This window comes from Paeniglutamicibacter sp. NPDC012692, from assembly GCF_042901625.1.
Lineage (GTDB): Bacteria > Actinomycetota > Actinomycetes > Actinomycetales > Micrococcaceae > Paeniglutamicibacter.
Genome location: NZ_JBIBDE010000005.1, coordinates 143,245 through 200,915, shown reverse-complemented (window position 1 = coordinate 200,915; position 57,671 = coordinate 143,245). Strand labels below are relative to the sequence as shown.

Genomic DNA, 57,671 nt, shown 5'->3' with positions numbered 1-57,671 from the left:
GCAGGGCCACCACCAAAGAAACTAGGAGCCGATGACGAAGGCGAAGACCAAGCCCAGGATTGCCAGTGCTTCTGCAAGGGCGAAGCCCAGCATTGCGATTGGCTGAAGGATGCGCTGTGCTTCAGGCTGACGAGCAACACCGTTGATGTAGGCAGCGAAGATCATGCCCACGCCGATGGCCGAACCGATTGCAGCCAGGCCGTAGCCGATCATGTTGAGGGAGCCGTGGAGTTCCATTTCGTTCCTTTCAAGATACCGACACTTTGTCGGCAGGTTGTGAGGTCATTCCCTGATGAAGGGGAAAGCTTTGTGTTGGTTTAGTGCGAGCCCGAATGCTTAGTGGGCGTCTGCATCCAGGGCACCCTGGATGTAGATGGCGGTCAGCAGGGTGAATACGAAGGCCTGCAGGACCATGATCAAGAGTTCAAGGAAGTACATCGCTACGGAACCGGCGATGACCGCAACGCCAACGGCGTTCATGGCCAGCGATTCTTGGACCATGATCAGGTGACGTGCGCCGGTGGCGGCAAGCATCACGATCATGTGGCCGGCCAGCATGGTGGCCATCAAACGCAGCGAGTGGGTCAGCGGGCGAACGATGAAGTTGGAAATGATTTCCAACGGCACCATCAGCGGCATGATCCAGCCCGGCACGCCGGAAGGAACGACTGCAAGCTTGAAGTAGCGGATACCGTGGTTCTTCACGCCTACGGCAATCCAGGTGCCGTAGATGATGATCGCCATGGCGTACGCCGAACCGGCGTGCGAGAACGATGGGAGCTGAAGGAACGGGATCGCGCCGAAGAGGTTGTTCAGCAGGACGAAGAAGAAGGTTGCGAAAAGCAGCGGTACCCAGGGGCGGAAGTTCTTTTCGCCGATGATGTCGCGGCCAACGGAGTTGCGAACAAAGCCGTAGGCGCTTTCTGCAAGGAACTGAGCCTTGCCTGGAACCAACTTCGGGTTCTTAATTGCGGACTTGAAGAACCACACGATCAAGATGATCGAAAGGATGATCATGATCATCTGCTTGCCGAAACCGGTCCCGTACTCGGCTAGCCAAGGAAACACCTCGGGAAGGTGGGTGTCGGAAATCGTCGGCGGGACATATGGTTCTGTGGCCGTCGGAAGCGCAAACGCGGTCAACGCGCTGTCCTCTCTGCAGTTTCGGTCATGGGGCAAAGTTGGTGACTCGGCGCAGTGCGCCGCTCACCGTGTGAAGTTCTGGTGGTCGATCTCAATACTCGGTACTGTCTTCGCGGCGTCGGTGCCGTTGATGATGGCTTGCCAAGAAGTATCCCGCGGTGGCACCAAGCAGCGCACCAACGAAGAGTATCCATCGGGTGTCCAGTAAAAGATCCAGACCCCAGCCTATCAAACCCCAAGCGATGAGCCCGCCAACGATGTAGTTGATGAATTCACGCACCGGGCGTTCATGAGGCATTTCATCGGGGTGCTTAGCGTGGGTTTCCATGCTGGGCCTCCCCACTTCCGGGCGGGGTCGGTTCTTCGTCGTCAAAGATGGGGAGGCGGGCCTTGGAGAAGGCACGGATCTCACCAAATTGCCAAAGAACCAGGGCTCCGATGGCCCCCCACATAAATGCGGGACGGTAAACCCAGTCGGGAAGCCCGGAAAAGAGAACCAGGAAACCCATGCCGACGATCTTGAGCATGTAGGTGAACAAGAAGGCCGGCAAGGCCCAGCCGCTTCGATATCGGCCAGCCAGTTCGGCGATGAGCAGGCTGACACCAAAGAATATGATGACCAGACCCACGGCAAACCCGATGGAACCAGCAAATTGTGCGCCAAGAATCGGCCACAGCACCAGGGAAGCGGCAGCGCCGACACTGATCGTGTAGGCGGTGCATGTCTTCAGGATGCCCATCCAAGGGGAACGCGGAGCCGACGAGGCGGCAAGCGCACCGTTGGTCTTCGAGCCGCGGACCGGCTTGATCATCTGCATCCTATTCCCTTGCGTACTGCAGCCCCTGGCACAGGGCAGCTGCGCAACAAGGAGTTTGATGGGGATTGGCCTCCACTGGAAGCCTCATTGAATTCTACACGAGATAGAACGGCTGCTCGACTTGAGAAGTCCCCTGACGCCGGCACACCGCGCGGACTACTTCTCGCGGGCTGCCTTGCGCTGCGCGTAGCCATGCCGGATCTTCGGCCACCATGTGGCGAAGCCCACAGAAATTAGTGCCGCAACATAGATGGGCACAACGATCTTGCGGTTCAACAACGAAAACGCCATCACCCCCGAGGCGCAGAGTGCGGCCCAGAGGTACATGAGAATGACGGTGGTCTGCTCGCTGTGCCCGCCCTGCACCATGCGGTGGTGCATGTGGCCTTGGTCCGCGTGGAACGGCGATTGCCCCCGGGACATGCGCCGGATGACGGAAAGGCCGAGATCCAGGAGCGGGAGCATGATCACCGCTGCCGGAAGGATGACGGGCATGTAGGCGGGAACGTTGCGGAAACGGAAGGCGTCCTCCCCCAACACGTCGCCGGTGACGGCGATGGAGGACACGGCAAGCAGCAAACCGATCGCCAGCACCCCGCTCTCCCCCATGAAGATGGAGGCCGGGTTGAAGTTGTGCGGCAGGAACCCGAGCGCGGCACCCAGAAGTATCGCGCACAGCAGCGCGGAGAAGTTCGAGTAGTCCTCGGCGTTCACGCGCGTCGCCAGGTAGTAGCTGTAGATGAAGAACGTTGCCGCGCCGATGGCGGAAACCCCGGCGGCCAGCCCGTCGAGTCCGTCCATGAAGTTGATGGCATTCATGATCAAGACGATCAGGATGACCGTGACCACGACGCGCGCCACCTGCGATTCGAAATTCACCGAGCCGATCGGCAGTGCCTTGATGACGATGCCGTGGCCGGCGATGATCAGGCCGATGGACGTCTGCCCGATCAGCTTGATCCACCATTTCAGGTCCATCAGGTCATCCATGACACCCATGAGCAGCACCACGGCCAGCGCAATGGCCACACCCTGGATCGGTTCGGGGTTCTTGAAGATCCCCGCGAAGAAGGGCAGCTGACTGGCCAGCGCCAGACCGAGGTAGATCGCGCCGATGATTGCCACGCCGCCGAGCTTGGGCGTCGGACGCTTGTGCATGTCGCGCTGGCGAACCGAATCCTCGGGCAGGAACCGGGCACCGACGGCCCGTAACACCGGCGTCAGCAAGTATGAGGTTATGAACGCGACCCCAATCAGCAGGAGATAAGTTCTCATGAGTCGGTGGCCGGCTCCGTTGCCCCGCTGGCTTCCCCGGCATCTTCGGCCGCGTCGGATTCGGGGCCTGTTGCGGTTTCCGGCTCAGCGGCGGACTCCGGCTCGGTTTCGGCCGCCGGCGGTTCCTCGCCGAGGCCCAGCAGTCCGGGGACCACCACGCGCAGCGCCTCCAGGCCGAGTGCGCCCTCGCGAACCACGCGCGGCGGGTTCAAGGTGCAGTCGACGATGGTGGAGCTCAGGGCTTCGCCGCTGACGGGTCGCTGCCCGGCCTCGAGGTAGACGTCGACCGATTCGCCGAGCTGCTCGAAGGCCTCGGCCGCGGTGGCCGCGGCCTGCTGGCCGGTGCGGTTGGCCGAGGACACGGCAAGCGGTCCGGTGACGGCCAGCAGGTCGCGGGCAACCTCGTCGTCGGGAACGCGCAGCGCCACGGTTCCACGGGTCTCCCCCAGGTCCCAGGTCAGCGACGGCTGGGCCTGCAGGATCAGCGTGAGGGCGCCTGGCCAGAACTCCTCGGCAAGGGCCCGGGCATCGTCCGGCACATCGACGGCCAGCCCGTCCATGGTCTGGATCGCGGGTATCAGGACCGGGGGCGGCATGTTCCGTCCCCTGCCCTTGCAAGCCAGCAATGTGGACACCGCCTGGGCGGAAAATGCGTCGGCGGCGATCCCATAGACGGTGTCCGTGGGCATCACAATGCAACGTTGCGCGGAGAGCGCAGCCTGCGCTGCTGCCAGTCCGGCATCCCGTTGCTGGCTATCTAGGGCGTCAAAACGTGAAGTCACGCTGTCCATTCTTCCATGTGTAGGGTCCTGCTAGCGGCGGATTCCGCTGGTCGAGCGGTCTCGCCCCGTCAAATCGCGGTGCGTTTGGATGTTGCTCCAGACGCCGCCCTCTTCAAAGAGTGCGGCCATTTGCGGTGCCTGGACCTCGGCATGTTCCATCACGAACAGCCCCCCGGGGCGCAGCAACCGCGCGGCCGAGCGCTCGGCCGCGCGCGGCATGACCATGCCGTCCTCGCCGCCGCCGTAGAGCGCCATCTGCGGGTCATGGTCGCGGGCCTCGGGTTCGCGCGGAACCGCGTTGGCGGGGATGTACGGCGGGTTGGAGACAACCACGTCGCAGGTGCCGTCGAGTTCCGAAAACGCGTCCCTCATGTCGCCCTGGATGAGGTGGACCCCCAACGGGGCGAGGTTGCGTTGCGCGTAGACGAAGGCAAGGTCGGAGAGCTCCACCGCGTGCACCTCGGCGCCGGCAAGCTCGTGGGCGAGCGAACCGGCGATGGCGCCGGAACCCGTGCCCAAGTCCACCAGGCGCGGGCAGTCCAGCTCCTTGGCGAAGTCGACGGCGATTTGCACCACCGTCTCCGTCTCCGGCCGCGGCACAAACACGCCGGGTCCCACCGCGAGCTCCAGGTACCTGAAGTGCGCGACACCGGTGAGGTGCTGCAGCGGTTCGCGGGTCGCCCGCCGGGCCACCAGCTTGGCATAGGCGGCATCGTCCGCGATGGAGAAGGACTCCCCCATCATCTGCAGGCTCTTAAGCCGCCCGCGGCTGGTGTTCAGCACGTGGGCGGCCAACAGCTCGGCATCCACCGCCGGGGAGGGGACGCCGGCCGCGGCCAGGGCTGCCGTGGCTTCGGCCAACACCTCAGCCAGCGGCTGGCCGAAACACTTGTCGGACATGGCTGTTTAGTCCTTATCCCCGCCGATGGCATCCAGACGCTGCTGCTCGTCCATTTCGATGCAGGAATTGATCAGCGGATCAAGATCGCCGTTCATGACCTGGTCAAGGTTGTAGGCCTTGTACCCGGTGCGGTGGTCGGCGATGCGGTTTTCGGGGTAGTTGTAGGTGCGGATGCGCTCGGAGCGGTCCATGGTGCGCACCTGCGACTTGCGGATGTCGGAGTTCTCCGCGTCGATGATCGCCTGGTGGTGCGCGAGGATGCGCGAACGCAGCACGCGCATGCCGGCCTCGCGGTTCTGCAGCTGCGACTTCTCGTTCTGCATGGCCACCACGATGCCGGTGGGGATGTGGGTGATGCGGACGGCGGAGTCGGTGGTGTTGACCGACTGGCCGCCCGGGCCCGAGGCGCGGTACACGTCGATCTTCAGGTCGTTCGCGTGGATCTCGACCTCTTCCGGCTCGTCGACCTCGGGGAGGATCAACACGCCGGCGGCCGAGGTGTGGATGCGGCCCTGGGACTCGGTCTGCGGCACGCGCTGGACTCGGTGCACGCCGCCCTCGAACTTCAGGTGTGCGTACACGCCCTCGGCCGGGTCGTTCGACTTGCCCTTGATGGCAACCTGGGCGTCCTTGTAGCCGCCGAGGTCGGACTCGTTGAACGAGATCATCTCGGTCTTCCAGCCCTTGGCTTCCGCATAGCGGGTGTACATGCGCAGCAGGTCGGCCGCGAACAGCGCGGCCTCGTCGCCGCCTTCGCCGCCCTTGACCTCCAGGATGACATCGCGTGCATCGTTGGGGTCGCGCGGGATCAGCAGGCGGCGAAGCTTTTCCTCGGCGGCAGGCAGCTGCTCTTCGAGCTCGGCGACCTCGTCGGCGAAGTCCGGGTCTTCCTCGGCCATTTCGCGGGCGGCCTCGAGGTCCTCGGTCATCTGCTTCCAGCGCTTGTGCGCCTCGACGATGCCGTTGAGCTCGGCGGAGCGGCGGCCAAGCTTGCGGGCAAGGCTTTGGTCCTGGTAAACGGCGGGATCCGAGAGCTGGGCCTGCAGGGCTGCGTGCTCATCGAGTAGTCCCTTGACGGACTCAAACATGGGTTTCAACTTCTTTCACGACGACTAGTTCCATTCTAAGGAACAAAAAGGTGGAATGCGGTGTTAACGACCGACGCCCGGTCCGCCGTGCCCGCTCGGAAAGCGGGCACGGCAAAACCGGGCGTGTGGCGTAGCTAGGCGTCGTTCTTGGAACCCAGCGTGGTCTTGTTGATGAGCATCAGGAACTCGGCGTTGGAAGAGGTCTCGCGGATCTTGCCCGTGAGGGTTTCCAGTGCCTGCTGCGTGTCGAGGCCCGAGAGCACGCGGCGCAGGCGCCACATGATGCGAACCTCGTCCGGGGACAGCAGGTTCTCTTCGCGGCGGGTGCCGGACTCGTTGACGTCGACCGCCGGGAAGATGCGCTTGTCCGCAAGCTTGCGGGACAGGCGGAGCTCCATGTTGCCGGTGCCCTTGAACTCCTCGAAGATGACCTCGTCCATCTTGGAACCGGTCTCGACAAGCGCGGTGGCCAGGATGGTCAGCGAGCCGCCGTTTTCGATGTTGCGGGCTGCACCGAAGAAGCGCTTCGGCGGGTACAGCGCCGAGGAATCGACGCCACCGGAGAGGATGCGTCCGGAGGCCGGGGCCGCCAGGTTGTACGCACGGCCCAGGCGGGTCATCGAGTCAAGCAGGACCACGACGTCCATGCCCATTTCCACGAGGCGCTTGGCGCGCTCGATGGCGAGCTCGGCGACGGTGGTGTGGTCATCGGCCGGGCGGTCGAAGGTCGAGGCAATGACCTCGCCCTTGACGGTGCGCTGCATGTCGGTGACTTCTTCGGGACGCTCGTCAACCAGAACCATCATGAGGTGGACCTCGGGGTTGTTGATGGTGATGGCGTTCGCGATCGACTGCAGGATCAGCGTCTTGCCGGCCTTGGGCGGCGAAACGATCAGGCCGCGCTGGCCCTTGCCGATCGGGGCAACCAGGTCGATGACACGCGGGCCGACCAGCTTCGGGTCGGTCTCCAGGCGCAGGCGGTCCTTCGGGTACAGCGGCACAAGCTTGGAGAAGTCGACGCGGTTGGCGTTCTCTTCCGGGGACTTGCCGTTGATGGCCGTCAGCTTCACCAGTGCGTTGAACTTGGCGCGGGTGTTGACGTTTTCGTTCTCGCGCGGTGCACGGATGGCGCCGACCACGGCGTCGCCCTTGCGCAGGTTGTACTTCTTGACCTGGTTCAGGGTCACGTAGACGTCGTTCGGGCCGGCCAGGTAGCCGGTGGTGCGGATGAACGCGTAGTTGTCCAGCACGTCCAGGATGCCGGCGACCGGCAACAGCACGTCGTTTTCGTTCATCTCGGTATCGTCGACATCCGGCTGATTGCGGTTGCGGCGGTTGCGCGAGTTGCGGTCATTGCGGTCGTTGCGATCGCCACGTTCATTGCGCTCGCCACGGTCGTTGCCGCGCTCGCTGGCGCCACGCTCGTTGCGTTCGCGGTTGCGCTCGCGGTTGCGCTCGTTGCGTTCGCGGTTGCGCTCGCGGCGGTTGGCGTTGCGGTCCTCGGCGGTTTCACGAACGCGCTCTTCGGCCTTCTCAACAGGCTTTTCGGCAACCTTTTCCTCGGCGGCCTCGGGGGCCTCGACGGTTTCGGTGTGCTCGACGTTGCTTTCGCGGCGGTTGCGGTTGCGATCGCGGCGGTTGCGGTTGCGGTCGTGGCGCTCGGTGCGCTCCGGGCGGCCCTCGTGGGTGCCCTCGGCGGTCTCGCCCTCGGTTGCAACGGCGGTTGCGGTTTCGGCGGCCTCGACGTTTGCCGTTGCCGGCTTCTCGGCTGCAGGCGCGCTCGGAGCGGACTCGGCGCGGCGGTTGCGGGAGTTGCGGCGCGGTGCGCGCTCCTCGGCGGCGGGTGCCTCGGCGGCTTCGGCGGTTTCGGTTGCCGCTGCCGGCGCGGCAACGGTTCCGGTGGACTCCGCACGGCGGCTGCGGCCGCGGCGCGGTGCACGCTCCTCGGAGGCTGCTGCCTCCGAAGCCTCGGCCGGGGCCTCGGTCTTGGTTTCCGCTGCCGCCTTGGCGGTGCGCCGGGCCGGCGCCTTGGCCGCGGTCTTGGTTTCGGCTGCGGCTTCCACCTTCGGTTCGGCCTTGGCCTTGGCATCGCGGTCGGCTACGGAGCCGCCGCGCTGGTGGTTGGAAATCGCGGTGACAAGATCGCTCTTGCGCATCCGGGATCCGCCGGTGATACCCAGCTGGGACGCAAGCGCCTGCAATTGTGCAAGCTTAAGGCCGGCAAGTCCGCCGCCCTTGGATGCGTTGTTTTCTTCCACGCCTGCATTCAGGCTGGTGGTTTCGGTCACGAAGGTTCCTTCCCCCTCGTCGGGCGGATCGCATCAGAGAGATCCGCAACGTTTGACTGCCCTTGCCCGCTTCAGATGCGGGAAAGGTTGAACCGTGCATGGACCCGGTGAGGGCCAATACCTCGGTCGATCGTGCGTGGGACACATCAAAGGATTGAACGCCCATCAAAGACGATGAACTCAATCGGATGGTGTGAGGGTGCTTGCGCGCCTGGCTAAAAACGGTTTGGCGGCGGTCAGGCACCGCAAAACGCGGCGGATGACGGTTGCACTAATCGCAGTGAACCATTCCCAAGATCTGGAGTGGTTCTTTTAGAGACTTGTGCTAAAGCACTTCTACTCTAACACCGCTTTGCGGCACAGACGGAATCTGGACACGCCAAGAAGTTTCGCGGTGATCCGCGGCATGTTCCGCGATGATCCGCGCCACGAGTTCCGCTTCCTCGGTCCCGGCACACAGCACCAGCACCGTGGGTCCGGCACCCGATACGACCGCTGCGTGGCCAAGCGAGCGCAGGTGGGCGATCAGTGCGGCGCTCGGCGCCATGGCCGGGGCGCGGAAGGACTGGTGCAAGAAGTCCTCGGTGCCAAGCAGCAAGGCGCTCGGCTCGTGGGCCAATGCGTGGATCAAAAGGCCCACACGGCCGCCGTTCGCTGCGGCAACGGCATGCGGAACCGTTTCCGGCAGCAGGCCGCGGGCCGCATGCGTGGAAAGTTCGACGTCCGGGATCGCGATGACCGGGACGATCGATTCGTGCAGCACCCCGTTGAGGGTGCCGAACCCGTTCCCGTCGACCCATGACAGCGTGAGCCCGCCGAAGACGGCAGGGGCCACGTTGTCCGGGTGGCCTTCCCAGCGCGCGGAGGCCTGGAAAATTTCGTCCAGGCCCTCCTGCGCGTCGGCGGGAAGCAGTGCGTTGGCCGCGGCCAACGCACTGACCATGGCGGCGGCGCTGGAGCCCATGCCGCGGCCGTGGGGAATGCGGTTCGTCGCTTCAAGGCGCAGGCCGCAGGCCTCGTAGCCGAGCTCGGCCCAGCGTTCCAGGATGGTCTTGGCGATCAGGTGGGTTTCGTCGGTGGGCAGCGTGTCCGCGCCCTCCCCCGTCATCCGAACCACTACCCCGGGCTCCGCGAGCGTGTGGACCACCAGCGTGTCGAACACCGACAGCGCCATGCCCAAGACGTCGAAGCCCGGCCCCAGGTTGGCCGTCGTTGCCGGCACGTGCACGGCAATCGTCTGTCCGGCCTGTATTTGCGCCATGTTGCGTTTATTCCCTTGGTGAAATGCGTTTAGGCCAGGCCGAGCGCGCCGGCAACGGCGACAACATCGAATTCGACCTTGGTGGGTGTTACCTCGGAACCGTCTTCGGTCTTCAGGGCCCAGTCCGGGTCCTTCAGGCCGTGGCCGGTCACGGTGACCACGATGGTCTTGCCCGTCGGCACGTTCCCTGCGGCGTGGTGCTTGATCAGCCCGGCAACACCGGCGGCGGAGCCCGGCTCCACGAAGACGCCCTCGCGGGAGGAGAGCCAACGGTGCGCGGCGAGGATTTCGACGTCGGTCACCGAGTCGATGATTCCGCCGGACTCGTCGCGGGCCTCCTCGGCCTGCTTCCAGGATGCGGGGTTGCCGATGCGGATGGCGGTGGCGATGGTGTCCGGTTCGGTCACCGGGTGGCCCAGCACGATCGGTGCGGCGCCGGCGGCCTGGAAGCCCCACATGATCGGGGTCTTGGTGGACACCGGTGCCAGCACGTCGCCGGCCTGGTTGGTGTACTCGGAGGAGTACTCCTTGTAGCCCTTCCAGTAGGCGGTGATGTTGCCCGCGTTGCCCACCGGCAGCACGTGGTAGTCCGGGGCGTCGCCCAGGTAGTCGACGACCTCGAACGCGCCGGTCTTCTGGCCCTCGATGCGCGCGGGGTTCACCGAGTTCACCAGGAACACCGGGTAGTTTTCGCTGAGCTTGCGTGCGACCTCGAGGCAGTTGTCGAAGTTGCCGTCGATCTGGATGATGTCCGCGCCGTGCGCGATCGCCTGGGACATCTTGCCCATGGAGATCTTTCCGTCCGGAACCAGCACGGCGCACTTGAGGCCGGCCTGGGTTGCGTAGGCGGCGGCCGAGGCCGAGGTGTTGCCGGTGGAGGCGCACACCACTGCCTTGGCGCCGGCCGCAACGGCGGCGGTCATGGCCATGGTCATGCCGCGGTCCTTGAAGGACCCGGTCGGGTTCATGCCCTCTACCTTGAGGTAGACCGTCGAACCTGTCAGTTCGCTCAGTGCCGGGGCGAACACCAGGGGCGTTCCGCCCTCGCCAAGGGTGATGACCTTAGTGTTTTCGTCAACGGGCAGGCGGTCGGCATATTCGCGGATGACTCCGCGCCACTGGTGGGCCACTTAGTTTCCTTCAACTCGCAGGACAGAGATTACTTCTTGGACGGCAGCCAACTCCGCCACGGCCGCAACGGTGGCGGCGAGGGCGGATTCGGTGGAGCGGTGGGTGACGATGCGCAGCTCGGCAACCGAGGTTGCCGCATCCGGGTTCACGGTCTGGCGCAGGGCCTCGATGGAGACGCCGTGCGTGGCAAAGATCGTGGCGATCGAGGCGAGCACGCCGGGTTCGTCGGTGACGCGCAGGCCGATGGCGTAGCTGGTTGCGGCCTGGGCGAAGTCCATGACCGGCACGGACTGCTGGGCGGAGATGGCCGGCAGCGGGCCGCCGGAGACCACGCGGCGCGCCACGGCGACGGTGTCGCCCAGCACGGCGGAGGCGGTCGGCGAACCGCCGGCGCCGCGACCGTAGAACATCAGCTCGCCGGCGTTTTCCGCCTCGACGAAGACCGCGTTGAACGCGCCGTGCACGGCGGCCAGCGGGTGGGTGCGGCGCAGCAGCGTCGGGTGCACGCGCACGCCGATGCCGTTCTCCCCGCGTTCGGCGATGGCCAGCAGCTTGATGACCATTCCGGCGTCCTTGGCGGCAGCCACGTCGCCGGCGGTGATCTTCGAGATGCCTTCGCAGTACACGTTTTCCAGGGCGAAATCGGTGTGGAACGACAGCGACGCGAGGATCGCGGCCTTGGCCGCGGCATCGTGCCCCTCGACGTCGGCCGTCGGGTCGGCCTCGGCGTAGCCCAGGGCCTGTGCCTCGGCAAGGACGTCGGCGAACTGGGCGCCGGTGGTGTCCATGGCGTCGAGGATGAAGTTGGTGGTGCCGTTGACGATGCCCATGACCTTGGTGATCCGGTCGCCGGAGAGCGAGTCGGAGATGGGGCGCAGGATCGGGATGGCGCCGGCGACGGCGGCCTCGTAGCGCAGCTGGGCGTCGTTGGCGAAGGCCAGGGCGCTCAGCTCCGCTCCGCGGGCCGCAAGCAGCGCCTTGTTGCCGGTGATGACCGAGGCGCCGCGGCTCAGCGCGCGGCCGATCAGCTCGCCGGCGGGCTCGAGGCCGCCGAGCAGCTCGATGACGATGTCCGCGTCGTCGACCAGGGCGGCCGAGTCGGTGGTGAACAGCTCGGCGGGAATCTGCCCGTCGCGCTGGGTTGCTACATTGCGTACTGCAATGCCCGTCAATTCGAGCTTTGCCCCTGCGCGGTCGGCAAGCACCGATGCGTCGTCCAGCAGGATGCGTGCCACCTGGGCACCCACGTTGCCGCAGCCAAGCAGGGCCACCTTCAGTGTCTTCACGTTTCTAACTATGCTCCCAAGTCGCGGGCCAACAGATCGGCTTCGGTTTCCCTGCGGATGATGGCGCGTGCGGCACCGTCGCGCACCGCAACAACGGCCGGGCGACCAAGGTAGTTGTAATTGCTGGCCAATGCCCAGCAGTAGGCCCCGGTTCCCGGTACGGCGAGCAGATCGCCGGCGGCAACATCCTCGGGCAGGTAAACGTCCCTTACGACTATGTCACCGGACTCGCAGTGTTTGCCAACCACGCGGGAAATAATCGGTTCACTTGCCGTCACACGGGACGCCAGCACGGCCGTGTAGTCGGCGTCGTAGAGCACCGGGCGGGCGTTGTCGCTCATGCCGCCGTCGACCGAAACGTAGCGGCGCGGCACCAGGGTGCCGTCCTCGGTTTCCACCTGGACGGACTTGCGCACGCCGGCCTCGTAGAGGGTGAAGGTGGAGCTGCCGGCGATGGCACGGCCCGGTTCGATGGAGATGCGCGGCACGGCGATGCCCAGCTCGAGGGCGGTTTCGCCGACGACCTTGGCCATGGCCGCGGCCAGCGTAGCCGGGGAGCTCGGGGTGTCGACCTCGGTGTAGGCGATGCCGTAGCCGCCGCCCAGGTCCAGTTCCGGGAGCTCCACGCCGTGGATTTCCTTGATCCCGGCCAGGAAGCCGAGCAGCTTCTGGGCGGCCATGGCAAAGCCCTCCGCCTCGAAGATCTGCGAGCCGATGTGGGCGTGCAGGCCCAGCAGGTTCAGCTCCTCCTGCTCCAGCGCGAAATTGACGGCGGCCGCGGCCGGGGAAACGTCCCCGCCCACGGGGATCATGGAGAGCCCGAACTTCTGGTCCTCGTGCGCCGTGGCGATGAACTCGTGGGTGCTGGCGTGCACGCCCGGGGTCAGCCGCAGCATGACGTTGGCGCGCTTGCCGGCCTCCCGGGCCAGCACCGCGACGCGCTCGAGCTCGTCGAGCGAGTCGACGACGATGCGCCCGACGCCGGCCTCGATGGCGGTGCCGATCTCGCTGACGGACTTGTTGTTGCCGTGCAGCGAGAGGTTCGCCGCGGGCACGCCTGCCACGCGGGCCACGGCCATTTCCCCGCCGGAACAGGTGTCCAGGCGCAGGCCCTCGGCGGTGACCCAGCGGGCCACCTCGGTGCTCAGGAACGCCTTGCCGGCGTAGTAGACGTCCACGCCGCCGCACAGGTCGGCAAAGGCGGCGTCGAATGCCTGCTTGAAGCCGCGGGCGCGGGCGCGGAAGTCGTTCTCGTCAAGCACGAACAGCGGGGTGCCGAACTCCTGGGCGAGCTGCGAGACCGGCAGGCCCTGGACGGCCAGTTCCCCGCCCTCGGTCCGGGCCACTCCCGCGGCCCACTCGATCGGGCGCAGGGCGTTGGCGTCCTCCGGGAAGGTCAGCCACTTGGGTGCGAGGGGGGAAATAGCCATGGGTTACATCTTCTCCGGCGCGGACACACCCAGCAGGCCAAGGCCGTTGGCCAGGACCTGGGTGGTGGCGTCGTTCAGCCATAGTCGGGTGCGGTGGATGGCCTCGACCGGCTCGTCGCCGATCGGGGTGACGCGGCAGGCCGCGTACCAGGAGTGGTAGGCGCCGGCCAGCAGCTCGATGTGGCGGGCCACGCGGTGCGGTTCGCGGTGCGTCGCGGCCTGCGCGACGACGGACGGGAACTGCCCGAGGGCGGCCAGCAGGTCGTTCTCGGTCTCGTGGGTCAGCAGCGTGGCGTCGAAGTCGGTGCGGGTGACACCCTTCTCGACGGCGTTGCGGGCCGCGGCGGCCGAGCGCGCGTGGGCGTACTGGACGTAGAACACCGGGTTGTCGTTGGTGTTCTTCTTCAGCTGCTCCGGGTCGATCGTCATCGGCGAATCGGCCGGGTAGCGGCCCAGCGAGTAGCGCAGCGCGTCGGCGCCGAGCCAGTTGATCAGGTCGCGCAGCTCGATGATGTTGCCGGCGCGCTTGGACAGGCGGGCGCCGTTCACGGAGATCAGCTGGCCGATCAGCACCTCGATGTTGACCTTCGGGTCGTCGCCCGCGGCGGCGGCGATGGCCTTGAGGCGGTTGACGTAGCCGTGGTGGTCGGCGCCGAGCAGGTAGATCTTCTCGGTGAAGCCGCGGTCTTTCTTGGACAGGTAGTAGGCGGCGTCGGCGGCGAAGTAGGTGGGCTCGCCGTTGGCGCGGATCAGCACGCGGTCCTTGTCGTCGCCGAAGTCCGTGGTGCGCAGCCACACGGCACCGTCGGTGTCGTCGATGTGGCCCTGCTCGCGCAGGCGGGCCACGGCATCCTCGACGGCGCCGCCGGAGTGCAGCTCTTCCTCGGAGAAGAACACGTCGAACTCGACGCCGAAGTCGTTCAGCGTCTCCCTGATGTCGGCCATCTGCGCCACGTAGGCGGCGTGGCGGATGACCGGCAGTGCGGCCACCTCGGTGAGTTCGCGGATGTCCGGGTGCGCGGAGGTGACGGCGTGGGCCAGCTCCATGATGTATTCGCCCGGGTACCCACCGTCCGGCACCGGCAGGCCGTGCAGGCGGTTGTAGACGGACTGGGCAAAGATGTTCATCTGGTTGCCGGCGTCGTTGATGTAGTACTCGGAGGTGACGTTTGCGCCGCTGGCCTTGAGCACGCGCGCGATCGAGTCGCCGAGGGCGGCCCAGCGGGTGTGGCCGATGTGCAGCGGGCCGGTCGGGTTCGCGGAGACGAACTCCATGTTGATGTTGTGGCCGACCAGTGCCTCGTTGGTGCCGTAGGCGGCGCCGGCCTCGACAATGGTCTTGGCGAGCTCGCCCGCGGCGCCCGCCTCGAGGGTGATGTTCAGGAAGCCGGGACCTGCGATGTCGACCTTGGCGACGCCGGCGGCGTCCGCCAGGCGCTCGGCCAGGATCTGGGCGAAGTCGCGCGGGTTCATCCCGGCCTTCTTGCCCAGCTGCAGGGCGATGTTGGTGGCCCAATCGCCGTGCTCGCGACTCTTCGGTCGCTCCACACGCACAATCTCGGGTACTTCAACGGAAATCTGGCCAGCGGCGACAGCGTCGCGGAGGCAAGCGGAAATGGCTGTGGAGAGTTCTTCAGGAGTCACCCCTCAAGGATAACCCGTGGCCGCGCGCGTCTTTTGCTGTTGTGACGCCGCGATGTCGCACACATCAAGCCCGCATTTGCCCCACTCCCCCGCCGCGTCGGCCGCCGATTTGTGATTCGGCACTTCACACCTGCTAAGCTCTTTTACGTTCCCAGCTGGAAATGATTCGTTTGCCGAGAAATCGGCTACCGAAGCCCAGCACGCCCTCGTAGCTCAGGGGATAGAGCGTCCGCCTCCGGAGCGGAAGGTCGAAGGTTCGAATCCTTTCGAGGGCACCAAGGAAAACCCCTTGTTTCGCAGCAATCATACGCGAAACAAGGGGTTTTTTGTTTTACCCGAACCGCCCGGGAAGATCCCTGCACTATGCGGCCAGGTGGCGGCCTTCCTCGTCGCCCTGCTTTGCGGCAATTGTTGTCACGGATGCCGCTGCATGCTTCGCGGAGTCGTTTTCGCGGGCCAGGAAGGTGCCCAATTCGCTGATGGTGCTCATCAGTGGGGCGGGGAAGACCACGGTCGAGTTCTTGTCGACACCGAGCTCCACCAGCGTCTGGAGGTTCCTCAATTGAAGGGCCAGCGGGTGGGCCATCATGGTGTCCGATGCATCGCCGAGCGCCGCGGCCGCCAGGGACTCGCCCTGGGCGGCGATGATCTTTGCCCGCTTCTCACGTTCGGCCTCGGCCTGGCGGGCCATCGCGCGTTTCATGCTCTCCGGGAGTTGGATGTCCTTGAGCTCGACCAGGGTCACCTCGATTCCCCATTCGATCGTTGTCACGTCCAGGATTTCTCGGATCCCCGAGTTGATGACGTCCGTTTCGGCCAGCGTCTCATCAAGGGTGTGCTGGCCAACCACCTTGCGCAGGGTGGTCTGGGCGATTTGGTCGATGGCCGCGTAGACGTTTTCGATGGCAACCACCGACTTCACGGCATCGACGACACGGAAGTACGCGACCGCAGAGATATCGACGCTGACGTTGTCCCGCGTGATGATGCCCTGGGACTGGATGGGTAGCGTGATGATTCGCAGGGAGACCTTCGTCAGCCGGTCGATCACGGGGATGATGACGATGAGGCCCGGGTTCCTGGCGCCGATGACGCGGCCCAGGCGGAAGACCACGCCCTTTTCATATTGCTTGACCACGTGGACCGCCAGCTTGGCAAGAATGATCGCCAGGAAGATGATGACCGCGTAGATGACGATGGTGAGTGTCATGGCATGTCCTTATGACGGCTGAAGCTCCCAAACGTAGGACATGCGGACCGCGGGTGGCGGTCGGACGGATGGTGGCGCCGCGACGGGTTCGTATGAGGCGCATGGTCGCTAACCTCAATGTATGCCCGGATACACTTCCGGTGGAGGGTCCAAAGACCCTAGAACATGCTGCCGGTTCAAGCCGGAATCAACTCGGAAGTTAAATAGAACGACCCCCACAGCGACGGCGAATCTCAGTGGGGGTCTAACCGCAACAAACCTTGAGAAAGGTGCATTGGCTGCTTCGAACCTTACAGCCACTACCGACAATCCCCCGCATCCACGCCACGTGATGCTCGATACACCGACAAACAGGTGGGCCGATCCCGGTTAGCGGCGAATCCCGTTTTCGTATGAGTAAACGACAATCTGGACCCGGTCTCGCAGGTCGAGCTTGCGCAGAATCGCCCCGATGTGGGTTTTGACCGTCGATTCGCTCAGGAACAGTTTTGCCGAAATTTCCTGGTTCGCCAGGCCCAGCGCCACCGCCGCAAAGACCTCCTTTTCGCGCTCCGTGAGTTCGTCGAACAACGCGGGGACATCGGGCACCGGCACCGGTTCGGCCTCGAGCAGCGCGGCAAGATTCTGGGGCGCAATCACCGAATTCCCCGCATGCACCGCCCTGATCGATTCACACACAAACTCCGGGGTGCTGTCCTTCAGGAGGAACCCGCTGGCGCCGTGCCGGACCGCCGTGGCCGCATGCTGGTCCCAGTCGAAGGTGGTGAGCATGATGACCTTGGGGATCTTTTCGAATCTGCCGGTGGTGTTCGAGAAGATCTTGCGCGTAGCCTCGACACCTCCCATGGGCGACATCTGCACATCCATGAGCACCACGTCCGGCTTGTGCGCGGCGATGGCTTCCAACGCCTCGGTGCCGTCGGCGGCCTGCCCCACCACTTCCATGTCCTTTTGCGCGCCCACGATGATTGCCAGCCCGGAACGAAAAAGCTGCTGGTCGTCGACCAACACAACACTGATCAATTGGTCGTTCAACGGCCCGTCCATTCATTGTTTAGCGGAAAAGTTGCGGCGATCGTGAAGATGCTCGGGGCGTCCCCGACGCCTTCATCAGTGTCGATGCTGAGCGTTCCGGCAACGGAGGCAAGCCGCTCGCGCATGCCGCCGAGGCCGGTTCCGCTGCGCGGGTTCGGTGCGGAAACCTCAAAGTAGTTTGTCACGCTGAGCGTGTAGCTCGTGGTGCCCCAGTAATGGCGGACATAGATGGGAGTCGTTTCCGTTCCGTGGTGCAGCGCGTTCGCCAGCATCTCCTGGATGATGCGCCTGATGACCGGAAGCAGCCCGGCCGGCAACGGCACCGGTTCCCCCAGCGTTTCTTCGGTGACTTGGTATCCGGTCGCCCTGACATTGTCCAGGATCGCCGAGACATCCGAGGTCCTCGGTGGCAGGAGACCGAGCTGCGCCGTTTTCAGGGCAGGGCTGCTTACTCTCCCCCGATCGGGTGTCCCCGATTCGGCGGTTTGCGACAACACGTGGCGCACCTCGCCCAGGGAACGGCGGGCCGCGTCGGCTATGGTTCCCGTCGTTTCACGGATCTTTGCGACATCCGAATCCGGGATGAAGCGGATCGCGTCCGCCTGGGCAATGATCACCGCCAGGGAGTGCCCCACCACGTCATGCACGTCGCGTGCCAGTGCGGCGTTCTCGGCACGCAGCCGGGCAAGTTCCAGCGCATTGTCGGCCTCTTCACGCGCCTGGGCCGTGTACAGCTCTGCAGATTGCTTGCCGGCAAAGAGCCGGATCATCAAGCCGAGCAGCCAGGGCAGGGTCATCATCGTCGCCGTCGCGATAAAGACCGCGATCATCTGGTTGTTGCTGGGCCATTGGTTGTACTCCACGGCGCGGATGACGGGGCCCACCAGCCACGAATCGACACGGATCATGTACAGCGTGCCCAGGGCCGAGCCCAGGATGATAGACAACCCCGAAAGCGCAACCCACATTCGGCTGCCGAAACGTGCCGCCATGCCCACCACATATAGCGTGGCCAACTGGCTTAGAAGGATGTCGAACCTGTTGTTGACCTGCAGCAAGGTTGAAAGCCAAATCAAAGAAATCGCCAGGCCGGGCATGGCCCGGGCGCATGCCACCGCGAGCGCGGCAATTCCGATGAACACCACCGAGTCGGCGGGAACGGGCTGGGAACCACTCCAGGAACCCGGCCAGCCCAGGAAATACTCATGCCCGAAAACCACGACGGAGATGAAAACGACCGCAACTATTGCGTCTGGCTGCCATCGAATCCAGGACCGTGTTGGCCGAACGGGCAGTACCTGCTTCACGCCCAAACGCCGACGTCCAATCGAGCCGGTGCACCGTTTGGCTGGTGCGGCACCACGCGGACGGCGAAAAAATCAGGGATCTGCATACTCCAACGTTAGGCGTAATTGCGTGCCGACGTTATCGGCCTGCGGTACCGGGAGCCTCAGTCCTAGGTACCATCCGGTGGTTTTGATGTAGATACCGTGGCCTGATGTGCCGGAAGCCGAAAACGCGAAGGATTGGAACATGATGAGATTTCCTTCGCAAATGCCACGCTCGCCCTTCTCCCGAATGCTGCGGATAGGCATTGTGGCCACCTCCCTGACGATACTCATCGCATCGCTGGTTGGTTTCGCCTACGCCTTGTGGCCGGCGAAGGAATTCGGGGCATCCGGATATGCGGATACACCGACAGCCACTGCCGTCGGGCTTGGCACCGAGGACATCGGCATGCTCGGTGCCATATATGGCAACGGGAAAATCCCCGCATCCGAGTTGGTGGAAATAGCTCCCGGCCGCAAATTGATTCCCGAGGCGGCCGAACGGTTCACCAGGATGAAAAAGGCCTTGCAGAGGGACGGCCACGAGCTTCAGGTCAATTCCGCGTACCGCACCTTGTCCGAGCAGGAAGGTCTCATCAAGCGCCACGGCCTGCTCTCGGACGGGGGAACCGCGGCCCCCGTCGGGGAAAGCGACCATGGGTTGGGACTGAGCGTCGATTTGAAGCTGGACGGCGATGCGTTGCGTTGGATGGAATCCCGGGCCGGATCCTTCGGTTTCAGGAACACGGTCCGGGGCGAACCGTGGCACTGGACCTACGGGGGCAGCAACTAGACCGGGGGTAGCGTGCGCTTGAGGACACCGCCGCCTTTGCGTGCCAGGGCCACCCCGGAACTGGAGGAGCCGGGCATCCGGGAGGGTCGCCGCGAATCACACGGAGATCGAGCGCCCGGCGAGCGCAGCCAATGGCTTCCGGCCCCCTTCCCCTTCCATGGCGAGCCGACCGTCCCCTCCAACCGCCGAACCACCCGTACGTGCACGAGGCACGAGGGATTACCCCAGCATTGCGGAGCACACCCGCGATCATGCCGGAAGGCCGCAAAGCCCATGCCGGGTCCGTGAAACCCCGTTCTCCTGACTTGGGGGAATCCGTCGCAAACAACCCCCTGCCAATGTCCACCTTGCACCGCTAATCTGGTCTTGGGACTGGCCACGCAAACAAGTGGGAGGGGAAGCTCATGAGCGTCAGCGATCAACAGCAAGTTGTCCCGGTGATCAGGCGAACGCTTTCCGGTCCGGTCGAGGGAATCCTGGCTGGCGGGATCGAGCGTTTCCTGGGCATCCCCTATGCCGCAGCGCCGGTCGGGGAGCTTCGCTTTGCGCTGCCGGCCCTGCCGCAGCGTTGGACCGAGCCCCGTCCCGCGATCAGCCACGGGCCCACGGCACCGCAGGTTGCCTATGAGGGCCCCCTGGGGCGACTCCTGCCCACGGTTCTCATTCCGGGGGACGAGTACCTGAACGTGAACATCTTTGCCCCGGCTCGCCGCAGCGACACCTTGCGCCCGGTCATGGTCTGGTTCCACGGCGGATCCCTGAGCCACGGTTCCAATGCGCTCCCCGGGTACGACGGGAGCGCCTTTGCGCGCGATGCGATCGTTTTCGTTTCGGTGAACTACCGTCTCGGCGCCGAAGGGTTTTCGGTGCTTGAGGATGCACCGTTGAACCTTGGGCTTGCCGACCAGATCGCGGCCCTTGAATGGGTGAAGGCCAACATCTCCGCATTTGGCGGGGATCCGGCTCAGGTCACTGCGTGCGGGCAATCCGCCGGCGGCAATACCCTCGCAGCGTTGCTGGCCCATCCCCGGGCCAATAGCCTGATGGCCCGGGCGATCATCCAAAGTGCCCCGCTGAGCGCGCAGCCCGTGGCGAAGGCCCGGCGGATTTCCCAGCGCATTGCCCAGGACCTTGGAATCCAGGACGTCCGTGAGGATTTCATGGCGAAGTCCCCGACCGAACTGGTTGCTTCGCAGGCCAGAGTGCTTTCCGGGGCCACCGCACTGTCCGGCGGGCCGCAATTCGCCTTGTCCATCGAGCCGGAGTTGGTTCCCGTTGATCCGATGTCCGCGCTGATTGAGGGTGAGGGCAGCAACGTCCCGCTTCTGATCGGAACCACCACCGAGGAAGCCCGGCTGTGGCTGGTCCCCACGGGATTGGGCGCCAAGATCAACGGAATCTACCTGGCTCTGGCCCGGCGGAAGGCCGGCATTCCGCGTTCCGCGTTGAAAGTGTTCCGGCGGAACCGCCCCGGTGCGACCCCCGGCGAGATCCTCGGTGCGCTGCTGACGGACAAACTGCTTCGGGTGCCGATGAGCAAGGTTGCCGATGCCCGCTACCACGCCAGGGCACAAACCCACGTTTACGAATTCGCGTGGAAGAGCCCGGTCGAGGAGCTTGGCGCGGCCCATGGCGTGGAGCTGCCATTTGTCTTCGACAACATCGCGTTGCCCGATTCCATTGGCTTGGTCGGCAACTCCGCACCCCATTCCCTGGCCAGCGCCGTGCACGAGGCATGGGTCTGCTTTGCAACCATGGGCGATCCCGGATGGCCTTCCTGGGACTTCAGCCGACCCGTGAAGACCTTTGACGGCAAGAAGAACCCGGTGATCTTCTCCCCGCGTGACGACGAATGCGAGGCCCTCGGCTAGCCGTGTTTTCCGGGGTTGTCCCCAAAAACCCTTCCCCATCGGCTAGCGTGAACCCTAGGATCATGGTTCTCAGTAGGGGAAAGAAGCACGAATGTTCAACAACGCCCTGTGGTGGGCCATTACGCTTGTCGTCATTGACATCACGATTCGCGTGTTGGCAATCATTTTCGTGCCGCGCAACCGCCGTCCGACCTCCGGCATGGCTTGGCTGTTGGCCATCTTCCTGATCCCCTACGTCGGGGTGATCTTCTTCCTCTTGATCGGAAGTCCCAAGCTCCCCCGCAAGCGCCGCGAGATCCAGGACGAAATCAACGCCTTCATGCGTGCCGTATCCATCGAGGAACGCCGCAACCAGGACCTCTCGGGAAACCCGGCTTGGTTCAACTCCCTGGCCGAAATGAACTCGAAGTACGGCGGACTCCCCCTGACGCACGGAAGCAGCGGACGCCTGCTGGAAGACTACGAGGACACCATCGCGGTCATGGCCGAGGCCGTGGACGGGGCCACCGACTACGTCCATGTCCAGTTCTACATCTTCAGCCTCGACGCAACCACGGCGCCGTTCTTCGATGCGCTCGAACGCGCCGTGGCACGCGGCGTGCGGGTCAACGTCCTCTTCGACCACTGGGCCTGCCGCGGCAAGCCGTTCTACAAGGAGACCAAGGACCGTCTGGACAGCATGGGCGCCCAGTGGGCCCTCATGCTTCCGCTGCTCCCCCTGGAGGGCAAGTTCCAGCGCCCGGACCTGCGCAACCACCGCAAGATCCTCGTCGTCGACGGCACCGTTGGCTACATGGGATCGCTGAACATGATCTCGCGCGACTACAACGTGAAGAAGAACATCCAGCGCGGCCTCAAGTGGCAGGAACTGGTCCTCGAACTCCGAGGGCCCGGCGTCGCCGCACTGGACGCGGTGTTCATCTCCGACTGGTACTCGGAAACCGGGGAGGTGCTCACCGAAAGCGTGCGCCGCGCAGAACTCGTCGCCGCGGGCGACTCGCTGAGCCGGCTCGGCGGGTCGCTCATCGACCACCGGGAGGACCAGGGCAGCATGCTCACCCAGGTGGTCCCCTCGGGCCCCGGGTTCGAGCGCGAGAACAACCTCCGCCTGTTCCTGGGCATGATCCATTCCGCGCAGCAGCGCGTGGTCATCACTTCCCCGTACTTCGTGCCCGACGAGGCGCTGATGTATGCGATCACCTCCGCGGTGGCCCGCGGCGTGCCGGTCGACCTGTTTGTCTCCGAGATCGGCGACCAGGCGCTGGTCTACCACGCACAGCGCTCGTACTACGAGGAGCTGTTGCGCGGCGGGGTGCGCATCTACCTGTACCCGGCGCCGTACATCCTGCATTCCAAGCACTTCACGATCGACGACGACGTGGCCCTGATCGGGTCAAGCAACATGGACATGCGCTCGTTCGGCCTGAACATGGAAGTCTCGATGCTGGTCCGAGACGTCGACTTCGTGCACCAGATGCGCGAGGTCGAAGACCACTACCGGGACATCAGCCGGCTGCTGACCCTCGAGGAATGGCTCAAGCAGCCGCTGCGTTCCACGGTGCTGGACAACATCGCCCGGCTCACGTCGGCGCTGCAGTAGCCCCTCCTCCCCGAAACGGCGAAGGACGGGGCGCGGCCGCGGTCCTCCCCCGGGCCTGAATGCTTGCGCAGCATCGTGTCGCCGCGCAATCGACTCGCCGGGTGGCAGCACCGTCCCGGATCCTCCGGGACGCACGGACGACGAAGGAGCCGCACCTTGTGGGTGCGGCTCCTTCGTCGTTGATGTCCTGCGTTCTTATGCCTTGCGGATCGGCCCGGAACTACTGAAGCAGCGTCCGGTCGTCGAGCTGTGCGCCCTTGATCTTCTCGAACTCGTGCAGCAGGTCGGGAACCGTCATCTTGGCCTTCTGCTCCGAGTCCAGGTCGAGGATGATCTGGCCGTCGTGCATCATGATCAAGCGGGTGCCCAGGCGCAACGCCTGTTCCATGTTGTGCGTGACCATCAGCGTGGTGAGCTTGTGGCGCTCGACGATTTCCTCGGTCAGGCGGGCCACCAGGGCTGCACGCTGCGGGTCAAGCGCCGCGGTGTGCTCGTCGAGCAGCAGGATCTTCGGTCCGGAGAAGGTGGCCATGAGCAGGCTCAATGCCTGGCGCTGGCCGCCGGAGAGCAAGCCCACCTTGGACTTGAGCCGCTTTTCCAACCCGAGCTCGAGGGACTTCAGTTCCTCGATGAACAGCTCGCGCTTGCCCTTGTTCACGCCCATGTTCAGGCCGCGGAACTTGCCGCGGCCCAGGGCCAGCGACATGTTCTCCTCGATCGACATGTTCGGGGCGGTGCCGGCCATCGGGTCCTGGAAGACCCGTCCGATGTACTTGGCGCGCGCGTAGTCGGGAAGCCTGGTGACGTCCTTGCCGGCGATGCTCACGCTTCCGGTGTCCGGGCGCAGCTTGCCGCCGACCATGTTCAGGATCGTCGACTTGCCGGCACCGTTGGAACCGATGACCGTGACGAATTCGGCGTCGTTGAGCGTGAGGTTCACATCGCGCAGGGCCTTGCGCTCATTGACGGTGCCGGGGAAGAACGTCTTGTTGATGTTCTGGATCTCAAGCATTGGTCTTCACCGCGTCTTCCTTTGGAGCAACTGCTTTTCCGTTGATGCGGATGCGGTTGGCGAACTTCGAAAAGCCCTTCCATTGTGGCAGGATCAGCGCGACGACGACCAGTATGGCGGAGATCAGTTTCATGTCGTTGACCTCCAGGCCGGCGTTCAGTGCCAGCTGGATGACCAGGCGGTAGATGACCGAGCCGAAGACCACGGCGATGCAGGCAATCCAGATGGCCTTCTGGCCGAAGATCGCCTGGCCGACGATGACCGAGGCCAGGCCGATCAGGATGACGCCGATGCCCATGCCGATGTCGGCGAAGCCCTGGTACTGGGCGATGAGCGCGCCGGCGAGGCCGACGAAGCCGTTGGAGATGGCCAGGCCCAGGATCTTCTGGTTGTCGGTGCTGACGCCGAAGGAACGGATCATTTCCTCGTTGTCGCCGGTGGCGCGCATGGCCAGTCCGACGTCGGTGCGCAGGAACCAGACGATCAATCCGACGACGACCATGCAGCCGAGGAACATGAGGCCGATCGAGGTCGGGGTTCCGAGCAGCTTGTTTTCGCGCAGGAACGACATGACGGTTGTTTCGCCCAGCAGCGGGGTGTTGGCCTTGCCCATGATGCGCAGGTTGATCGAGTAGAGGGCAATCATCGTCAAGATACCTGCAAGCAGGCCATCGATCTTGCCCTTGGTGTGGAGCAGACCCGTGACAACGCCGGCGAGTGAGCCGACGAAGAAGGCGAGGATCGTGGCAATGTACGGGTTGACGCCATTGACGATCGAGATGGAGGCGACAGCCGCGCCCGAGGTGAAGCTTCCGTCGACCGTCAGGTCCGGGAAGTCGAGAATGCGGAAGGTCAAGTAGACCCCGAGTGCCATGATCGCGTAGATCAGGCCTAGTTCAACCGCGGTGATCATGGGTGGATCCTTGCGTTTCGAGTGTTGGGTTAATGTCGGTGGCCGGTCGGTGTTGACCGACCGGCCACCTGAAGACCGAAAATCCGGTCGGGATTACTTGGTGTAGGTCTCGACTGCCTCGGAGAGCAGGTCGGCCGGGAAGGTCAGGCCGATCTTTTCCGCGGCGGCGGTGTTGACGTACAGCTCGACCTTGGTGATGGTCTCAACCGGCATGGTTTCCGGCTTTGCCTCGCCCTTGAGCAGCTTCACGGCCATGGCAGCGGTCTGCTCGCCGAGCTTCTCGTAGTTCAGGCCGTAGGTGGCGGTTGCGCCGCGCTTGACGGACTCGCCGTCTGCGGAGATGACCGGGATCTTCTTGTCCTGGGAGACCTGCAGCAGGCCCTCGAGTGCCGAAACAACGGCGTTGTCGGTCGGAACGTAGAAAGCGTCGACGTTCAGGCCGGCAGCTGCCTGCTGGACCTCGGAGGAAGCCGAGATGGCCTTCGCTTCGATGGTCAGGCCGAGCTCTGCGCCGGCTTCCTTGGCCCACTCGACCTGTACCTGCGAGTTGACTTCACCCGAGGAGTAGACGATGCCGACGGTCTTGGCTTCCGGCTTGATCTTCTTGAGCAGTTCGAGCTGCTCCTTGACCGGGTTCTTGTCCGAGGTGCCGGTGACGTTGCCGCCCGGGGCTTCCAGGCTCTTGACGAGCTTGGCTGCCAGCGGGTCGGTCACTGCCGAGAAGAGCACCGGAATGGTGGTGATGGCCTGGGCCGCGGCCTGGGCGGTCGGCGTGGCGACGGCAAGCACGAGGTCCATGTCCTTGTCGGCGGCGAACTTGCCGATCATGGCGGTGTTGTTGGCCTGGTCGGCCTGGGCGTTGGCGAAGTCGTACTTCACCTTGTCGTCGCCGGTGTAGCCGGCGTCCGCCATTCCCTTCTTGAATCCCGTGACAACGGCGTCGAGGGACGGGTGGGAAACGTACTGGCCGATGCCGATGACAACCGGTCCTTCGGCGGCCGGGGCCGAACCGGAGGCGCCCGGCGCCGGGGTGGAACCGCCACAGGCGGAGAGCACCAAGGCGGTGGCGGCGAGGCCGGCAGCGATCTGGGCGGACTTGAAGAGTTTCATGTTTTTCCTTTCACGACATGCGAGTCATGCCCGGTCTTCGACAGTTGCCGCGTCGGGGCCCGTTCAGGATTCGTACGTCCCTGCCTACGGCCGGAAGTTCTCCTCATGAATCACCTAGATACTACATGTGAATCAACTCACATTTCTTCCATCAACCATGAAATACAAGACGAATTGATCTTGAGAATCGACCTACTGATAAAAAGTACGATCGAAGGGCGGGCAAATCGGACATTTTGTATCTCACCGCTCCAACTTTCAGACGGATACTCGGGAATTTCGCCATGATTTACGCCACTCGACAAGAAAACCGCAAGCCACATGCCGTTCCGGCACGTTTTTCCGTCGGCGCGGGCGCTGCAGGTGAGCCGGAACGGGGAGGGTCCCGGGGCTGGCCTAGACTGGAGAGACCATGGCTCTGACGATTTCCTATCCCGAAGCACTGCCCGTTTCCGCACGTCGTGAAGACATCATGTCGGCGATCAAGGACCACCAAGTGGTCATCGTGGCCGGCGAGACCGGATCGGGCAAGACCACCCAGTTGCCCAAGATGCTGCTCGAGCTCGGCTTGGGCGAAAAGGGCATGATCGGCCACACCCAGCCGCGCCGCCTTGCCGCGCGCACCGTGGCCGAGCGCATCGCCGAGGAACTCGGCACGACCATCGGCGACGAGGTCGGCTTCCACGTGCGGTTCACCGGCGAGACCTCGCGCAACACCAAGGTCAAGGTGATGACCGATGGCATCCTGCTGGCCGAGATCCAGCGCGACAAGCTGCTCAAGAAGTACAACGCCATCATCATCGACGAGGCCCACGAGCGCAGCCTGAACATCGACTTCCTGCTCGGCTACCTGCGCCGCATCCTGCCCAAGCGTCCCGACCTGAAGATCGTGATCACCTCCGCGACCATCGACCCGGAGCGCTTCTCCGAGCACTTCGCCGCCCCCGGCGTCGACGGCGCGGAGCCGGTGGGGGCTCCCATCATCGAGGTTTCCGGGCGCACCTTCCCCGTGGAGCTGCGCTACCGGCCGCTGAACCCGGCCGACGGCATGGACGAGGACGAACTGGATCCGGACGCCCAGGTCGAGGACCGCGACCCGTTGGACGCCATCTGCGACGCGGTCGACGAGCTCGCCAAGGAAGCCCCGGGCGACATCCTGATCTTCTTCTCCGGCGAACGGGAAATCCGCGACGCCGCCGACGCCCTGCGCGCCCGCGTGCAAACCAACAAGCGGCTCTCCGGCACCGAGATCCTGCCGCTGTTCGCCCGGCTCTCGCTGGCCGAGCAGCACCGGGTCTTCCACCCCGGTTCCGCGCGGCGCATCGTGCTGGCCACCAACGTCGCCGAGACCTCGCTGACGGTGCCGGGCATCAAGTACGTAATCGACACCGGCACCGCCCGCATCTCGCGCTACTCGCACCGCACCAAGGTCCAGCGCCTGCCCATCGAACGCGTGTCCCAGGCCAGCGCCAACCAGCGCTCGGGCCGCTGCGGCCGCGTCTCCGACGGCATCGCCATCCGCCTGTACTCCGAGGAGGACTTCGAGTCGCGCCCCGAGTTCACCGACCCGGAAATCCTGCGCACCAACCTCGCCGCCGTCATCTTGCAGATGAGCTCCATGGGCGTGGTGCGCACCGCCCGCGACGTCGCCGACTTCCCCTTTGTCCAGCCGCCGGATTCCAAGTCGATCGCCGACGGCGTCTCCCTGCTGCGCGAGCTCGGCGCCCTGAACACCGGCACCGACGCCACGGTCACCGAGGTGGGCAAGCACCTGGCCCAGCTGCCGGTCGACGTCCGGCTGGGCCGCATGATCGTCGAGTCCGGCCAGCGCGGCTGCGCCAAGGAGGTCATGGTGCTGGCCGCGGCGCTGAGCATCCAGGACCCGCGCGAGCGCCCCAGCGAGGAAACCGGCAAGCGCGAACGCGCCCAGGAACTGCACAAGCGCTTCGTGGACGACAAGTCCGACTTCTCCTCCCTGCTGAACCTCTGGCGCTACCTGCAGGAACAGCAGAAGGAGCTCTCCTCCTCCGCCTTCCGGCGCCTGTGCAAGAACGAGTACATCAACTACCTGCGCGTGCGCGAATGGCAGGACCTGTTTGCCCAGCTGCGCCAGCTGGCCAAGCCGCTGGGCATCACGCTCTCCCCCGAGCCCGTCGACCCCGCCGGCCACGAGGACGCCATCCACATTTCCCTGCTCTCCGGCCTGCTGAGCCACGTGGGCTCCTGGGACGAGCGCAAGCGCGAATACGTCGGCGCCCGCGGCACCCGTTTCTCCGTCTTCCCCGGCTCGGCCTTGTTCAAGAAGTCGACCGAATGGGTCATGGCGGCCGAGCTGGTGGAAACCTCCAGGCTCTGGGCCCGCACCGCCGCCCGCCTGGACCCCAAGTGGGTCGAGGAGGTCGCCGGGGACCTGCTCAAGCGCAGCTACTCGGAACCGCACTGGTCGCGGAACTCCGGCGCCGTCATGGGGTACGAAAAGGTCACGCTCTTCGGCCTGCCCATCGTCCCGCGCCGCCGCATCCAGTACTCGCGGGTCGACCCCGAACTCTGCCGCGAGCTGTTCATCCGCCACGCTCTGGTGGAGGGCGACTGGAAGACCCACCACAAGTTCTTCGCCCGCAACCGCCGCGTGCTTGAGGACATCGAGGAACTCGAGACCCGCATGCGCCGCCGCGACCTGCGCGTGAGCGACGAGGACCTCTTCGAGTTCTACGACAAGCGGCTGGGCCCCAACGTGGTCTCCGAACGGCACTTCGACCGCTGGTGGAAGACCGCCCGCCACGAGAACCCGACGCTGCTGGACTTCGACCCCGAGGCACTGCTGCTCGCCGACGCCAACGAACTCGACGAGACCGCGTTCCCCCGCACCTGGCGCCACGGCACCCTGGACCTGGACCTGGTCTACGAGTACAATCCGGCGGCCAAGGCCGGGGAATCCGACGGCGTCTCCGTGCGCGTGCCGGTGCTCTTCCTGAACCAGCTCGATCCCGTGCGTTTCCGCTGGCTCATCCCCGGCCTGCGCGTGGAACTGGTGACCGCGCTGATCAAGTCGCTGCCCAAGGCGATCCGCAAGAACTTCGTGCCGGCTCCCGACGTGGCACGCCTTGCCGTCGCCGCGCTGGAAAAGGACTTCAACCCGGAGACCGACGACCTTGCCGCGTCGCTGGAACTGGTGCTGCGCAGGCTCAAGGGCGTGGTGATCCCGCCGGGCTCCTGGAACTGGGATGCCCTGCCGGAGCACCTGAAGTTCTCCTTCCAGGTCATCGATTCCGATGCGAAGATCCTCGACGAGTCCAAGGACCTGGCGACGCTGCAGCAGACCCTTGCCGCGGCCAACCGCTCGGCCCTCGCCCGCTCGCTCGGCGTGAAGCCGGGCGCCTCGATGCCCTCGGGCAAGCAGGCCGGCGCCGGGGACGGCAAGGCACCCGCGGGACGAAACGCGAAGAGCTCCCCCGCGGCCAAGTCGCAGTCCGGCAAGTCCGGCGCCGTGGCCACCACGGTGTGGGAACGCAAGGGGCTCACCGACTGGGACAACCAGCTGGGCCTCAACGGCACCATCACGCCCAAGGTCGTCTCGGAGGTCGCGGGCCAACAGGTCACCGCCTACCCGGCCCTGCTCGATGACAAGACCAGCATCCGGCTCACGGTGTTCCGCAACGAGGCCGAGCAGCTGGCGGCCCACCGCACCGGCGTGATCCGCCTGCTGCTGCTCAAGGTGCCCTCCCCGTCCAGGTACGTGCTCGACCACCTGAACAACAGGGAAAAGCTGGTGTTCACGCAGAACCCGCACGGCAGCGTCGATTCGCTGATCCAGGATTGCACCATGGCCGCGGTGGACAGGCTGGTGCCGGAGGCGCTGCCCTTCAACAAGGCCGACTTCGATGCGCTCTATGAGAGGGTGCGCGCCGAATTGATCGACACGGTCTTCGCCGTGACGGCCATCGTCGAAAAGGTGCTTTCGGGCACCCGGCGCATCAACCAGGAGATCAAGTCGGCCTCCTCGCTGGCGCTGATCAACGCGCTCAATGACGTGAAGACCCAGCTCTCCCAGCTGGTCTACCCCGGCTTCGTGGCGGCCACCGGCTACGCCCAGCTGGCCCAGCTGCCGCGCTACATCACCGCGATCGAAAAGCGTCTGGAAAAGTTGAAGGCCGGCAACGTCACCCGCGACAACGCCGCGACCCTGAGCATCCAGGCACTTGAAGACGAATACGACGCGGCGCTGGAGATGCTGGTTCCCGGCATGCGCACTCCCCCGCTGCTCGCCTCGGTGAAGTGGATGCTGGAGGAATTCCGCGTTTCGCTGTTCGCCCAGGAGCTGGGCACCGCGTATTCGGTATCCGAAAAGCGGATCCGCACCGCCATCAAGGAAGGCTTGGCCGCGGCGCGATAGCGTCCCTTGCCGTGGCCGTCAGGCACGGCAAAGAGCAGCAAAAAGGCAGCCTTCGAACGGATCATCGAAATCCGCCCGGAGGCTACCTTTTTATGAGCCTGTTGCGGCTCGAAACCTCTTGCTGTTGCCGCTGTTAGCTGGCCGGAACCGAATCCCCGTGGCCGTCCTCGCGCAGGGCTGCGCGCAGCTTCTCGGCGTTCAGGTCCATCGTGGCCGGGTTCGGGTTCGCATCTGCGCGGGCCAGGTCGAAGTCCGCCAGCGAGTTCGTCGGCCACACGTGCAGGTGCAGGTGCGGAACCTCGAAGCCCGCGATCATCAGCCCTGCGCGCTCGGCACCGAAGGCGCGCACCTGGGCGCGGCCGATCTTGCCAGCGACGTCGGTGAGGTGGTTCATCAGCTCGGCGGGAGCCTCTGTCCATCTGTCGATTTCCTCCCGCGGAACCACCAGGGTGTGGCCGTGAGTGATCGGCCCGATGGTCAGGAACGCAACGGCACGTTCGTCCTTCCAGACGAAGCGGCCCGGGATTTCCCCGTTGATGATCTTGGTGAACAGTGTGCTCATGCACCCTCCTTGGCTGTCTCGCCGAGTGTGGCGATATCTAGGACAAATCTGTATTTCACGTCGGAGGCGACCATGCGGTCCCAGGCCTCGTTGATGTGGTTTGCGTCGGTGAGTTCGATGTCGGCGGAAATGCCGTGCTCGGCACAGAAGTCCAGCATTTCCTGCGCTTCGGCGATAGACCCGATGGGCGATCCGGTGTAGCTCAGGCGCTTGAAGAGCAGCGGCCGGATGTCGAAGGCCGGCATGGGCTCGGCCGGGAGCGAAAGCTGCACCAGCGCCCCGTCGCGCTTGAGCGTCCCCAGGTACACGCCGATGTCGTGCGGCGCGGCGACCGTGTCGATGACCAGGTTCAGCGAGTCGTCGGCCGCCTTCATCTGGTCCGCGTCGGAGGTGTTGGCAACGGTTTCAGCACCCAGCGCCAGCGCGGATTCGCGCTTATCCTCGCTGCGCGTGAACACCGTGACGCTCGCGCCCATGGCCACGGCCAGTTTCACCGCCATGTGCCCGAGCCCGCCCAGACCCAGCACGCCGACCTTGCTGCCGGGCCCGACCTTGTGGTGGCGCAGCGGCGAGTAGCTGGTGATGCCGGCGCAGAGCAGCGGAGCCGCGGAGGCCGGGTCCAGCGCATCGGGGATTCGCAGCACGAAATCGCGGTCCACCACGATGCTCTGCGAGTAACCACCCTGCGTGTATTCGCCGGTCTTCGGGTCGGTGGACCCGTAGGTGCCCACGCCGCGTCGGCAGAACTGTTCGAGTCCCGCAAGGCAGGCTTCGCAGTCCCCGCAGGAATCCACCAGGCAACCCACGCCCACGCGTGACCCGACCACCAGGTCCTGCACCTGCCCGCCGACCTCGCGGACGATGCCGACCATCTCGTGTCCCGTGACAAGCGGCAGCTTCTTGGTGCCCCACTCGCCGCGTCCGGCGTGGACATCGCTGTGGCACAGGCCGCAGTACTCCAGATCGATGACCACGTCGCGGGCACCGGGTTGCCGTCGCTCGATCTCCAACTCGGTGAGCGGTCCGTGTTCCTCAACGATGCCAAGCGCCCGCACCTTCGTCGGGCCGGTTGCCGCGGAACTCTTCGCTGGCTTGGCCTGCTTGGCGAGCGCCTCGGCGCGGTCCTTGATGCGTTGAGCTGCATTATGTGGCGGGGGTACCGGGCGACCAATCATGCTCACGAACCTACTCCTTAGCGGTCACGGGTGCCAGCGCGCGACGCCGACCGAAACGAATCACGAGCCACTATCCCCGGGCCGTCCACATGGCGGTCATCGACAACGCCATCCAAAGAACGAAGAGCGCGCATGGAACCAGGGGCAGCAGGTACCACTTGTTGGCCCGCACCCGCTTGGCCGAAAGCACCGCGATACCCAACGGCAGCAAGAGCAGAAACGTGTTGTCGCTGACGGAAACGAGCCAGATTGAAACACCGAGAATCCCGAGGGCCACTGCGGGCCAGAGTGCCGGAGCCTTGTCCGATGACCGCACCGAACCGGTTTGCATGGCCATGTGATTGCTCCTCGTGCGACTGCCGGATCCTGCCCCTGGGACGAGCCTATCCCCACCGACCGTCCTCGGACAAAAGCCGGCCATGCCGGCACCAAAACAACACTTGACGTATGGGTTGTTCATTTCCGGCGGTCGAGGGGCGGCGATCAAGAAGGTCGGGATCTGGAACCAGGATTCGTTGGCCGGCGAACGCCTCCTACGGGGTCTCGCCGGTTGCCGGGGTGCGCGTCGGGTCCGCCGAGTACTGCGACCAGGAGCCCGGGAAAAGCGCGGCCCGGACGCCGATGGTTTCCAGGGCCAGGATCTGGTGCGCCGCCGTGACGCCGGAGCCGCAGTAGGCCGCCACGGGTCTCTTCTCGCCGTCCGAAGCCTGCACGCCCAACGCGGCAAAGCGTTCGGCCAGCTCCGACGGGTCCAGGAACCTGCCGTCCGCGCCCAGGTTTTCGGTGGTCGGGTTGCTCAATGCACCGGGAATGTGGCCCGCGCGGGGGTCGATGGGCTCGGTGGCACCGGTGTAGCGTTCGAAGGCGCGCGCGTCGAGCAATGCGCCGGGAAAATTCTCGGCCTCATCGATGTCGATGGTCGGCAGGCGGTCCCAGCCCAGCTCCACCGTTCCGGCAGCCGCCGTGTGTTCGCCCCGTTCGAGCGGATATCCGGCACCGGTCCAGGCGTCCAGCCCGCCGTTGAGGACCCGCACGTTCTCGAACCCGGCATGGCGCAGCAGCCACCACGCGCGGGCCGCCGCAAGCGCACGCGTGGCGTCGTAGACGACGACCCGCGAGCCGGGATTGATGCCCCAGCGTTGCGCGGCGGCATGGAACGCCTCGGCCGTCGGCAACGGGTGGCGTCCGGCCTCCGGCGTCGGTGCCGCCGCGAGCTCGTGATGCAGGTCCACGAACACCGCCCCGGGCAGGTGCCCGTCCAGGTAGTGCGCGTGCCCGTTCGGGTCGCCCAAGGCCCACCGCACATCAAGCAGCACCACGTCGCCCGGTGCAGCGAGCAGCGCGTGCAATTCCTGTGCCTCGATCAGCGGGTGCAGTGCCATGGACGATCTCCTGAACGTGTGAAAATTCCTGCGGACACCACGACTCTACCGGTGCCGCGACGTCCATTCGCGCCATCCGGCCGGGGATTTTGGGTAGGGTGGAAGCGTGGACAAAACACCCCTGATTTCGCTGCCCGAGCCCTCCTCCTCCCGCGCATGGGTCGATGCGGCGGTGCGCACCATCGACGCCGAATCCGTGCGTTCGGCCGACACCCACCTGCACAAGCTCGAGCTGCCCCGCGCATGGGGCATCGACCTGTACCTCAAGGACGAGTCGACGCACCGCACCGGAAGCCTCAAGCACCGGCTGGCCCGCTCGCTCTTCCTCTATGGCCTGGTCAACGGCTGGATCACCGAGGGAACCACGATCGTCGAGGCCTCCAGCGGCTCGACCGCCGTCTCCGAGGCGTACTACGCCAAGCTGCTCGGGCTGCCGTTCATCGCCGTCATGGCCGCCGGCACCAGCCGCGAGAAGATCGCGCTGATCGAGGCCACCGGGGGCACCTGCCACCTGGTCGAGAACCCGTCAGAGGTCTACCAGGTGGCCGAGCAGCTGGCCGCCGAGACCAACGGCCACTACATGGACCAGTTCACCTACGCCGAGCGGGCGACCGACTGGCGCGGCAACAACAACATCGCCGAATCGATCTTCGAGCAGCTCGCCATGGAGGAACACCCGATCCCGTCGTGGATCGTGGTGGGCGCCGGAACCGGCGGCACCTCGGCAACCATCGGCCGCTACGCGCGCTACCACCGCCACCCCACCCGGCTGGCCGTCGCCGACCCGGAAGGCTCCGCCTTCTCCCCCGCCTGGCACGCCTGGGACGCGGGCACCGACCCGGCGCTGGCCACGGGCCGCGCCAGCCGCATCGAGGGCATCGGCCGGGCGCGGCCCGAGCCGAGCTTCGTGCCCTCGGTCATCGACTTCATCGCCACGGTGCCCGATGCCGCCTCCGTGGCGGCCATGCGCCACCTGCAGGATTTCGCACACCTGTCCGCGGGCCCGTCCACGGGAACCAACCTGTGGCTGGCCTGGCAGATCATCTCGAACATGCGCGCCAAGGGCGAGCGCGGCTCGGTCGTCACGCTGCTCTGCGACAACGGGGACCGCTACGCCGCGTCCTACTACAACGAATCCTGGCTGGCGGGCGCGGGGCTTGATCCGGCACCGTACGCCGGACGAATCGAACGCCTGCTGGAAACCGGCCTCTGGGATTAAGAGGCGGCAGAGCCAAGCCCTGCCGCGCACGGCTTTTCAGGCCCTGGGCCTGAGAAGCCGGCAACACCCAAGGTACCCGTGGCGCGCAGCATGCCACAGGCAGCTGCAACGACTTGTTCGCGACGCCGGTCACCGACCCCTTGTCGGTGCCCACGAAGTTCTCAAGAGCCCAGAAACAACGTGCCGAACCACAGGTCGTTCGCGCGCCCGCCGGCCACTGCCGGCGGAATGATGTTTTCGCAGATAAGACTGGATCGACGTTCCCCTGGCCACGCGTTTTGCCCAGACGGCAGGCATCGCATGGGCTTTCGCCGTTCCGTGGTTGACTGTTGGCGGGTCCCGATCCAGTGAAAAACGACAAGCATAAGGACAGAAGACTCGTGGCATATGGGGAGCTCGATGCCTCATCCGGTACACCCCTGTAACTTCGGAACAAGCTGCGACTTTCGGTGCGATCGGGGGTGGACCGTTGCTCGTCATCGAGACGCTCTTCTTGACGACCGGCGACCGCCCCTCGGGGTGGTGCGAGACCGTGCAACAAGCCGAAAAGTTCAAATGTGGCTTCGCCACAAACCTCTAACGACCCGCTTTCCTCGACGCAGCAGTACGTCTTGGGCCAAGGCCCGGAACACGCCCAGAGCGGTCGACACTTCGGAGCCGGGTGACGTCGAACGATTCGCCATTGAACTCACGATACCCGGGCGGCGGAGCACCGAGCCGACGTTGCTTGCGCTTGGTCCTGAGTAAGACAGGGAAATCCCCTCAGCCCGCAACGACCACCGAAACCGATGTCACTCCCATCGGACAAATCAGGACCACTCCCCCGCTGCGTTTGAGCCGGCGCGGTCCCTTCCTTATGTCATTTGGCGATAACTTCCCGCCAACTCCGCTTTTCCGGTCTGCGTCAACGAGCCTCTGCATCTGCACCAGAGGCAAACCGCCCCAGGGCAGGAGAATGCCCCGCTTCTGAGCACACCCCGAATCCCGAGACGACCGTCATAACCCCACGCGATTCCGGTCATCCTTGACTTTCACTAGACACAGTGTAAAGCTAGTGGACAGGTAATCGAGATCACATGCGCGGGCGTCGAACTACGCCCGACAGGCTGACATCACGCTCCCCCTGCGCACTGCATCCTTCGTTTACCAACGCCTGCACCGAGTTCGGCGAGGAATCAATCCAGAGGTCGCGGTGCATGATCCTTCCCAGCGCGTGACGCCAAGAAAAGCGTGACGCTGACGAAAGGTTGTGCCAATGACGGATACAACGACATCCACCACCAAGACCGTCAATACGGTCCTTGGCCCCATCCCTTCCCACGAGTTGGGCATGGTCGCGATCCACGAGGCCCTGCTTTCAGTGGTCCCCGGGGCACAGTTCGCCCCGGACATCACCATGGACCGGGCTGAGATCTTCGAGATCCTCGCCCAGAAGCTGATCGACTTCCGCGCAAACGGCGGGCAGACCATAGTCGACAGCACCGGAATGTTCCACGGCCGCGACGTGAAACTCTACGAGGCGCTCTCCCGCACCACCGGCGTGCACATCGTGGCCTCCACCGGCATGGGCCCCGAAGAAATGCTCGGCGGCTACTTCCTCACCCCGCAGACCAACCCGCCGACCCCGTGGCCGGCCGAGAAGTTCGCAGACCTCTTCACCCAGGAAGTCACCGATGGCATGGTCGTCCCGCGCCTTGAGCGCCGCGGCGCCGCCGGGCTCGTGACCACCACCGCAGCCCGCGAGGGCATGACACCGACCGAGGAAAGCCTCTTCCGAGGCGCCGCCCGCACCGCACTGAACACCGGCGTCCCTGTGTCCATCCGCTACGGCGCCGACGCCTTGGCCGACCTAGACATCGTGCTGGACGAAAATCTTCCGGCCGACCGGGTGCTCGTGGCTTCCCTGGACCGCAAGGAAGCCAAAGGAGCCGCCCTCGAGGTGGCCCGCCGCGGCGCCTACGTCGGGCTGGACCACGTGGGCACGGAAGACGACGCCGCCTACCTGGACGACGCCGAACGCGCCGCCCTGGTCCAGGAGCTCGTTGCAGCCGGCTTCGCTGACCGGATCCTACTCTCCAGCAACGCGATCGGCGTGGCCAAGGGCCAGCCGGACACCACCGTGCCCTTCGGCCACGTCCTGTCCACGTTCATGCCCCGCCTGAAGTCGCAGGGCCTTTCCGAGGCGGACGCAGCGCGCATCCTCGTCGAGAACCCGCGTGAGTTGCTCTCGCTGCGCTAAGCGTCCGAGCAGCCAAAGAACCCAAGAAACTTTCCAACTCCAAAAGGTGAGCGTGTTGTCAAAGGTAAACACAGTGCTGGGCACCATCCCGGCCGAAGAACTGGGCCTCGTGGCCATCCACGAACACATCGGCTACGGCATGCCCGGGTCCGAGCTGGACTCCAAGTGGTGGAAGACCCCGGAGCAGCGCTACGAAGAAACCGTGCCGAAGCTTCGCAAGTTCCACGAATACGGCGGCGGGACCTTCGTGGACGCCACGGGCATCTGCAACGGCCGCGACATCGACTACTACAAGTCGCTCTCTGCCAAGACAGGCGTGAACATCATCGCCTGCACCGGCTTCGTCGGCGGCGACACCGCACTTCCACACTTCGCCCGCGCCTCCGTCGAGTACCTGGCCGAGGTCTTCATCCACGAAATCACCGTCGGAATCGGAGCCACCGGTTCCAAGGCCGGTGTCATCAAGGTCGGAGTTTCCCGCGGCGGCAAGATGACCGAACTGGACAAGCGCATCTACCGCGCGGCGGCCCGCGCCGCCGTCGCCACCGGAGCGCCGATCCTCACCCATCTGGCCATCGATGTGCAGCCGGCCATGGACATCTTCACCGAGGAGGGGCTCCCCCTTGACCGGGTGCTCTTCGGCCACGCCGACGACGGATTCAACGCCGACAACACCCCGGACCTGTACATCGCCGAGCAGGGCGGCCGGGTCGGGTTCGACACCTTTGGCTACGAGACCGAGCTGGAAGACCCCCCGTTCTGGGCCCGTCCCCGCCAGGACCGCCTCGACCACTTCATGCGCTTCCTCAACGCGGGAAACATCGACAAGGTGCTCGCCGGTGTCGATGCCAACTGCTCGCCCTTGGGCTGGCCGGGCGTCAAGGGCCACACCGTGAACTACATGTTCGAGGACCTGATCCCGGACCTGCGCAACGAGGGCCTGGGCGAAGCCGAGATCAACAAGATCTTCGTCGAGAACCCGGCCGAATTCCTCACCCTCCGGCCCTGATTTCCGGGCTTTACACAACACCCCTCGTATTTCACGGGATTCCCCTCCCGACCCACGAAAGAGAATCCACCATGCAGATTTCAGACATCAAAAACCTCCGAATCGCCATCATCGGCGGCGGTTACGGCGGCGCCTCGCTGGCCAAGGCCCTGCAGAACATCGGCGCCGAAAACGTCCACGTCTATGAGCAGGCAGCGGCCATCGCCCAGGTCGGAGCTGGCATCGGGCTGCGCCCGCCGTCGGTCGAGCTGTTCCGCAAGTGGGGCATCTACGATGCGATCGCCGCGGTGAGCTCACCCAGCGACCACCTCGAGATCCTCAGCGCGGACGGCAAACACGTCCTCGCACAGGAGGAATGGCCCTTCATGAACGCCTACGAGCAGGTCAACCACAACCACATCATCCACCGCGGCGACTTCATCGATGCCCTGCTCGGTGTGCTCCCCGAGGGCATGGTGCACATTGGCCACAAGCTGGAGACCATCGTTGACAATGGCGAGACCGCAACGCTAACCTTCGCCAACGGCGAGGTTGTCGAGGCCGACCTCGTCATCGGCGCCGACGGCATCCGCTCGACGGTGCGCTACCAACTGTTCTCGCAGAAGGAACCTGTATTCTCCGGCGAACATGCCTACCGCATCGTCATCCCTATCGAGGATGCCCACGGGCTGGTGACGGATGACAACCCGCGCTTCTACATGGGCGAGAACGGCACGATCGCCTACAACCTGCCGCTGCGCCACCGCGACGAACTCTCCTACGACATCACCGCCCCGTCCGAGGACGGCTCGTGGGCACCGGAGATCTCCACCGAGTACCTGGTGAAGATCCTCGAGGGCTTCGACGAGCGCATCGTCCAGGTCGCCAAGGAACTTGACCTGGATCAGGTGACCAGCCGTTCGGTGTTCGACATCGATCCCGTCGACTCGTGGCACACCGACTCCGTCGCGCTGCTCGGCGATGCCGCCCACGCGATGCTCCACCACCAGGGCCAGGGCGCCAACTCGGCGATCATGGATGCCGACGGCCTAGCCGAGGCATTGCTGCAGGGCGAGAGCGTGAAGGACGCGCTCGCGATCTACCAGGCCACCCGCAAACCGCTCACGGACGAGCTCCAGCGCGTCTCGCGCCTCGGCTGGCACGCCGACGCCGTGGAATCCGCCTTCCCGGCCAACCAGTAAGGCAGGAACCCCACCATGGCAATCCATCCCGAAATCGCCAAAATCCTGGCAACCATCCCCGAACCCGACGGTTCGCCGCTTGATCCCGCCGCGATGCGCGCCGGCGAGTCCGCACACGTGGCCCCGGTCGAGGCGCGCCTGCCGCTTCACCTCGTCGAGGACCTCGCGCTGGCTACCGCAAGCGGCGAGGTCCCGGTGCGCGTCTACACGCCCACCGAGGTGGAAACCCACGACGTGCTCGTGTACTTCCACGGCGGCGCGTTCTTCCTGGGCAGCCTCGAGACCCACGACCACGTGGCCAGGAACCTGGCCAAGGAAACCGGCCACAAGGTCATCTCGGTTGGCTACCGACTGGCGCCCGAGGCAGTCTTCCCCGCCGGCCTGGACGACTGCTACGCGGTGCTGCGCTGGGTTGCGGAGAACCCTGCGGCGACCGGCTGGAACGGCAAGAACCTGGCGATCGCGGGCGACAGCTCCGGCGGCACCTTCGTTGCCGCGGTCGCGGCCAGGGCCCACGATGACGGATTCGACGCGCTCACGCACCAGATCCTCTTCTACCCGTCGCTGGACCTGGACTTCGAAGTCGAGCGCTACGCATCGATGACGGAGAACGCGACCGGCTACGGGTTGGAGACGGCGGGCCTTTTGCCCTTCAACTCCTTCTACTTGGACAGCGGAGCGGACCCGGCGGACCCACGGGTCTCCCCCATCAAGCGCGAGGACCTGGCCGGCCTTGCGCCGGCGCTGGTCATCACCGCCGAGTTCGACCCCCTGCGGGACGAGGGCGAACTCTACGCCCGACGCCTCGAAGAGGCAGGCGTGCCCGTCGCCCTCAGCCGCTATGCGGGGGCCAACCACGGCTTCGTCCAGAACTTCTCCTGGATCCCGGAATTCCACCGGGTCTTCCAGGAAACCGGTGCTTTCCTGAACCGCAGCCGAAGGAGTGCACGTTGACGCAGGAAGTGAAGATCCATCCGCTGGTGTCGCCGTGGGGGCGCTTCGGCCTCTACAGCTTCTTCATCGACGCGCCGGAACCGGCCATCGTCGACACCGGGATCGCCTCCTCGCCCGCCGAGGGCATGGCCCCCGCGCTGGAGAAGCTGGGCCGCCGCATCGAGGACGTCCGGTGGATCCTGCTGACCCACGGACACATCGACCACGTCGGTGGCGCGCGCGCCCTCTGGGAGCTCACCGGCCGCAAGGCCAAGGTGGTCATCCACGAGGCCGACGCACCAATGCTGCGCTCGCGACGCGCCCACGTGGACGAGTACCTGGCCGGTCGAGCGCAGTACCTGAACGACCCGGAGGGCGAGGCGAAGGTGGCCGCCGCCGGCAACGCGGTCATCGCCGGCGAGATGGAACCGACGCTGCTGGTGCGCGGCGGCGAAACCCTCAGCCTCGGAGTCGATGTCACGGTGTCCGTTCACTCGGTACCGGGCCACACCCGTGGGTCGGTCGCCTATGTCCTCGACGGGCAGAACGATGTGTTCGTCGGCGACGCCGTTCAGGTCCACGGCGCGGCCAACGGCTTCCCCGGATTCGTGGACCCCGCCGCGTACCGCGCAAGCCTCCGGTTCCTGCGCGATGAGGTCCGTCCGCGGCACCTCTACCTGGGGCACCCCTACCGCCGCACGGACGGCACGCCGTACGGCGTCGAGCTTGACGCGGAGCAGGCCCGGGCAGCCCTGCAGGAGAGCCTGGAGATCGAGGCCCGCGTTGGCGACGCCGCCTGCGCCTGCTTGGAGGCGGGGCTGCGGGACACGGACTCGCCGTACTCGCCCTTCGCGCAGGTCGCCCAGGAACTTGGCTATGCCGGCGATCCCACGCTCGAGCCTTCCCCGTTCTTCACCACGCTGCACGGCCACCGCACGCAGTTCACCCAGAAGTCCTAGCAAGGAGCTTTCGCAATCATGACCAAATACCAGACCGTCCAGGCGGGCGTGGAGACGATCGCCATCCGCAAGGACCTGCGGGTCCCGATGCGCGACGGCGTCGAGCTCGCCGCCGACGCCTACCAGGGACTCGAGGACAAGCCGCGCCCGGCGCTTGTCGCACTGAGCCCCTATGGCAAGGAACTTCAGGCCCTGGCCCTGACGACCCCGCCTCAGCGCCGCCCCTCCCCCATGTGGGACGGCTGCATCGAGGCCGGCGACATCGCCCGCATCGTGGCCGAGGACTACGTCCACGTCATCGGCGACCTGCGCGGCTCCGGCGACTCCGAGGGCGAACACATCGGCAACTACAACGCCGGCGGCGTCTCGCTGGGCCAGGACGCCTACGACTTCATCGAATGGGTGGCGGCCCAACCCTGGTGCGACGGCAACGTCGGCATGGTCGGCATCTCCTACTTCGGCTCCATGCAGGTGCTCGCAGCGGCCGAGCGCCCGCCAAGCCTGAAGGCGATCTTCGTCTCCGGCGGCCACTACGACTTCTACGAGACCACCTACCACGGCGGAGTCATGTGGTTCATGCCGCGCGCCGCGCGCGAGGGCCGCGGCGGGGACTCCGGCTGGGCCTTCACCGACGGTGTCAAGTCGCGCATGGTCGAGAAGCACTCCAAGGAGGAGCTGAAGAAACTGGTCGCCACGCGCCTCGAGGATCCGGACGTCGCCGCCTGGCCGAACCTGGTCCACGTGCTGAACTACCCCAAGAACCACGAGGCCTGGTTCGACATCGTGATGAACGAGCTCGACGGCGACTGGTACGAGGAACGCAACCCGATCAACCTGGCGAAGAACATCGACATCCCCGTTTACCTGCAGCTGGACCAGGGCCGCGGCTGGACGCTGGACGGCACCATCGAGCTCTTCGAAACGCTCAAGGGCCCCAAGAAGCTGGACATCGGCCCCTACCCGCCCATGCAGTCCCGGCCCTTCATCGAGGAACACGACAAGATGTTCCGCTGGTACGACTACTGGATCAAGGGCATCGACAACGGCGTGATGGACGAGCCGGCCGTGAGCGTCTTCGTCGAGGGCTCCCGCGACACCGTCACCGCCGACGCCTGGCCGCCGAAGGAGATCGAGTACACGAACCTCTACCTGCGCCCGCGCCACAAGCTGTCCACCGAGCCGGAAACCATGGGCGTCCAATACGCCGCCCCGGACGGCTTCTACCAGGCCCCGCTGACCGTGACCGACAAGGTCGAGATCATCAGGTGGGAAACCCCGGCCTTCGAGGAAGCGACGGAGATGATCGGCACCGGAGCGGCGCACATCTTTGCCGAGATCGACGCCATGGACACCAACTTCATCATGCGCCTGTGGGACTACGCCCCCAACGGCAAGCGCCAGCTGATCACCACCGGCTACCTCAAGGCATCGCACCGCGAACTCGACGAACGCACCACCGAGGGCAACCCGTTCCACCCGCACACCCGTTCGGTGCCGGTGGAGCCGGGGAAGATCGAGGAGTACGTGCTGCGCCTCTACCCGTTCGCCAACACGTTCGCCCCGGGCCACAAGCTGGTCGTTGAACTCTCCAACGGCGAGCCGATGGCCGACGAGCACAACGCACTGCTGCCACCCGACGCCTTCCACCTGCCGGTGGGCCGGCCGGTCACCCACAAGATCTACCGAGACGCCGTCCACCAGTCCCGGCTGGTGCTGCCGTTCACCACGAGCAAGGCGAAAGATAGCCAGGAAAACTAGGCAAGCGGACGCACCGTACGACTGCGGCCGTGGCACCTTCGTGAAACTCACGCGAAGGTGCCACGGCCGCTTTGCGCTTAATATGCGGGCCCGCCTAGATCCCCGGATGAGCGACCAATGAGCGCTTGGAGCGTCCGAACCGGAAGCCGTCGCTTGCCGCCTTGGCCTCGATGTCGCAGGTGGCTCCGCGTCCGGGCCGGCGACGGGGTTGAAGCAGCACAGGTTGTGCGTGGTGGAGCCGGAGCCGGAGTCGACGACCATGGTGCCGCGCTCGCGCAGCGGGGGGCAGCGTCTGCCCGAGTTCGGCCAGGCCCTGGGGGCAAGCGTGGGCACCGACATTTGAACCAACGGGGCATCTGCAGTACCGGGACATCCGCGTCGGGGAAACATCTCCTTGAGCGGGATGTACGCACCGTGATCCAGCCCGCGGGCTTCGTCGCACTCCACGGGGTGGCCGTGCGTGCCGGTCAGCCGCGCAACCTCGTCCGACAACAAAAGGCAGGGCGCCGTCGACGACGACACCCTGCCCCTGAAGTGATGGATCAGGCGGAGACGGACGCTCCGCGAGATTCATCCAGCTCATGCTCCGCGGTTCCCTTGAGGCCAAAGTAGCTCAGCGCCGCGGCCACCAGGGCCGCGATCGCCACCACCAAGTAGGCCTGCGTGAACCCGCCACCCAGGGCCACCAACGCGTACTCGCTCGCAGCCGCCCCGGGGACACCGGCAGGCAGGCTGTTCAACGCGATTGGGCCACCCGCCTGAGCGATTCCCAGCGCGGGCCCAAGCTCTTCCGGCGACAGGTTGGAGGTTTGCAGCGAGACCACCAGGCGGCTTCCGGCCGCGCTGAAGGCCACGGCCCCGACCAGCACCGGGCCCAGGACAAAGCCGAGGTCGCGCAACAGGTTGGTGGTGGCCGACGCCATGCCCGTCATGGCACGCGGCACCGAGTTCACGGCGATCGCCGTCATCGGGCTGAGCGTGAAGGCGAAGCCCAGGCCCACCAGCAGGCACGGCAGGATGAATGCGGTGACGTCGCGGTCCAGCACGTTGAAGCCCGAGGCGATCAATGCGCCGGCTCCCATGGCGGCGAAGCCCAGGGTCATCAGCCAGCGGGAACCGATGCGTGCCTGCAACCGGGAAATCACCGGGATCAGCACGAAGGCAGGTCCCTGCAGCAGCAGGAAGAGCAGGCCCAGGTACATCGGGTTCTGGTGCTGCACCGGACCGAGCCACATGCTGGTGGTGAAGCAGGCCCCCAGGAACGCAAACATGCCGACGACGGCGACGATCGAGGAGACGGTGAACTGGCGGATGCGGAAGAGGCGCAGGTCCAGCAGCGGGTCGGCGACCTTCAGTTCAATGGCAACGAACACGGCCAGCAACACCACTCCAATGACCAGGGAGGCGAGCACGTAGCCGGTCGACCATCCAGCCTCCGGGCCCTGGATCAGGCTGAACAGCACCAGGATCAGGCCCAAGGCAAACGTGACCTGGCCCCACATATCCATGGAGCGGACGTGCGGGGAGACCGCCTCGCGGGCCAACAGCGCCGTGAGCACCAGCGCAACCAGGGACACCACCGCGACCACGACGTAGGCACCACGCCATGACCCGAGCCCCGCAAACACGCCGCCAAGCAGCGGCGAGAATGCCGAGCCGGCGGAAAGGAATCCGGCCCAGATCGCGATGCCACGCACGCGCTCGGACATGTTTCGGGACACTGCCGCGACCAGCGCCAGCGAGGCGGGGAAGATTGCCCCGGCACCCAGCCCGTTGATGGCCGACCCCACCCACATCAGCTGCACCGTCGGCGCGAGAGCGCACACCACCGAGCCGACGGCAACGAACGCGGAGCCGCCGAGGACCAGCTTGCGGTGCCCGTACCTATCCCCGAGAACACCGAAGGTCAGCTCGAAGACGACAACGAGGACCATGAAAGACGCCGTGATCCAGGTCAGCTGCGACCCCACGGTGCCGAACGTCTTCTGGAACTCGCCGTTCAGCGCACCGGGCAGGGCGTTGGCGATCTGCGCGACCATCACGGTCAGCGAGGCGGCTGCCAACGTGCCGCGGATCCCGCGCTTGAATGCGGCCTCCTGCGCCCGGGGCGGCGAATAGGACTGGCTGTCGGACGGGAAGCTGACTTCCGGATCGTGACTCATGGGTGACTCCTTGGTTTGCGGTGTGGTGAAGCCTTGGCCGATCGGTGCGAACTGGTTACCGGAGGGTGGTTGCGTGTTGCGGAAGGGGCCCGGGCACAAATCGGCTCGACGGTAGGCGGAACAGATGAAAGGTCGCGGATTTCTCGAGAGACCCCGAACTAAACGCGTTCCAAATCATGTGATTTCGCTAACAGCATGCCATCTCGCAAGACAGCGTGTCAATCGACTTTAGTGGCTGTCGTCACAAGGGGTTTGAATCCTGCCTCATTCACTCGGGAGCCCGGCAAACTCGAGGCGTGGTCCCGGCGCGATCCGGCGGATCCTCCGGAGGGCAACAAAAAAACGCCCGGCCAATGGCCGGGCGGAAAATGAGATGTGGGTGCGGGCCATCGACCCGCCCTGCTATCCCTCGCAGAGCAGGTGGTACCAGGAGTCGGTCATAGTCTCCAAGGCGATTTCGCGGTCCACGAACCAGCCATGGCGCATCCAACGGACAGAAAAGAATTCCAGCTCGCCGAAGGCAATCGTGCAGCGGACGCGGCGGCTGCCTTCATCGAAGCGGCCGGCCAAGTCCAGTCCGGCCTTCATGTTTCCGATGGCGTCGTCGAACCACGAGTCGATGGAGTCCTGGATGTCCGGCTCGACCGCCGCGGCCTGGTGGGAAACGGTGATGTGGTCCTTGATGTCGGGCCACTGGTCGAACTTGCGCCCCAGCCAGGTCTTCAAGACGGCGCGGTCGCCCGAGGCCACGACCTCGGTCAGTGTCGGGTTGTCGATGCCCACGAGCATCTCGTTGGTGCGTTCCACCAGCGCGCGGACCAGCTCGGCCTTCGAGGAGAAGTGCAGGTAGAAGGTCGCACGGGTTGCGCCGACCCGCGTGGCGATGTCGTCGATGGTGGTGGCGGAGTATCCCTGTTCGGCAAATGCCGCCAACCCCTCCTCCAGCAACCGCTGGCGAGTCATCATTTTCTGCGCTTCCCTCAATGTGGCCATGGTCTTCAGCCTAGACGAATCCTGCCCCGGGTCTAAGTTTGGACGCGGCCCAGGCAAGTGCGCGGCATGGCAAAGACTGCGCCCAAACGGTCGTTGGGAAGGATGCTCAGCTCGTCACACCGCCGACATCTTCGCGTGCGCCGCGTGGGGCACCCGCATGATTCCCTCGAAGAAGGCCCTCATTTCCCCGGTGGCGTCCAGCGGCAATACATGCGCCACGTATTGGTCGGGGCGGACCACGACCAACGCACCCTGCAGGCGGTCGATGCCGCGCAGGGCGAAGATGTCTTCGCCCGATCCCGGATCCACGGTGAACATCTTCTCGTAGTCGACGAGCCCGAACCTGCCCTTGCGCGGCAGCAACACCGGGGGCATTCCCTCGACCGAGAGTTCCCGGTGGCCCTGCTGGAAGACCGCGCGGACGTCGAACACTGCATCCGGGTCGGCACCCTCGGGGGTGAACCGCCGCAGCGGGGAGCCCTCCGACTCGGCAAGGAACTCGCAGAACCGACGCAGCCTCGAATCGCCGCCACGTGGGTCGGCGGCATCGGCAAAGGCATAAAGGCGCCAACGCCCGTCGGCCTGGGCAACGTGGCCGAGACCCATCGGCTTGGCGTCGGCCAGCCTGATGACGGGGGCGGAGTGGAATCGTTCGCCGATCGGGAACCCCGAGGCCAGATGCTCGTGGGTGTCCTCGCCCGTGATCATCGACGGTTCGTAGTCCGTGGCGAAGCCTGCGGTGAAGCGGCCCGCCTCGACAAATTGGCGTTCGACCTCGGCGGGATCCTGGCCAGTGTCCTCCGGGTTGTTCGGATCCTTCGGCTTGGACCCCATGGCCTTGGACCAGCGGGTGTCGAAGTCGATGAGTTCCTGGGCCACCACTTGGCGCTCGGCGCCGTAGGTGTCCAGGAGCGCTGCCGGACTGCGGCCCTCGAGCACCGCGGCGAGTTTCCAGCCCAGGTTGAAGCCGTCCTGCATGGAGACGTTCATGCCCTGCCCGGCCTTGGCGCTGTGCGTGTGGCAGGCATCCCCGGCAATGAAGACCCGCGGGCTGCGGGTGCCGCGTGCAGTGGGTTCCACGTCGTCGAAGCGTTCGGCGATGCGCTGCCCCACCTCGTACACCGACCACCAGGCCACGTCCTTGACCTCCAGCACATAGGGATGCAGGACCTTCTGCGCCGCGGCAATGATGGCGTCAAGGCCCAGCTTTGCCCTGGCGCCGCGGTCGGCCGGGTCCAGCTGGCCCATGTCCACATAGAAACGGACCATGTAGCCGCCCTCGCGCGGGATCAACAGGATGTTGCCGCCGGCCGCGGAAATGGCGGCCTTCAGCCGGATATCGGGGAAGTCGGTGACGGCCAAGACGTCCATGACGCCCCAGGCGTGGTTGCGTGCATCGCCGAGCATCTTCACGCCCATGGACCGGCGCACCGCGCTGCGCGCGCCGTCCGCGCCCACCACGTACTTGGCCCGGATCTCCAGCTCGCCGCCCTCGGCGCCGGTGCGCCGCAGCGTCGCCCGGACCGGGTACTCCCCCGCTGGCTCGACTTCGAGGCCGACGGCTTCAAGCCCGTAGTCGGGTGCGAGCCGGCTGGGCGAGGTGCGCATGTGCTCAAGCAGGAAGTCCTGCATGCGTGCCTGGTTGACGATCACGTGCGGGTATTCGGACAGCCCGTCGGCGACATCCTGGACCCGGCCGCTGCGGGCGATGCCGTTGCGGTCCCCCGCATCCGGGCGCCAGAACACTGTTTCGTTGACCCAGTAGGCCTCGCGCAGCAGGCGGTCGGCGAGGCCGAACGCGTTGAACATTTCCACGGTTCGGCAGGCGACACCGTCCGCGCGGCCCACCTCCAGGGCGGCCTCGCGGCTTTCGACGATCCTGGTCGTGATGCCGGGGAACTCGGCGAGCTGCGCGGCAAGGACGAGTCCGGCCGGGCCGGTGCCGACGATCAGCACGTCGACCGCCTCGGGGAGTTCAGGTTCGTGCGTTTCGGTGCGTCCGGGGGCGGCGGGGCGCGGGGCCGGATCGCCGGGTGAGTAGCCATCGAGGTAAAACTGCATGGTGCTCCTTGGAGTTCGTCGAGGGGAAGACTGGCCTTCAACACACCCTAGGGACGATCGCCGCTCCATCCCCAGAAGATTCTGCACAGCAGAACAGAATGGCGCCTACTCCGGAGCGTCCGCGTTGAGGTCGCGGCGGATCGCCTCGCAGGCGGCAACCAGGTCGGCGATGACCCGTGGCTGCTGGAGCTCCGCTGCCCGGCTGATGGGCGCGCTCAGCGAGACGGCCAGGGACCTCCCGCCGGCGAGCGGACCCAGCGCCGCGCCGATGGCGGCCAGGTCGGGTTCGGTCCGTGCCAGGTTCAGCGCATATCCCCTGGCGCGAACCTGCGCCAGTTCCTCCTGCAGGGCGTTCAGCTCCTCAGCCGAAAGCCGGTTTCCGGTCTTGCGGGACGCCGACCCCGAATACAGTTGCGCGACGGTGGCCTCCGGCAACGCTGCCAGTGCAGCCTTGCCCCCGGAAGAAGTATGGGCGGGCAGGACGCTGCCAGCACGGTTGCCGATGCGCAGCAATTGCGGGCCCTCGGCACTGTGCAGAAAGCGCGCGGTGCTGCCCACTCGCTCCACCAGGTTCACCGTTTCGCGCGCGGCGGCGGCAAGTGCCTCAAGATGCGGCCGGGCGATGGCAATGAGCTTTCGGGTGACATCCTGCGTTGCATCGGCGGCCATGTTGGGACCGGAGCAATAGCGGCGCTGTTCGTCCTGCAGGGCAAAGCCGCGGTAGACCAGGGTGGCCATGAGCCGGTGCGCGGTGGATGGCGCCACGTCCAGCGCCTGGGCGGCCTCGGCAATGCGGACCCATTCCCTTTCCTGAAGCAGCATGAGCAGTTGCAACGCCTTGTCCACCGATTCGATCGCGTACTGCGGTTTCTTCACGATTGCCATTTTGTTCTGCACAACAGAATTCTATGTCGGAAGAATTGGCAACTCTCCATGACGACCCGCCAAGGCTGCTCTTCGCGTGGACAGGCACCTTGCTGGGCCGAAACCGCGCTTGGCCAAGGACCGGACTGAGGATGCGGAGCATGGCAAACGCGTTGCTGCCGATGCCCCCACGCCGGGCGGATCGGACGGTTCCCTACGTCCGGAGCTAACCCGTTCCCTGTACCCGGCCTACGCAACCCGAATCACGCGGAACACGGGCATCGTTTGGGGTAGGGCATGCCTCTCCGAACCCGGGAGAGACCGGAACAGTGCTCCACACATCCCGGGATCGGGAAACTTGTTGTCTGGTTCGACGGCCGTGATTCGAGGTTCCAAAGAACTCATCGCGCCTCAGAGCACAACGCCGCGGGGCGTTCAAGCTACGGCCCACGCCGATGCAGGACGCTGTTGCAATGGCCGGTTCAGGCGACTCAATGGTGCGGCCCGATTGGCATGTGCATGCACACGCAGTTCAGGCACATGCAGTGTAGCGGCGTCCCCGACGAAGCGGTCCGGACGAGTGCCCAAGCCACCGGAGTTGGGCACCCGATTGGCAACTCACAGGGCGTTGACCACCTCGGGCGTGGTCATGAACCTGCGGTTGGAGAACACGGCCGCAGCCGGCAACAGATGCGTTCAACAGTCGTCAATCCCGGGCGACCCACAGCCTCATAGTTGGCCGCTGCACCACAAAGGTGAAACACGGGTGTCACCTTTGTGGTGCACGGTCGACGGATTCGGCCGGATGACCTTTCCGCTTCCCCCAAGACCAAGCTTCCCGCCAGGATCGTACACGCTCGAGCCAGGCCATCGCCTGGTCATGAAACTTGAAGGCAACATTGCCGTGCGTACTGAATGCCCCGATCGCTACGCGCAGATGAACCTCCTGAGTGCCGCGCCATCGCCTCAAATGATCGCGCCAAGATTCCTTAATAAGGAATCCCCGTGCATTACTTTCTTCTAGTCCCGCGTCACATCGCCGAATCTCGTCAAAAATGTTGGCTAAATTCTGCCAGTATAAGGACAATCCACAATTCCTTATCGAGGAATCTGCGCGCAATTTGTGGAAGTCACTCGAGCATCTGGATAGGGTCGCAGTCGTCGGTCGGCATCCCGTCCGGTTTTTTCCCTCGACACCCCAGGAAGTTCCCCATGGATACTCTCGCGGAAATCCGCAGCTCGCCCATGTGCCGATTCCAGGTCATGGCAGTCGCCATCGCACTGGCCCTTATCCTCATCGACGGATTCGATGTGGCCTCCATGGCGTACGCCGCCCCGGCGCTCTCCCGAGAGTGGGGCATCACCCCGGTCGCTTTGGGGTTCCTGCTCAGCGCCAGCCTGTTTGGGATGGCCGCCGGGTCCATCTTCCTGACCCCGCTGGCCGACAGGATCGGTCGCCGTCGCCTCACCTTGATCGCGCTTCTCATCATCAGCGTTGGCATGGTCGCATCCGTCTTCAGCGCCGATGCGAACCAACTGCTTGCCTTCCGGATCCTGACCGGGCTTGGAGTCGGCGGCATGATGGCCAACCTGAACGTGCTGGTCTCGGAGTACTCCTCCAACAAGCGCCGCGGCTCAATCATGGGCATCTACACCGCCGGCTACCCGATCGGCGCCACCATCGGCGGCCTGGTTGCCGGTCCGTTCATCCCGCACTTCGGTTGGCAATCCATCTTCGCCATTGGAGCGGGCCTGTCCGTCCTCATGCTTGCCATCTCCTGGCTCTGGCTTCCCGAATCATTGGACTACCTGCTGACCCGCCAGCCTGCGGGCGCCCTTGAACGTGCCAACGCCATCCTTTCCAAGGTCGGCCGCCCGGCACTGGATGAGCTTCCCCGCGTCGAAGCCGGATCAAGTGGGGAATCAGCCATCCACGAGGTCCTGACCAGCCCGATCCGATTCCGCACCTTCATGTTGTGGGCCGGCTACGGCCTGCTGGTGGCTGCCTACTACTTCGCCAACACCTGGACGCCGAAGATCATTGCAGCCACATCGGGTGACGATTCGGTCGGCGTGACCACCGGGACCATTGCCAACGCCGGCGGCATCCTCGGATGTTTCGTCTTCAGCGCCCTGGCCGTGCGCTTCCGCAGCCGTCCGCTGTTGGTCATCGCCCTCTTCGGTTCGGCCGCAGCCTACATCGTCTTCTCCATGCTCTTCACCCAAATCTGGCTCGCCATGGTGCTTGCCCTCTTCCTGGGCATGCTGACCAATGCCGGCATTGCAGGCTTCTTCTCGGTTTCCCCCGATATCTACAGCGCCCGGGCCAGGGCAACCGGAGTCGGTTGGATGATCGGGCTCGGGCGACTGGTTTCGATCGTTGCCCCGATCGTGGTCGGCTACCTGCTGGCCGGCGACTGGAATCCGGAGAGCATCTTCGCTCTCTTTGCGCTCCCGCTGGCCGCATCCACCTTGTGCGTCGTGGCCCTGGGCCGTTCGCTCGGACGCCAGAAGCAATCGGCCGCGGAACCCGCAGCCGTCGCCGTTTCCTGAGCCTTCATTTCCCTGTTCCACCCAGCCATCCAAGCAACCGGTTCCGGCGAGCGCCGTCACCGGCAAGGACAACACACCATCATGAGCACTATCAACGTCGCGGACCTCATCGCGATCGACATGCACGTACACATCGAATCCGACGATCACGGCCATACCGACATGCCGGGCGACTTCCGCGCCGCCGCCCAGACGTACTTCGGCGCGGCCCACGGCCCCCTGGGGATCGAAGCGGTGGCCACGCATTACCGCGAGCGCAACATGGCGGCCGTCGTCTTCACCGTTGACCACGAGGCCACGACCGGCCACCCTCCGATCTCCAATCGCTATATCGCCGAACAGGCCACCAAGCACGGCGACGTGCTGATCCCCTTCGCCAGCCTCGACCCGGCCCGCGGCAAGGCGGCTGTCGCGGAAGCCCGCATCCTCGTCGAGGACTACGGGATCAAGGGATTCAAGTTCCACCCGAACCTGCAGTCCTATTTCCCCAACGACCATGCGGCTTATCCGCTCTACGAGGAAATCCAGGCTCTGGGCGTGCCCGCCCTCTTCCACACGGGCCAAAGCGGCATCGGCGCGGGGATGCCCGGATCCGGTGGGATCCGGCTGAAGTACTCCAACCCCCTGGCCCTCGACGACGTGGCGGTGGACTTCCCCGAGCTGCGCATCATCATGGCCCATCCCTCGTTCCCCTGGCAGGACGAGGCCCTCGCCGTGGCCGTGCGGCACAACCACGTGTACATCGACCTATCCGGCTGGTCGCCCAAGTACTTCCCGGCCACTCTGGTCCAGTACGCCAACACCATGCTCCAGGACAAGGTCCTCTTCGGCTCCGATTTCCCATTGCTACCCCCGGACCGCTGGATGGCCGACTTCGACAAGCTAGAAATCCGCGAGGCCCCGCGCCAAAAGATCCTCAAGGACAACGCCGTCAGGCTGCTCGGGCTCGATTCCGGAACCACCGCATCCTAGGCACGGCCAGCCCTCCACCGGGCACCTGGACGACACGAACCACCAGCGAAGGAAGAACGATGAAGAACACCGAACCGGGCAGCCAGCTGCGACCCGCACCCTCCCGCAACACCTGGTCCCGGAGCCAAATGGGCCGGTTCCTGGAAAGGATCGAGGCCAGGACAGGCCGGCACTTCGGGGACTACGAGGAAGCCTGGGCCTGGTCGGTGGAGAACCTCGAGGATTTTTGGGCCGAGGTCTGGGACCACTTCGAGATCATCACCCACGCACCCTACTCCTCCGTGCTCGCTGAACGCACCATGCCCGGGGCCACGTGGTTCGACGGTGCCCGGATCAACTACACCGAGCACATTCTGCGCAGCCTCGCACGCCGCCCGGACGCGACCATGGTCAAGTCCCGCAGCCAGACCAACGGAAGCTTCGACTGGACCGGGGCACGGCTCACCGAAGAGGTCGAACGCATCCAGCAGGGACTGCTCCGCCACGGAATCAAAGCCGGAGACCGCGTCGCCGGATACCTGCCCAACATCCCGCAAACGCTCGCCAGCTACCTTGCGGTGACCGGACTCGGTGCCATCTGGTGCTGCGTTCCGCCGGAAATGGGCGTCAAGGGGGTGCTGGGGCGCATCGGCCAGCTGGAACCACGTCTGCTGATCTCCATCGACGGATACCGCTGGGGCGACAAGCCGATTGCCAAGCTCGATGATCTGGCCGCCATCCGTTCCGGACTGCCCGGCATGGACACGGTGCTGCTGCCCTACCTCGACACCGACATCGAGGTTGATTCCGCGGCACCCGGCGCGGAGTCCTATGCCGATTTCACGGCGGAACGCGCCGAGGTAACGTGCCTGCCGGTTCCCTTCGAGCATCCACTGACGGTGCTGTTTTCCTCCGGCACCACCGGCACGCCCAAGGCCATCGTCCACTCCCACGGCGGGCTGCTGCTGGAGCACCACAAGGCCATGGGCCTGCACTTCGACCTCTCCGAGGCGGACACCGCATACTGGTTCTCCACCACCGGATGGATGGTGTGGACACTGGGCGTCTCCTCGCTGCTGGTGGGCGCCACTGTGGTCTTGCAGGACGGGGACCCCAACTGGCCCTCGCTGGATGGCCCCTGGTCCCAGTGGGCGGTCATGGCCGAGACGGAGGCGACGTACATGGGCACCGGGTCCGCCTACATGGCCGCCTGCGCCCACGCGGGGGTGCAGCCCGGCAAGATCTGGGACCTGTCACGCCTGCGCGAGATCCAGTGTTCCGGTTCCCCGCTTGCCGCGGACGTGGCCGGGTGGGTCTATGACGCGATCGCCCCGGAAATCATGCTGGCACCAACCTCCGGCGGCACCGACATTTGCGCGGCGTTCCTGGGTGGCAGCCCGCTGAGCGCGGTCCACGCCGGGGAAATGGCCTGCCGCCCGCTGGGTGTAGCCGTGGATGCCTGGGACCGTGAAGGGAACCCGCTGCACGGGGAACCGGGCGAGCTGGTAGCCACCCTCCCCATGCCCTCGATGCCCGCGTTCTTCTGGAACGACCCCGAATCCGAGCGCTACCGATCCAGCTACTTCAATGCCTTCGAGGGCGTGTGGCGGCACGGGGACTGGCTGGTGCGCACGGAACGGGACACCTGGGTCATCACCGGGCGCTCGGACGCCACGCTGAACCGCGGCGGCGTGCGTCTGGGCACTGCCGAGTTCTATGCGATGCTCGAGGGTCACCCGGGCGTCAACGACGCGCTGGTGATGCATTTCGAGCAGGGCGGTGCCATGGGCCAACTGGTCCTGCTGGTGGAGGCCGGCCAGGACGCCGACACCGCGGCGCTGGAGCGCTCGATCCGCACCGCATTGCGCACCCAGCTTTCCCCCCGGCACGTCCCGGACCACGTGTTGTTCGTACGCAGCATCCCGCGCACGCGCACCGGCAAGCGCCTGGAAATTCCGCTTAAGCGGCTGGTCCAGGGTGGTTCCGCAGGGGTCATCGACACCGGCGTGCTGGTGAACCCGCAGGACCTGGACGAGACAGTGCAAAGCGTCAGCAGGATCCTGGCCCGCGGCTGAAGACAGGCATTTCGCCGGGCGGCACCGCCGGGCGGCGCAATGCCCTTGGCTGCAGGGGCTCAGCGGTACAGCTGCTCCGTGACCGTAGCCGCGGCCCGCTGCAGCGCCTCGACGTTGGCGCCGACGGCCGAGCGGTCGAAGCGGACGCTGGGAGTCGCGATGGTGAGCGCCGCGACCGGCAGTCCGTGGGGGTCGTTGATGCTGACGCCCAGTCCCATGACCCCCTGTTCCGTCTCCTCGATGCTGGCCCCGAACCCGTCCCGGCGGACCTTCGTCATGTGCCTCTTGAGCAGGGCCGGCGTGGTGATCCTGCTGGTGGGCCAGTGCGGCAGGCCCGAACGGTACAGGGCTTCGAGCTGGGTGTTGGTCATCCTCGCCAACATGGCCTTGCCGCCCGCGGAGGCGAACGCCGGCATCAGGTTCCCCACGAGCATTCCGACGCGCAGGGTACGGTTCGATTCGACACCGTCGACGAACTGGATGTGGCCGCCGTGCATGACCATGAGCTGGACGGTCTCCCCGGCGGCGGAATGCAGCTGGTGCAGGGCTACCTGCGCGGTCTGGCGAATCTCTTGCGTAGAAAGCGGACGGGCGCTTCGTCCCGAGAATTCGGGCCCCTGCCTATAGGTTCGGTCGTGGCCCTGGGCGGCAAAGCCCCTGTAGGCCAGGGAGTTCAACAGGCGGTGCGCCGTCGAGGGCGCCACACGCAACAACTCGGCCGCTGCCTTGACCGAGAGCGGGCCACGGTCGCGCATCGCCATCAGCAACACCAGTGCGCGGTCCACGGACTCAACGGGTGAGGTCTTGTTCTCCATGCTGAAATCCTGCCACACCGCGATTCGCCCCGGTTACTCGCCGCCGATCCGTGACCGGCGCCCGGGCGTCGTTGTCCCGCAACGGCCTGCCGGGGCCCCGCGGTCCGGACCGCTGCCGCTTGCCGCCACATACAGGGTACAACGTACAGCCTGGTCTCTACGGGTTCAGTGGGACCAGTTCGCCGTCGGCAATCCGCCGGTAGGAGAGCCCTTGTTCGCTGGCCACCCGGGTCAGGTGCGCGTCCATCATGGCCAGGCCACGGGCGTTGAGCAGCCCGTCATGGATCGGGTAGTTTTGCGCGGCGCCCACCGCTGCCAGGAAATCGATGGTCTCCCCGATCTTCGCCCACGGCGCATGGGCGGGAATGAGCAGGATTTCCACGTTGATGCCCTCCGGCACGTGGTAGCTGTCCCCCGGGTGGTAGAGCCGCCCGTCGATGAAGTACCCGATGTTGGCAACCCTCGGGAGGGCCGCATGGATCAGCGCGTGCTCACCGCCGTGGGCGGAGACCTCCATGCCGGCAACGCTGAAGCTATCCCCGGCGGCCACCGCGTGGATGCGCGCCTGCGCGTCGGGCACGCCGGCGGCGACTGCCGCCTCCAGGACCCGCGCCGCCACCGGCGCCGGCGCGTGGAGGCTCAGCCCGATCCGGGTTTTCAGCGTCTCCACTACGGGGTCCAGGTCAAGGTGGTCGGCGTGCTCGTGGGTCACCAGCACCGCCTCGACCCCCTCCAGCGCATCGGCCACCGAACTGAAGTTGCCCGGGTCGATCGCCAGGGCCCTTCCCCCGGATTGGACGCGTACACATGCGTGCGAGAACTTTTGCAGATCCATGCTGAACACCCTAGGTGCGGGATCCGCGTTCGCGCCAGAGCGGGGCCCGCAACCTGTTGCATCGGTATCGAATCGGCGTATTCTCGCGTAAAGGGGCTTTTGGCTAAGGGGGTTCAGAATGTCCCAGCAGGAAATTCACAATCCAACCTCGGACGCCCTGCGGTCGGCGCCCGGCAATCCCTCGGATTCCGCAGACAACGGGTCCACAGCGCCGGAAGAAGAACCCGCACCTCTGGACCTCGTCGCATACAGTCTGGGCTCGACGACCATGAAAATCGTCCCTGCGCCTGCGAAACGGGAATGGATGACTGCGACGGACCAGCGGTTTGCCAACCGATGCCTGCCACTGCTGATCGCCAACCAGAATGGCTGGCTGGTTCTGAACAATGCGGGGTTCACGGCGGAGTGGTCGGGCAACGACGGATTGAACAGCGTCTCCGTCAACTATGACTCCGGGAACTGGCCGCTGGCCGGCAGCTATTTCGGCTACGGCATTCTAACGTGGAGCATACCGTTCGTGTTCAGGACTCCGCCGGGCTACAACATGCTCGTCCGCGGTCCGGCAAACAGCCCCAAAAACGCCATCTCACCGCTGGAGGGGATCGTGGAATCCGACTGGGCGTCCTCAACGTTCACCATGAACTGGAAGTTCACTGCTCCCTTCACCACGGTCCGGTTCGAAGTCGGCGAACCCGTGTGCATGATCGTTCCCCAGCGCCGTGAGGAGCTGGAGACTTTTCAGCCAAGAATCCGCACGATGGATTCAGATCCGGAACTCCGGGACCGGCATAACGCATGGGCCCAATCCCGGAAGGACTTCCTGGACCGGCATTCGGATGGATGGCAGAAGGACTACTTCCAAGGCAAGCACGCAACCGGCGAATCCTCGGAGCAGACTCATCAGACACGCCTTCACCTATCCGAATTCGAAGTGGATCTCGAATAGTTCACCGAGCCGGCAACCGAAACCACATACGGGCGTCTTCACCGGCTCGTCGGTGGTTTTCGGTTGCGTGGCCCCATTCGACTCACGAAGCGACTAATCAGGAGGAAAATCATGGTGTTTCGTGCGAACAAGTTGAGGATCCAGATCCCCTGCGGGGGCTCGGGATCAGTCATGGCATGCGATGCAGGGTGCAGCGATTCGCCCCAGTCGGCAGTATGCCCCCCGCCTCCGCCACCTCCCCCGCCCCCGCCACCGCCCTGCGGCGTACCGAGCCATTTCCAGGGCCCCTGGGGCGACTTCTGGTCTCCCGTGGTCAACCCCGTGGACTGGGCCGCCAACCAGGAAACCCTCGTTGTCAACGCCGAGGATCTTCCGTTGCTCAGGCAGCATCTGGAGCTGAAGCTGAAAATGGCCGAGGCCACCGGGGCGGCTGCGAACGTAGTGATGCGCAAGGTCCAGGAGAGCCTGGCGGACGTGGCAACAGTGGAGAAGATTCTCGCGGAACGGACGGATGATTGATCGAACAGCCCGTGACCGGCACCTCGAAGATCACCGCCATTGACATCCTCGGGGCGACGTACCGAACCAACCCCGGATATTCCATCGTGCCGGCTGAACGCAATTCAGCCGGCACCGATGTCAATACGGGAATGGATGACGGAAGCGACTCGTACGGAGCACTCGAGC

General features: G+C 65.3%; 47 protein-coding genes and 1 tRNA gene (1 of these 48 running past the window's edge). 18 read left to right on the top strand and 30 right to left on the bottom strand.

Annotated elements, in window-relative coordinates:
• Window positions 1-21: 21 nt before the first annotated feature.
• The 14 genes from ACFY5D_RS17140 to argS all read right to left on the bottom strand — a co-directional run bounded on the left by ACFY5D_RS17140 (window position 22) and on the right by argS (window position 15,047).
• A complete protein-coding gene (locus ACFY5D_RS17140) occupies window positions 22-237 on the bottom strand; it encodes a F0F1 ATP synthase subunit C (protein ID WP_387532555.1) in 216 nt (71 codons plus the stop codon).
• Between the two features lie 99 nt (window positions 238-336).
• Window positions 337-1,143 (bottom strand): F0F1 ATP synthase subunit A, encoded by an 807-nt coding sequence (gene atpB / locus ACFY5D_RS17135; protein ID WP_387532553.1) that lies wholly within the window; start codon window positions 1,141-1,143, stop codon window positions 337-339.
• Window positions 1,144-1,234: 91 nt separating this feature from the next.
• Complete coding sequence (locus ACFY5D_RS17130; RefSeq protein ID WP_387532550.1) at window positions 1,235-1,471, bottom strand: hypothetical protein; 237 nt, start codon at window positions 1,469-1,471, stop codon at window positions 1,235-1,237.
• Complete coding sequence (locus tag ACFY5D_RS17125; RefSeq protein ID WP_387532548.1) at window positions 1,455-1,883, bottom strand: hypothetical protein; 429 nt, start codon at window positions 1,881-1,883, stop codon at window positions 1,455-1,457. The genes ACFY5D_RS17130 and ACFY5D_RS17125 overlap by 17 nt, the downstream gene beginning before the upstream one ends.
• A 234-nt stretch (window positions 1,884-2,117) precedes the next feature.
• Entirely contained in the window at window positions 2,118-3,236 is a 1,119-nt protein-coding gene (locus ACFY5D_RS17120) for an MraY family glycosyltransferase (RefSeq protein WP_387532545.1), read from the bottom strand.
• Window positions 3,233-4,027, bottom strand: a complete 795-nt coding sequence (locus tag ACFY5D_RS17115; protein ID WP_387532541.1) for an L-threonylcarbamoyladenylate synthase — start codon at window positions 4,025-4,027, stop codon at window positions 3,233-3,235. Before ACFY5D_RS17115 ends, ACFY5D_RS17120 begins: the two co-directional genes overlap by 4 nt.
• A 21-nt stretch (window positions 4,028-4,048) precedes the next feature.
• Complete coding sequence (gene prmC / locus ACFY5D_RS17110) at window positions 4,049-4,918, bottom strand: peptide chain release factor N(5)-glutamine methyltransferase (RefSeq protein ID WP_387532538.1); 870 nt, start codon at window positions 4,916-4,918, stop codon at window positions 4,049-4,051.
• 6 nt (window positions 4,919-4,924) lie between these two features.
• Window positions 4,925-6,007 carry a peptide chain release factor 1 gene (prfA, locus tag ACFY5D_RS17105; protein ID WP_387532535.1) on the bottom strand — a complete coding sequence of 361 codons (1,083 nt, stop codon included), beginning with the start codon at window positions 6,005-6,007 and terminating at the stop codon, window positions 4,925-4,927.
• Between the two features lie 134 nt (window positions 6,008-6,141).
• Window positions 6,142-8,295: a transcription termination factor Rho gene (gene rho, locus ACFY5D_RS17100; RefSeq protein WP_387532533.1), complete on the bottom strand. Its 2,154-nt coding sequence runs from the start codon at window positions 8,293-8,295 to the stop codon at window positions 6,142-6,144.
• Between the two features lie 325 nt (window positions 8,296-8,620).
• Window positions 8,621-9,556, bottom strand: a complete 936-nt coding sequence (gene thrB, locus ACFY5D_RS17095; RefSeq protein ID WP_387532530.1) for a homoserine kinase — start codon at window positions 9,554-9,556, stop codon at window positions 8,621-8,623.
• A gap of 29 nt (window positions 9,557-9,585) precedes the next feature.
• Window positions 9,586-10,686, bottom strand: coding sequence for a threonine synthase (gene thrC, locus ACFY5D_RS17090; protein ID WP_387532527.1), 1,101 nt, complete (start codon window positions 10,684-10,686; stop codon window positions 9,586-9,588).
• Entirely contained in the window at window positions 10,687-11,973 is a 1,287-nt protein-coding gene (locus ACFY5D_RS17085; RefSeq protein ID WP_387532523.1) for a homoserine dehydrogenase, read from the bottom strand.
• 8 nt (window positions 11,974-11,981) lie between these two features.
• The gene (lysA, locus tag ACFY5D_RS17080) at window positions 11,982-13,403 is read right to left on the bottom strand and encodes a diaminopimelate decarboxylase (RefSeq protein ID WP_387532520.1); all 1,422 of its coding nucleotides are present in this window, start codon (window positions 13,401-13,403) and stop codon (window positions 11,982-11,984) included.
• A 3-nt stretch (window positions 13,404-13,406) separates the two neighbouring features.
• The gene (argS, locus tag ACFY5D_RS17075) at window positions 13,407-15,047 is read right to left on the bottom strand and encodes an arginine--tRNA ligase (protein ID WP_387532518.1); all 1,641 of its coding nucleotides are present in this window, start codon (window positions 15,045-15,047) and stop codon (window positions 13,407-13,409) included.
• Between the two features lie 202 nt (window positions 15,048-15,249).
• On the opposite strand from argS, the gene ACFY5D_RS17070 reads away from it, so the two are divergent.
• Window positions 15,250-15,325, top strand: a tRNA-Arg gene (locus ACFY5D_RS17070).
• Window positions 15,326-15,408: 83 nt separating this feature from the next.
• On the opposite strand, the gene ACFY5D_RS17065 is transcribed toward ACFY5D_RS17070, so the two are convergent.
• The 3 genes from ACFY5D_RS17065 to ACFY5D_RS17055 all read right to left on the bottom strand — a co-directional run bounded on the left by ACFY5D_RS17065 (window position 15,409) and on the right by ACFY5D_RS17055 (window position 18,512).
• Entirely contained in the window at window positions 15,409-16,257 is an 849-nt protein-coding gene (locus tag ACFY5D_RS17065; RefSeq protein WP_387532515.1) for a slipin family protein, read from the bottom strand.
• 369 nt (window positions 16,258-16,626) lie between these two features.
• Window positions 16,627-17,292: a response regulator gene (locus ACFY5D_RS17060; RefSeq protein WP_387532512.1), complete on the bottom strand. Its 666-nt coding sequence runs from the start codon at window positions 17,290-17,292 to the stop codon at window positions 16,627-16,629.
• Window positions 17,289-18,512: a sensor histidine kinase gene (locus ACFY5D_RS17055; protein ID WP_387532509.1), complete on the bottom strand. Its 1,224-nt coding sequence runs from the start codon at window positions 18,510-18,512 to the stop codon at window positions 17,289-17,291. Before ACFY5D_RS17055 ends, ACFY5D_RS17060 begins: the two co-directional genes overlap by 4 nt.
• Window positions 18,513-18,825: 313 nt before the next feature.
• Between ACFY5D_RS17055 and ACFY5D_RS17050 the strand changes: the two genes are divergently transcribed.
• From ACFY5D_RS17050 to cls, 3 genes are all read left to right on the top strand, one after another.
• Window positions 18,826-19,413, top strand: coding sequence for a D-alanyl-D-alanine carboxypeptidase family protein (locus ACFY5D_RS17050; protein ID WP_387532506.1), 588 nt, complete (start codon window positions 18,826-18,828; stop codon window positions 19,411-19,413).
• 404 nt (window positions 19,414-19,817) lie between these two features.
• Complete coding sequence (locus ACFY5D_RS17045) at window positions 19,818-21,284, top strand: carboxylesterase/lipase family protein (protein ID WP_387532504.1); 1,467 nt, start codon at window positions 19,818-19,820, stop codon at window positions 21,282-21,284.
• Between the two features lie 91 nt (window positions 21,285-21,375).
• Window positions 21,376-22,884, top strand: a complete 1,509-nt coding sequence (cls, locus tag ACFY5D_RS17040) for a cardiolipin synthase (RefSeq protein WP_387532501.1) — start codon at window positions 21,376-21,378, stop codon at window positions 22,882-22,884.
• Between the two features lie 220 nt (window positions 22,885-23,104).
• Here cls and ACFY5D_RS17035 read toward each other — a convergent pair whose 3' ends face one another.
• From ACFY5D_RS17035 to ACFY5D_RS17025, 3 genes are all read right to left on the bottom strand, one after another.
• Complete coding sequence (locus tag ACFY5D_RS17035) at window positions 23,105-23,896, bottom strand: ABC transporter ATP-binding protein (RefSeq protein ID WP_387532498.1); 792 nt, start codon at window positions 23,894-23,896, stop codon at window positions 23,105-23,107.
• Window positions 23,889-24,809: an ABC transporter permease gene (locus ACFY5D_RS17030; protein ID WP_387532495.1), complete on the bottom strand. Its 921-nt coding sequence runs from the start codon at window positions 24,807-24,809 to the stop codon at window positions 23,889-23,891. The genes ACFY5D_RS17035 and ACFY5D_RS17030 overlap by 8 nt, the downstream gene beginning before the upstream one ends.
• 93 nt (window positions 24,810-24,902) lie before the next feature.
• Window positions 24,903-25,919, bottom strand: coding sequence for an ABC transporter substrate-binding protein (locus ACFY5D_RS17025; protein ID WP_387532493.1), 1,017 nt, complete (start codon window positions 25,917-25,919; stop codon window positions 24,903-24,905).
• A 412-nt stretch (window positions 25,920-26,331) separates the two neighbouring features.
• Here ACFY5D_RS17025 and hrpA point away from each other — a divergent pair, with 412 nt between their 5' ends.
• Complete coding sequence (hrpA, locus tag ACFY5D_RS17020; protein WP_387532490.1) at window positions 26,332-30,312, top strand: ATP-dependent RNA helicase HrpA; 3,981 nt, start codon at window positions 26,332-26,334, stop codon at window positions 30,310-30,312.
• A gap of 133 nt (window positions 30,313-30,445) precedes the next feature.
• Here hrpA and ACFY5D_RS17015 read toward each other — a convergent pair whose 3' ends face one another.
• The 4 genes from ACFY5D_RS17015 to ACFY5D_RS17000 form a co-directional block, all read right to left on the bottom strand.
• Window positions 30,446-30,874 carry an HIT family protein gene (locus ACFY5D_RS17015; protein WP_387532487.1) on the bottom strand — a complete coding sequence of 143 codons (429 nt, stop codon included), beginning with the start codon at window positions 30,872-30,874 and terminating at the stop codon, window positions 30,446-30,448.
• Window positions 30,871-32,049, bottom strand: a complete 1,179-nt coding sequence (locus tag ACFY5D_RS17010) for an NAD(P)-dependent alcohol dehydrogenase (protein ID WP_387532901.1) — start codon at window positions 32,047-32,049, stop codon at window positions 30,871-30,873. The genes ACFY5D_RS17015 and ACFY5D_RS17010 overlap by 4 nt, the downstream gene beginning before the upstream one ends.
• 70 nt (window positions 32,050-32,119) lie before the next feature.
• Complete coding sequence (locus ACFY5D_RS17005; protein ID WP_387532484.1) at window positions 32,120-32,386, bottom strand: hypothetical protein; 267 nt, start codon at window positions 32,384-32,386, stop codon at window positions 32,120-32,122.
• A gap of 196 nt (window positions 32,387-32,582) precedes the next feature.
• Window positions 32,583-33,431 carry a sulfurtransferase gene (locus ACFY5D_RS17000; protein ID WP_387532481.1) on the bottom strand — a complete coding sequence of 283 codons (849 nt, stop codon included), beginning with the start codon at window positions 33,429-33,431 and terminating at the stop codon, window positions 32,583-32,585.
• Between the two features lie 106 nt (window positions 33,432-33,537).
• On the opposite strand from ACFY5D_RS17000, the gene ACFY5D_RS16995 reads away from it, so the two are divergent.
• From ACFY5D_RS16995 to ACFY5D_RS16965, 7 genes are all read left to right on the top strand, one after another.
• Window positions 33,538-34,650: a PLP-dependent cysteine synthase family protein gene (locus ACFY5D_RS16995; protein WP_387532478.1), complete on the top strand. Its 1,113-nt coding sequence runs from the start codon at window positions 33,538-33,540 to the stop codon at window positions 34,648-34,650.
• Between the two features lie 1,255 nt (window positions 34,651-35,905).
• The gene (locus ACFY5D_RS16990) at window positions 35,906-36,889 is read left to right on the top strand and encodes a phosphotriesterase (RefSeq protein ID WP_387532475.1); all 984 of its coding nucleotides are present in this window, start codon (window positions 35,906-35,908) and stop codon (window positions 36,887-36,889) included.
• A gap of 52 nt (window positions 36,890-36,941) precedes the next feature.
• On the top strand, window positions 36,942-37,898 hold the full coding sequence (locus ACFY5D_RS16985; RefSeq protein WP_387532898.1) for a phosphotriesterase: 957 nt from the start codon (window positions 36,942-36,944) through the stop codon (window positions 37,896-37,898).
• Window positions 37,899-37,969: 71 nt separating this feature from the next.
• Window positions 37,970-39,079: an FAD-dependent oxidoreductase gene (locus tag ACFY5D_RS16980; protein ID WP_387532472.1), complete on the top strand. Its 1,110-nt coding sequence runs from the start codon at window positions 37,970-37,972 to the stop codon at window positions 39,077-39,079.
• Between the two features lie 15 nt (window positions 39,080-39,094).
• Entirely contained in the window at window positions 39,095-40,033 is a 939-nt protein-coding gene (locus ACFY5D_RS16975; protein ID WP_387532469.1) for an alpha/beta hydrolase, read from the top strand.
• Complete coding sequence (locus ACFY5D_RS16970; RefSeq protein ID WP_387532466.1) at window positions 40,030-40,971, top strand: MBL fold metallo-hydrolase; 942 nt, start codon at window positions 40,030-40,032, stop codon at window positions 40,969-40,971. Before ACFY5D_RS16975 ends, ACFY5D_RS16970 begins: the two co-directional genes overlap by 4 nt.
• 18 nt (window positions 40,972-40,989) lie before the next feature.
• On the top strand, window positions 40,990-42,729 hold the full coding sequence (locus ACFY5D_RS16965) for a CocE/NonD family hydrolase (protein ID WP_387532463.1): 1,740 nt from the start codon (window positions 40,990-40,992) through the stop codon (window positions 42,727-42,729).
• 542 nt (window positions 42,730-43,271) lie between these two features.
• On the opposite strand, the gene ACFY5D_RS16960 is transcribed toward ACFY5D_RS16965, so the two are convergent.
• The 4 genes from ACFY5D_RS16960 to ACFY5D_RS16945 all read right to left on the bottom strand — a co-directional run bounded on the left by ACFY5D_RS16960 (window position 43,272) and on the right by ACFY5D_RS16945 (window position 48,842).
• Window positions 43,272-44,891, bottom strand: a complete 1,620-nt coding sequence (locus tag ACFY5D_RS16960) for an MFS transporter (RefSeq protein WP_387532460.1) — start codon at window positions 44,889-44,891, stop codon at window positions 43,272-43,274.
• A gap of 402 nt (window positions 44,892-45,293) precedes the next feature.
• A complete protein-coding gene (locus tag ACFY5D_RS16955; RefSeq protein ID WP_387532457.1) occupies window positions 45,294-45,884 on the bottom strand; it encodes a TetR/AcrR family transcriptional regulator in 591 nt (196 codons plus the stop codon).
• 114 nt (window positions 45,885-45,998) lie between these two features.
• Complete coding sequence (locus tag ACFY5D_RS16950; RefSeq protein WP_387532454.1) at window positions 45,999-47,945, bottom strand: FAD-binding monooxygenase; 1,947 nt, start codon at window positions 47,943-47,945, stop codon at window positions 45,999-46,001.
• 105 nt (window positions 47,946-48,050) lie between these two features.
• Complete coding sequence (locus ACFY5D_RS16945; protein WP_387532451.1) at window positions 48,051-48,842, bottom strand: IclR family transcriptional regulator; 792 nt, start codon at window positions 48,840-48,842, stop codon at window positions 48,051-48,053.
• A 1,179-nt stretch (window positions 48,843-50,021) separates the two neighbouring features.
• On the opposite strand from ACFY5D_RS16945, the gene ACFY5D_RS16940 reads away from it, so the two are divergent.
• The 3 genes from ACFY5D_RS16940 to ACFY5D_RS16930 all read left to right on the top strand — a co-directional run bounded on the left by ACFY5D_RS16940 (window position 50,022) and on the right by ACFY5D_RS16930 (window position 54,388).
• Entirely contained in the window at window positions 50,022-51,362 is a 1,341-nt protein-coding gene (locus ACFY5D_RS16940; protein WP_387532448.1) for an MFS transporter, read from the top strand.
• An 81-nt stretch (window positions 51,363-51,443) separates the two neighbouring features.
• A complete protein-coding gene (locus ACFY5D_RS16935) occupies window positions 51,444-52,334 on the top strand; it encodes an amidohydrolase family protein (protein ID WP_387532445.1) in 891 nt (296 codons plus the stop codon).
• Between the two features lie 59 nt (window positions 52,335-52,393).
• Window positions 52,394-54,388: an acetoacetate--CoA ligase gene (locus tag ACFY5D_RS16930; RefSeq protein ID WP_387532443.1), complete on the top strand. Its 1,995-nt coding sequence runs from the start codon at window positions 52,394-52,396 to the stop codon at window positions 54,386-54,388.
• A 59-nt stretch (window positions 54,389-54,447) separates the two neighbouring features.
• Here the strand turns inward: ACFY5D_RS16930 and ACFY5D_RS16925 are convergent, their stop codons facing one another.
• Together ACFY5D_RS16925 and ACFY5D_RS16920 are read right to left on the bottom strand one after the other, a co-directional pair.
• Window positions 54,448-55,203 (bottom strand): IclR family transcriptional regulator, encoded by a 756-nt coding sequence (locus ACFY5D_RS16925; protein ID WP_387532440.1) that lies wholly within the window; start codon window positions 55,201-55,203, stop codon window positions 54,448-54,450.
• Between the two features lie 157 nt (window positions 55,204-55,360).
• Entirely contained in the window at window positions 55,361-56,038 is a 678-nt protein-coding gene (locus ACFY5D_RS16920; RefSeq protein WP_387532438.1) for an MBL fold metallo-hydrolase, read from the bottom strand.
• A gap of 118 nt (window positions 56,039-56,156) precedes the next feature.
• On the opposite strand from ACFY5D_RS16920, the gene ACFY5D_RS16915 reads away from it, so the two are divergent.
• From ACFY5D_RS16915 to ACFY5D_RS16905, 3 genes are all read left to right on the top strand, one after another.
• Entirely contained in the window at window positions 56,157-56,984 is an 828-nt protein-coding gene (locus ACFY5D_RS16915) for a DUF6065 family protein (protein ID WP_387532435.1), read from the top strand.
• 309 nt (window positions 56,985-57,293) lie between these two features.
• Window positions 57,294-57,503, top strand: coding sequence for a hypothetical protein (locus ACFY5D_RS16910; protein ID WP_387532432.1), 210 nt, complete (start codon window positions 57,294-57,296; stop codon window positions 57,501-57,503).
• Window positions 57,500-57,671: the start of a hypothetical protein gene (locus ACFY5D_RS16905; protein WP_387532430.1), read on the top strand. The gene runs 1,037 nt beyond the window's last position; only the first 172 of its 1,209 coding nucleotides appear in the window; its start codon is at window positions 57,500-57,502; its stop codon lies beyond the right edge, outside the window. The genes ACFY5D_RS16910 and ACFY5D_RS16905 overlap by 4 nt, the downstream gene beginning before the upstream one ends.

Bases quoted from the DNA above. Each gene is read 5' to 3' on its own strand.
- ACFY5D_RS17030 (WP_387532495.1), bottom strand. From the start codon at position 24,809: ATGATCACCGCGGTTGAACTAGGCCTGATCTACGCGATCATGGCACTC.
- ACFY5D_RS17140 (WP_387532555.1), bottom strand. From the start codon at position 237: ATGGAACTCCACGGCTCCCTCAACATGATCGGCTACGGCCTGGCTGCA.
- ACFY5D_RS16975 (WP_387532469.1), top strand. From the start codon at position 39,095: ATGGCAATCCATCCCGAAATCGCCAAAATCCTGGCAACCATCCCCGAA.
- ACFY5D_RS17025 (WP_387532493.1), bottom strand. From the start codon at position 25,919: ATGAAACTCTTCAAGTCCGCCCAGATCGCTGCCGGCCTCGCCGCCACC.
- ACFY5D_RS17115 (WP_387532541.1), bottom strand. From the start codon at position 4,027: ATGGACAGCGTGACTTCACGTTTTGACGCCCTAGATAGCCAGCAACGG.
- ACFY5D_RS16940 (WP_387532448.1), top strand. From the start codon at position 50,022: ATGGATACTCTCGCGGAAATCCGCAGCTCGCCCATGTGCCGATTCCAG.
- ACFY5D_RS17000 (WP_387532481.1), bottom strand. From the start codon at position 33,431: ATGGCACTGCACCCGCTGATCGAGGCACAGGAATTGCACGCGCTGCTC.
- ACFY5D_RS16990 (WP_387532475.1), top strand. From the start codon at position 35,906: ATGACGGATACAACGACATCCACCACCAAGACCGTCAATACGGTCCTT.
- ACFY5D_RS17120 (WP_387532545.1), bottom strand. From the start codon at position 3,236: ATGAGAACTTATCTCCTGCTGATTGGGGTCGCGTTCATAACCTCATAC.
- ACFY5D_RS16925 (WP_387532440.1), bottom strand. From the start codon at position 55,203: ATGGAGAACAAGACCTCACCCGTTGAGTCCGTGGACCGCGCACTGGTG.
- ACFY5D_RS17065 (WP_387532515.1), bottom strand. From the start codon at position 16,257: ATGACACTCACCATCGTCATCTACGCGGTCATCATCTTCCTGGCGATC.
- ACFY5D_RS16950 (WP_387532454.1), bottom strand. From the start codon at position 47,945: ATGCAGTTTTACCTCGATGGCTACTCACCCGGCGATCCGGCCCCGCGC.
- lysA (WP_387532520.1), bottom strand. From the start codon at position 13,403: ATGGCTATTTCCCCCCTCGCACCCAAGTGGCTGACCTTCCCGGAGGAC.
- ACFY5D_RS16960 (WP_387532460.1), bottom strand. From the start codon at position 44,891: ATGAGTCACGATCCGGAAGTCAGCTTCCCGTCCGACAGCCAGTCCTAT.
- ACFY5D_RS17130 (WP_387532550.1), bottom strand. From the start codon at position 1,471: ATGGAAACCCACGCTAAGCACCCCGATGAAATGCCTCATGAACGCCCG.
- hrpA (WP_387532490.1), top strand. From the start codon at position 26,332: ATGGCTCTGACGATTTCCTATCCCGAAGCACTGCCCGTTTCCGCACGT.
- ACFY5D_RS17050 (WP_387532506.1), top strand. From the start codon at position 18,826: ATGATGAGATTTCCTTCGCAAATGCCACGCTCGCCCTTCTCCCGAATG.
- ACFY5D_RS17035 (WP_387532498.1), bottom strand. From the start codon at position 23,896: ATGCTTGAGATCCAGAACATCAACAAGACGTTCTTCCCCGGCACCGTC.
- ACFY5D_RS17010 (WP_387532901.1), bottom strand. From the start codon at position 32,049: ATGATTGGTCGCCCGGTACCCCCGCCACATAATGCAGCTCAACGCATC.
- ACFY5D_RS16955 (WP_387532457.1), bottom strand. From the start codon at position 45,884: ATGGCCACATTGAGGGAAGCGCAGAAAATGATGACTCGCCAGCGGTTG.
- prmC (WP_387532538.1), bottom strand. From the start codon at position 4,918: ATGTCCGACAAGTGTTTCGGCCAGCCGCTGGCTGAGGTGTTGGCCGAA.
- ACFY5D_RS17125 (WP_387532548.1), bottom strand. From the start codon at position 1,883: ATGGGCATCCTGAAGACATGCACCGCCTACACGATCAGTGTCGGCGCT.
- ACFY5D_RS16920 (WP_387532438.1), bottom strand. From the start codon at position 56,038: ATGGATCTGCAAAAGTTCTCGCACGCATGTGTACGCGTCCAATCCGGG.
- ACFY5D_RS16930 (WP_387532443.1), top strand. From the start codon at position 52,394: ATGAAGAACACCGAACCGGGCAGCCAGCTGCGACCCGCACCCTCCCGC.
- ACFY5D_RS17005 (WP_387532484.1), bottom strand. From the start codon at position 32,386: ATGGCCATGCAAACCGGTTCGGTGCGGTCATCGGACAAGGCTCCGGCA.
- ACFY5D_RS16980 (WP_387532472.1), top strand. From the start codon at position 37,970: ATGCAGATTTCAGACATCAAAAACCTCCGAATCGCCATCATCGGCGGC.
- ACFY5D_RS16965 (WP_387532463.1), top strand. From the start codon at position 40,990: ATGACCAAATACCAGACCGTCCAGGCGGGCGTGGAGACGATCGCCATC.
- prfA (WP_387532535.1), bottom strand. From the start codon at position 6,007: ATGTTTGAGTCCGTCAAGGGACTACTCGATGAGCACGCAGCCCTGCAG.
- thrB (WP_387532530.1), bottom strand. From the start codon at position 9,556: ATGGCGCAAATACAGGCCGGACAGACGATTGCCGTGCACGTGCCGGCA.
- ACFY5D_RS16915 (WP_387532435.1), top strand. From the start codon at position 56,157: ATGTCCCAGCAGGAAATTCACAATCCAACCTCGGACGCCCTGCGGTCG.
- ACFY5D_RS17045 (WP_387532504.1), top strand. From the start codon at position 19,818: ATGAGCGTCAGCGATCAACAGCAAGTTGTCCCGGTGATCAGGCGAACG.
- ACFY5D_RS17015 (WP_387532487.1), bottom strand. From the start codon at position 30,874: ATGAGCACACTGTTCACCAAGATCATCAACGGGGAAATCCCGGGCCGC.
- ACFY5D_RS16935 (WP_387532445.1), top strand. From the start codon at position 51,444: ATGAGCACTATCAACGTCGCGGACCTCATCGCGATCGACATGCACGTA.
- cls (WP_387532501.1), top strand. From the start codon at position 21,376: ATGTTCAACAACGCCCTGTGGTGGGCCATTACGCTTGTCGTCATTGAC.